The organism is Nocardia sp. NPDC052316 (assembly GCF_044547795.1).
In the GTDB taxonomy this organism is placed as follows: Bacteria; Actinomycetota; Actinomycetes; order Mycobacteriales; family Mycobacteriaceae; genus Nocardia.
In genome coordinates this window covers 461,374-517,173 of record NZ_JBIUBB010000001.1, presented here as the reverse complement: position 1 = coordinate 517,173, position 55,800 = coordinate 461,374, and the positions used below count along the sequence as shown (strand labels likewise).

General features: G+C 68.1%; 57 protein-coding genes (2 of these 57 cut by a window edge). 28 read left to right on the top strand and 29 right to left on the bottom strand.

Annotation, left to right across the window (positions count from 1 at the left end; genetic code table 11):
* Together ACIHA7_RS02325 and ACIHA7_RS02320 are read left to right on the top strand one after the other, a co-directional pair.
* On the top strand, nt 1-590 hold the 3' portion of the coding sequence (locus ACIHA7_RS02325) for a TetR/AcrR family transcriptional regulator (protein WP_397284708.1). The gene continues 1 nt to the left of window position 1, outside the view; 590 of the gene's 591 nt are visible here — the last part of the coding sequence; its start codon straddles the left edge of the window (only 2 of its three bases are visible, at nt 1-2); it ends in the stop codon at nt 588-590.
* 175 nt (nt 591-765) lie between these two features.
* Complete coding sequence (locus ACIHA7_RS02320) at nt 766-2,220, top strand: phytoene desaturase family protein (RefSeq protein ID WP_397284706.1); 1,455 nt, start codon at nt 766-768, stop codon at nt 2,218-2,220.
* Here the strand turns inward: ACIHA7_RS02320 and ACIHA7_RS02315 are convergent.
* The 7 genes from ACIHA7_RS02315 to ACIHA7_RS02285 form a co-directional block, all read right to left on the bottom strand.
* Complete coding sequence (locus ACIHA7_RS02315; protein ID WP_397284704.1) at nt 2,217-3,137, bottom strand: cation diffusion facilitator family transporter; 921 nt, start codon at nt 3,135-3,137, stop codon at nt 2,217-2,219. The two genes, ACIHA7_RS02320 and ACIHA7_RS02315, sit on opposite strands and share 4 nt — an antisense overlap.
* Nucleotides 3,138-3,247: 110 nt before the next feature.
* Nucleotides 3,248-4,465: a mannose-6-phosphate isomerase, class I gene (gene manA, locus ACIHA7_RS02310; RefSeq protein ID WP_397284702.1), complete on the bottom strand. Its 1,218-nt coding sequence runs from the start codon at nt 4,463-4,465 to the stop codon at nt 3,248-3,250.
* Entirely contained in the window at nt 4,465-5,667 is a 1,203-nt protein-coding gene (locus tag ACIHA7_RS02305) for a tobH protein (protein ID WP_397284700.1), read from the bottom strand. Before ACIHA7_RS02305 ends, manA begins: the two co-directional genes overlap by 1 nt.
* Nucleotides 5,668-5,785: 118 nt before the next feature.
* Nucleotides 5,786-7,162, bottom strand: a complete 1,377-nt coding sequence (locus tag ACIHA7_RS02300; protein ID WP_397284698.1) for a phosphomannomutase/phosphoglucomutase — start codon at nt 7,160-7,162, stop codon at nt 5,786-5,788.
* Nucleotides 7,163-7,377: 215 nt separating this feature from the next.
* The gene (locus ACIHA7_RS02295) at nt 7,378-7,758 is read right to left on the bottom strand and encodes a DUF3499 domain-containing protein (RefSeq protein ID WP_387716100.1); all 381 of its coding nucleotides are present in this window, start codon (nt 7,756-7,758) and stop codon (nt 7,378-7,380) included.
* Nucleotides 7,759-7,999: 241 nt separating this feature from the next.
* Nucleotides 8,000-8,479: a metallopeptidase family protein gene (locus tag ACIHA7_RS02290; protein WP_167768837.1), complete on the bottom strand. Its 480-nt coding sequence runs from the start codon at nt 8,477-8,479 to the stop codon at nt 8,000-8,002.
* A 177-nt stretch (nt 8,480-8,656) separates the two neighbouring features.
* The gene (locus ACIHA7_RS02285) at nt 8,657-8,890 is read right to left on the bottom strand and encodes a WhiB family transcriptional regulator (RefSeq protein WP_029901515.1); all 234 of its coding nucleotides are present in this window, start codon (nt 8,888-8,890) and stop codon (nt 8,657-8,659) included.
* Nucleotides 8,891-9,412: 522 nt separating this feature from the next.
* On the opposite strand from ACIHA7_RS02285, the gene cofD reads away from it, so the two are divergent.
* The 8 genes from cofD (at nt 9,413) to ACIHA7_RS02245 (ending at nt 16,165) form a co-directional block, all read left to right on the top strand.
* Nucleotides 9,413-10,411, top strand: a complete 999-nt coding sequence (gene cofD, locus ACIHA7_RS02280; protein WP_397284696.1) for a 2-phospho-L-lactate transferase — start codon at nt 9,413-9,415, stop codon at nt 10,409-10,411.
* A gap of 14 nt (nt 10,412-10,425) precedes the next feature.
* On the top strand, nt 10,426-11,763 hold the full coding sequence (locus tag ACIHA7_RS02275) for a coenzyme F420-0:L-glutamate ligase (RefSeq protein ID WP_397284694.1): 1,338 nt from the start codon (nt 10,426-10,428) through the stop codon (nt 11,761-11,763).
* A complete protein-coding gene (locus ACIHA7_RS02270) occupies nt 11,760-12,278 on the top strand; it encodes an NUDIX hydrolase (protein ID WP_397284692.1) in 519 nt (172 codons plus the stop codon). Before ACIHA7_RS02275 ends, ACIHA7_RS02270 begins: the two co-directional genes overlap by 4 nt.
* 183 nt (nt 12,279-12,461) lie before the next feature.
* Nucleotides 12,462-13,712: an alkane 1-monooxygenase gene (locus tag ACIHA7_RS02265; RefSeq protein ID WP_397284690.1), complete on the top strand. Its 1,251-nt coding sequence runs from the start codon at nt 12,462-12,464 to the stop codon at nt 13,710-13,712.
* Complete coding sequence (locus ACIHA7_RS02260; RefSeq protein WP_397284688.1) at nt 13,709-13,882, top strand: rubredoxin; 174 nt, start codon at nt 13,709-13,711, stop codon at nt 13,880-13,882. Before ACIHA7_RS02265 ends, ACIHA7_RS02260 begins: the two co-directional genes overlap by 4 nt.
* On the top strand, nt 13,879-14,061 hold the full coding sequence (locus ACIHA7_RS02255) for a rubredoxin (RefSeq protein ID WP_397284686.1): 183 nt from the start codon (nt 13,879-13,881) through the stop codon (nt 14,059-14,061). The genes ACIHA7_RS02260 and ACIHA7_RS02255 overlap by 4 nt, the downstream gene beginning before the upstream one ends.
* Before the next feature lie 40 nt (nt 14,062-14,101).
* Entirely contained in the window at nt 14,102-14,722 is a 621-nt protein-coding gene (locus tag ACIHA7_RS02250; protein ID WP_397284684.1) for a TetR/AcrR family transcriptional regulator, read from the top strand.
* A gap of 294 nt (nt 14,723-15,016) precedes the next feature.
* Nucleotides 15,017-16,165, top strand: a complete 1,149-nt coding sequence (locus ACIHA7_RS02245; protein WP_397284682.1) for an alkane 1-monooxygenase — start codon at nt 15,017-15,019, stop codon at nt 16,163-16,165.
* Nucleotides 16,166-16,183: 18 nt separating this feature from the next.
* Here ACIHA7_RS02245 and ACIHA7_RS02240 read toward each other — a convergent pair whose 3' ends face one another.
* Complete coding sequence (locus tag ACIHA7_RS02240) at nt 16,184-17,230, bottom strand: glycerophosphodiester phosphodiesterase (RefSeq protein ID WP_397284680.1); 1,047 nt, start codon at nt 17,228-17,230, stop codon at nt 16,184-16,186.
* Between the two features lie 101 nt (nt 17,231-17,331).
* Between ACIHA7_RS02240 and ahcY the strand changes: the two genes are divergently transcribed.
* The 7 genes from ahcY (at nt 17,332) to hpf (ending at nt 25,830) form a co-directional block, all read left to right on the top strand.
* On the top strand, nt 17,332-18,816 hold the full coding sequence (ahcY, locus tag ACIHA7_RS02235) for an adenosylhomocysteinase (RefSeq protein WP_397284678.1): 1,485 nt from the start codon (nt 17,332-17,334) through the stop codon (nt 18,814-18,816).
* Nucleotides 18,817-18,953: 137 nt separating this feature from the next.
* A complete protein-coding gene (locus tag ACIHA7_RS02230; RefSeq protein WP_397284676.1) occupies nt 18,954-19,601 on the top strand; it encodes a dTMP kinase in 648 nt (215 codons plus the stop codon).
* 78 nt (nt 19,602-19,679) lie between these two features.
* Nucleotides 19,680-20,357, top strand: coding sequence for an MtrAB system response regulator MtrA (gene mtrA / locus ACIHA7_RS02225; RefSeq protein ID WP_069163595.1), 678 nt, complete (start codon nt 19,680-19,682; stop codon nt 20,355-20,357).
* A gap of 91 nt (nt 20,358-20,448) precedes the next feature.
* Nucleotides 20,449-22,197, top strand: coding sequence for an MtrAB system histidine kinase MtrB (mtrB, locus tag ACIHA7_RS02220; RefSeq protein WP_397286456.1), 1,749 nt, complete (start codon nt 20,449-20,451; stop codon nt 22,195-22,197).
* Between the two features lie 92 nt (nt 22,198-22,289).
* Nucleotides 22,290-24,113, top strand: coding sequence for an MtrAB system accessory lipoprotein LpqB (gene lpqB / locus ACIHA7_RS02215; protein ID WP_397284674.1), 1,824 nt, complete (start codon nt 22,290-22,292; stop codon nt 24,111-24,113).
* 137 nt (nt 24,114-24,250) lie between these two features.
* On the top strand, nt 24,251-24,895 hold the full coding sequence (locus ACIHA7_RS02210) for a ComF family protein (protein ID WP_397284672.1): 645 nt from the start codon (nt 24,251-24,253) through the stop codon (nt 24,893-24,895).
* 182 nt (nt 24,896-25,077) lie between these two features.
* Entirely contained in the window at nt 25,078-25,830 is a 753-nt protein-coding gene (gene hpf, locus ACIHA7_RS02205; RefSeq protein ID WP_397284670.1) for a ribosome hibernation-promoting factor, HPF/YfiA family, read from the top strand.
* 434 nt (nt 25,831-26,264) lie between these two features.
* On the opposite strand, the gene ACIHA7_RS02200 is transcribed toward hpf, so the two are convergent.
* Genes ACIHA7_RS02200 through ACIHA7_RS02190 form a run of 3 tightly spaced genes read right to left on the bottom strand, consistent with a single transcriptional unit; the run spans nt 26,265 to nt 27,993 of the window.
* The gene (locus tag ACIHA7_RS02200) at nt 26,265-26,789 is read right to left on the bottom strand and encodes a hypothetical protein (RefSeq protein WP_397284668.1); all 525 of its coding nucleotides are present in this window, start codon (nt 26,787-26,789) and stop codon (nt 26,265-26,267) included.
* 48 nt (nt 26,790-26,837) lie between these two features.
* Complete coding sequence (locus ACIHA7_RS02195) at nt 26,838-27,275, bottom strand: hypothetical protein (protein ID WP_397284666.1); 438 nt, start codon at nt 27,273-27,275, stop codon at nt 26,838-26,840.
* Nucleotides 27,276-27,285: 10 nt separating this feature from the next.
* The gene (locus ACIHA7_RS02190; protein ID WP_397284664.1) at nt 27,286-27,993 is read right to left on the bottom strand and encodes a helix-turn-helix domain-containing protein; all 708 of its coding nucleotides are present in this window, start codon (nt 27,991-27,993) and stop codon (nt 27,286-27,288) included.
* Between the two features lie 318 nt (nt 27,994-28,311).
* Between ACIHA7_RS02190 and ACIHA7_RS02185 the strand changes: the two genes are divergently transcribed.
* Nucleotides 28,312-29,604 (top strand): acetyl-CoA C-acyltransferase, encoded by a 1,293-nt coding sequence (locus tag ACIHA7_RS02185; protein WP_397284662.1) that lies wholly within the window; start codon nt 28,312-28,314, stop codon nt 29,602-29,604.
* A 121-nt stretch (nt 29,605-29,725) separates the two neighbouring features.
* Here ACIHA7_RS02185 and ACIHA7_RS02180 read toward each other — a convergent pair whose 3' ends face one another.
* The 3 genes from ACIHA7_RS02180 to ACIHA7_RS02170 form a co-directional block, all read right to left on the bottom strand.
* The gene (locus ACIHA7_RS02180; RefSeq protein ID WP_397284660.1) at nt 29,726-29,971 is read right to left on the bottom strand and encodes a hypothetical protein; all 246 of its coding nucleotides are present in this window, start codon (nt 29,969-29,971) and stop codon (nt 29,726-29,728) included.
* Between the two features lie 210 nt (nt 29,972-30,181).
* Nucleotides 30,182-30,802, bottom strand: coding sequence for a 5,6-dimethylbenzimidazole synthase (bluB, locus tag ACIHA7_RS02175; protein WP_397284658.1), 621 nt, complete (start codon nt 30,800-30,802; stop codon nt 30,182-30,184).
* Nucleotides 30,803-31,070: 268 nt separating this feature from the next.
* A complete protein-coding gene (locus ACIHA7_RS02170) occupies nt 31,071-32,345 on the bottom strand; it encodes a fatty acid desaturase family protein (protein WP_397284656.1) in 1,275 nt (424 codons plus the stop codon).
* A 239-nt stretch (nt 32,346-32,584) separates the two neighbouring features.
* Here ACIHA7_RS02170 and ACIHA7_RS02165 point away from each other — a divergent pair, with 239 nt between their 5' ends.
* Nucleotides 32,585-33,583 carry an endonuclease/exonuclease/phosphatase family protein gene (locus tag ACIHA7_RS02165; RefSeq protein ID WP_397284654.1) on the top strand — a complete coding sequence of 333 codons (999 nt, stop codon included), beginning with the start codon at nt 32,585-32,587 and terminating at the stop codon, nt 33,581-33,583.
* 48 nt (nt 33,584-33,631) lie between these two features.
* On the opposite strand, the gene ACIHA7_RS02160 is transcribed toward ACIHA7_RS02165, so the two are convergent.
* From ACIHA7_RS02160 to ACIHA7_RS02145, 4 genes are all read right to left on the bottom strand, one after another.
* Nucleotides 33,632-35,068, bottom strand: coding sequence for a fatty acid desaturase (locus ACIHA7_RS02160; RefSeq protein WP_397284652.1), 1,437 nt, complete (start codon nt 35,066-35,068; stop codon nt 33,632-33,634).
* Between the two features lie 82 nt (nt 35,069-35,150).
* On the bottom strand, nt 35,151-36,308 hold the full coding sequence (locus ACIHA7_RS02155) for a ferredoxin reductase (protein ID WP_397284650.1): 1,158 nt from the start codon (nt 36,306-36,308) through the stop codon (nt 35,151-35,153).
* 150 nt (nt 36,309-36,458) lie between these two features.
* Nucleotides 36,459-37,001, bottom strand: coding sequence for a DUF6912 family protein (locus ACIHA7_RS02150; protein ID WP_397286454.1), 543 nt, complete (start codon nt 36,999-37,001; stop codon nt 36,459-36,461).
* A gap of 10 nt (nt 37,002-37,011) precedes the next feature.
* Nucleotides 37,012-38,424: a wax ester/triacylglycerol synthase family O-acyltransferase gene (locus ACIHA7_RS02145; RefSeq protein ID WP_397284648.1), complete on the bottom strand. Its 1,413-nt coding sequence runs from the start codon at nt 38,422-38,424 to the stop codon at nt 37,012-37,014.
* On the opposite strand from ACIHA7_RS02145, the gene ACIHA7_RS02140 reads away from it, so the two are divergent.
* From ACIHA7_RS02140 to ACIHA7_RS02130, 3 genes are all read left to right on the top strand, one after another.
* Nucleotides 38,356-39,144 carry an Rv3235 family protein gene (locus ACIHA7_RS02140; protein WP_397284646.1) on the top strand — a complete coding sequence of 263 codons (789 nt, stop codon included), beginning with the start codon at nt 38,356-38,358 and terminating at the stop codon, nt 39,142-39,144. The genes ACIHA7_RS02145 and ACIHA7_RS02140 overlap by 69 nt on opposite strands.
* Nucleotides 39,145-39,349: 205 nt before the next feature.
* Nucleotides 39,350-42,202 carry a preprotein translocase subunit SecA gene (secA, locus tag ACIHA7_RS02135; protein WP_397284644.1) on the top strand — a complete coding sequence of 951 codons (2,853 nt, stop codon included), beginning with the start codon at nt 39,350-39,352 and terminating at the stop codon, nt 42,200-42,202.
* A gap of 288 nt (nt 42,203-42,490) precedes the next feature.
* Entirely contained in the window at nt 42,491-42,892 is a 402-nt protein-coding gene (locus ACIHA7_RS02130) for a nuclear transport factor 2 family protein (protein WP_397284642.1), read from the top strand.
* 38 nt (nt 42,893-42,930) lie between these two features.
* On the opposite strand, the gene rsgA is transcribed toward ACIHA7_RS02130, so the two are convergent.
* Genes rsgA through ACIHA7_RS02115 form a run of 3 tightly spaced genes read right to left on the bottom strand, consistent with a single transcriptional unit; the run spans nt 42,931 to nt 46,791 of the window.
* Nucleotides 42,931-43,947: a ribosome small subunit-dependent GTPase A gene (gene rsgA, locus ACIHA7_RS02125; RefSeq protein ID WP_397286452.1), complete on the bottom strand. Its 1,017-nt coding sequence runs from the start codon at nt 43,945-43,947 to the stop codon at nt 42,931-42,933.
* Nucleotides 43,944-45,254: a 3-phosphoshikimate 1-carboxyvinyltransferase gene (gene aroA / locus ACIHA7_RS02120; RefSeq protein ID WP_397286450.1), complete on the bottom strand. Its 1,311-nt coding sequence runs from the start codon at nt 45,252-45,254 to the stop codon at nt 43,944-43,946. The genes rsgA and aroA overlap by 4 nt, the downstream gene beginning before the upstream one ends.
* 28 nt (nt 45,255-45,282) lie before the next feature.
* A complete protein-coding gene (locus ACIHA7_RS02115) occupies nt 45,283-46,791 on the bottom strand; it encodes an aldehyde dehydrogenase family protein (protein ID WP_397284641.1) in 1,509 nt (502 codons plus the stop codon).
* Between the two features lie 207 nt (nt 46,792-46,998).
* On the opposite strand from ACIHA7_RS02115, the gene ACIHA7_RS02110 reads away from it, so the two are divergent.
* On the top strand, nt 46,999-47,784 hold the full coding sequence (locus tag ACIHA7_RS02110; protein ID WP_397284639.1) for an SOS response-associated peptidase: 786 nt from the start codon (nt 46,999-47,001) through the stop codon (nt 47,782-47,784).
* A 24-nt stretch (nt 47,785-47,808) separates the two neighbouring features.
* Here the strand turns inward: ACIHA7_RS02110 and ACIHA7_RS02105 are convergent, their stop codons facing one another.
* Nucleotides 47,809-48,123: a hypothetical protein gene (locus ACIHA7_RS02105; RefSeq protein ID WP_397284637.1), complete on the bottom strand. Its 315-nt coding sequence runs from the start codon at nt 48,121-48,123 to the stop codon at nt 47,809-47,811.
* 72 nt (nt 48,124-48,195) lie between these two features.
* Complete coding sequence (gene ybaK, locus ACIHA7_RS02100; protein WP_397284635.1) at nt 48,196-48,690, bottom strand: Cys-tRNA(Pro) deacylase; 495 nt, start codon at nt 48,688-48,690, stop codon at nt 48,196-48,198.
* A gap of 173 nt (nt 48,691-48,863) precedes the next feature.
* Here ybaK and ACIHA7_RS02095 point away from each other — a divergent pair, with 173 nt between their 5' ends.
* On the top strand, nt 48,864-49,697 hold the full coding sequence (locus tag ACIHA7_RS02095) for a sigma-70 family RNA polymerase sigma factor (RefSeq protein ID WP_397286448.1): 834 nt from the start codon (nt 48,864-48,866) through the stop codon (nt 49,695-49,697).
* Nucleotides 49,698-49,717: 20 nt separating this feature from the next.
* A complete protein-coding gene (rsrA, locus tag ACIHA7_RS02090) occupies nt 49,718-49,993 on the top strand; it encodes a mycothiol system anti-sigma-R factor (protein ID WP_397286446.1) in 276 nt (91 codons plus the stop codon).
* A gap of 76 nt (nt 49,994-50,069) precedes the next feature.
* On the opposite strand, the gene ACIHA7_RS02085 is transcribed toward rsrA, so the two are convergent.
* The gene (locus ACIHA7_RS02085) at nt 50,070-50,144 is read right to left on the bottom strand and encodes a 50S ribosomal protein bL37 (protein WP_110293457.1); all 75 of its coding nucleotides are present in this window, start codon (nt 50,142-50,144) and stop codon (nt 50,070-50,072) included.
* Between the two features lie 135 nt (nt 50,145-50,279).
* Here ACIHA7_RS02085 and ACIHA7_RS02080 point away from each other — a divergent pair, with 135 nt between their 5' ends.
* Together ACIHA7_RS02080 and ACIHA7_RS02075 are read left to right on the top strand one after the other, a co-directional pair.
* Nucleotides 50,280-50,495 (top strand): biotin/lipoyl-binding carrier protein, encoded by a 216-nt coding sequence (locus tag ACIHA7_RS02080; protein WP_397284633.1) that lies wholly within the window; start codon nt 50,280-50,282, stop codon nt 50,493-50,495.
* Nucleotides 50,496-50,517: 22 nt separating this feature from the next.
* The gene (locus ACIHA7_RS02075; RefSeq protein WP_107658973.1) at nt 50,518-52,032 is read left to right on the top strand and encodes a sensor histidine kinase; all 1,515 of its coding nucleotides are present in this window, start codon (nt 50,518-50,520) and stop codon (nt 52,030-52,032) included.
* 113 nt (nt 52,033-52,145) lie between these two features.
* On the opposite strand, the gene ACIHA7_RS02070 is transcribed toward ACIHA7_RS02075, so the two are convergent.
* The gene (locus tag ACIHA7_RS02070) at nt 52,146-52,400 is read right to left on the bottom strand and encodes a WhiB family transcriptional regulator (RefSeq protein WP_011211115.1); all 255 of its coding nucleotides are present in this window, start codon (nt 52,398-52,400) and stop codon (nt 52,146-52,148) included.
* Between the two features lie 252 nt (nt 52,401-52,652).
* A complete protein-coding gene (locus ACIHA7_RS02065; protein WP_397284630.1) occupies nt 52,653-53,597 on the bottom strand; it encodes a diacylglycerol/lipid kinase family protein in 945 nt (314 codons plus the stop codon).
* A gap of 96 nt (nt 53,598-53,693) precedes the next feature.
* On the opposite strand from ACIHA7_RS02065, the gene ACIHA7_RS02060 reads away from it, so the two are divergent.
* Nucleotides 53,694-54,122, top strand: coding sequence for a hypothetical protein (locus tag ACIHA7_RS02060; RefSeq protein ID WP_397284628.1), 429 nt, complete (start codon nt 53,694-53,696; stop codon nt 54,120-54,122).
* Nucleotides 54,123-54,152: 30 nt separating this feature from the next.
* Here ACIHA7_RS02060 and ACIHA7_RS02055 read toward each other — a convergent pair whose 3' ends face one another.
* The 3 genes in view from ACIHA7_RS02055 to ACIHA7_RS02045 are tightly spaced (at most 11 nt apart) and all read right to left on the bottom strand, a layout consistent with a single transcriptional unit that may run on beyond the window.
* Nucleotides 54,153-54,839 (bottom strand): endonuclease V, encoded by a 687-nt coding sequence (locus ACIHA7_RS02055; RefSeq protein ID WP_397284626.1) that lies wholly within the window; start codon nt 54,837-54,839, stop codon nt 54,153-54,155.
* Nucleotides 54,840-54,850: 11 nt separating this feature from the next.
* Nucleotides 54,851-55,336, bottom strand: a complete 486-nt coding sequence (locus tag ACIHA7_RS02050; protein ID WP_397284624.1) for a GNAT family N-acetyltransferase — start codon at nt 55,334-55,336, stop codon at nt 54,851-54,853.
* On the bottom strand, nt 55,333-55,800 hold the 3' portion of the coding sequence (locus ACIHA7_RS02045; protein WP_397284622.1) for an acid phosphatase. Its footprint extends 144 nt past the window's final position; the window shows 468 of its 612 coding nt (coding positions 145-612); the start codon falls outside the window, past its right edge — the gene reads right to left on this strand; its stop codon occupies nt 55,333-55,335. The genes ACIHA7_RS02050 and ACIHA7_RS02045 overlap by 4 nt, the downstream gene beginning before the upstream one ends.

The window sequence follows — 55,800 nt, the reverse complement described above, 5'->3', positions numbered from 1 at the left end:
TGACCCCCCAGACGCGCAAGGAACGTGAACGAGCCGAACGTCGTCAGCGGATCATCGATACCGCGCGCGAGCTGGCCGAGGAACAGGGCTGGGAAGCGGTGACCGTGCGCAGGCTGGCCGAGCGCATCGAATACAGCCAGCCGGTGCTGTACAGCCACTTCGCGGGCAAATCGGCCATCGTGGCCGCCGTCGCGGAGCAAGGGATCGCCGATCTCTCCGTCGTCCTGCGCCAGGCGCACGCCGAGGCGACGAGCCCGGCCGACCGGATGGCCCGCGTCGCCCGCGCCTACCTGGATTTCGCCGCCGCCAACCCGGCCCGCTACGACGCCATGTTCGTGCTGAACGTCGACCTCGTGTTCGGCCTGGAGGCGTCGCAGACGTTGCGCGACGCCTTCGCGCAACTGGAGGCCATGTTCCGGCCGTTCGTCGACGAGGCGGACCTCGGTGCCCGCGCCGAGGTGGCCTGGAGCGCGATGCACGGTCTGGCGACGCTCGACCGCGGCGCCCGCCTGCGCCCGGAGTTGCGCGAGCAGCGCCTCGACATCCTGGTCGCCGAATGGCTGGCCGCGGTCGGCGCGACGTCGGCCTGACCGCACCTGGCTCGTACCGCCTGCGGCGGCGAATCCTGTTCCCACGGACCGAATCGACCATTGCCGGTGACAGTCGACACCTTCGTGCCGATCCGGCAGGTGAGACCGCCGTTGTGCGCTGCGGCGCGTTTCACGACCAGGGAAGCACCGACCGCGGGCCGGTAGCGTGGGGGATATGCCTGATGTTGTGGTCGTCGGTTCCGGGCCGAATGGTCTCGCCGCCGCGGTGATTCTGGCGAAGGCCGGACTCTCCGTGGCGGTGTACGAGGCCGAGCACGCGGCGGGCGGCGGGTCGCGGACGGCGGAGCTGACCCTGCCCGGATACCGGCACGACGTGTGCGCCGGCGCGCACCCGATGGCGTTGGCCTCCCCGTTCTTCCGCGCGTTCGATCTCGCCGCGCACGGGGTCGAACTGCTCACACCGGAAGCGTCTTACGCGCACCCGATGGACGGCGGCACGGCCGGCATCGCCTGGCGCGATCTGGAACGGACCGTCGAGGGACTCGGCCGTGACGGTGCCGCCTGGCGCTCGCTGTTCGGCCCACTGGTGCCGCATTGGGAATCGATCGTCGACCTGGCGATGTCGGACATGCGCCGACCACCGAAGGACCTGCTGACCGCTGTGCGGTTCGGGCTGCGGACGCTCGAGCAGGGATCGCCGTTGTGGAACACCAGGTTTCGGGGCGACACCGCGGCCGCGCTGCTGACCGGTGTCGCGACCCACGCGATCATCCCGCCGCGCGCCGTGCCCGCCGCCGGGGCCGGTCTGATGCTCGGCACACTGGCGCATGCGGGTGGCTGGGTGATCCCGCGCGGTGGCAGCCAGGCGATTCCGGACGCGATGATCGCCGAGCTCGAACGCCTCGGCGGGCGGATGCACACCGGCCACCGCGTCGACGCGCTCGGGCAGTTCGACGACGCCCGCGCGGTCGTGCTCGACCTGGCCCCCGCGGAGCTGCTGCGCATCGCCGGTCATCGACTGCCGGACCGATACATCAAGCGGCTCCGGCGTTTCCGCTACGGCGGCGCCGCGTGCAAGGTCGATTTCGCGCTCGCGGGCCCGGTGCCATGGCAGGCTGACGACCTCGACCGCGCAGGCACCCTGCATCTAATCGGCACCAGAGCCGAGGCGATGGCCGCCGAACGCGCGGTCGCCGCGGGTCAGCACGCTGAACGGCCTTATGTGCTGACCATTCAGCCCGGCGTGGTCGACTCGACCCGCGCACCGGCGGGCAAGCACACCCTCTACACCTACGCGCACGTGCCGAACGGTTCGACGCGCGACATCAGCGAGACGATCATCGCCCAGGTCGAGCGCTTCGCCCCCGGCTTCCGGGACCTGATCCTCGCGAAGCACGTCTACACCGCGGCCGAAATGCCCGCGCACAACGCCAATTACATCGGCGGCGACATCTCGGCGGGCGCGATGACCCTGCGCCAGTGGGCCTTCCGCCCCGCGCCGCGCTGGAACCCTTACGCCACACCGCTGCCCGGCGTCTATCTGTGCTCCGCCTCGACCCCGCCCGGCCCCGGTGTGCACGGCATGTCCGGCTTGCACGCGGCCCGCCACGTGCTGCGCCAGCGGTTCGGCATCACCACCGACCCGCTGGCGCTGCTGCGCGAGCCCTAGACGCGCTCGGTGCGGTAGAGGTCGGGCTCCAGGTAGATGACCCTGGCGGCGGGAACGGCGGCGCGCACGCGGGCCTCCGCGTCGTTGATCGCGGCCGCGATATCGGCGATATCCAGGTCGGGGACGATCGACACCTTGGCGGCGACCAGCATTTCCTCCGGACCCAAGTACTGGGTCTTGAGGTGGATCACGCGCTCGATGCGTTGGCCGTCGGCCAGGTTCTCCCGGATGGCGCGGTCCTCGGCGGGGGTGGCGCCCTCGCCGATGAGCAGGCTCTGCATCTCGATGATCAGGATGACGGCGATGACGCCGAGCAGCAGGCCGATGGCCAGGGTGCCGATGCCGTCCCAGATCGCGTCGCCGGTGAGCATGGTCAGGCTGACGCCGACGAAGGCGAAGATCAGGCCGACCAGGGCGCCGGTGTCCTCCAGCAGCACCACCGGCAACTCCGGGCTACGCGACGTGCGGATGAAACGCCACCAGCTCGCATTTCCCTTGAGCGGCCGAGACTCCTTGACGGCGGTCATGAAACTGTAGGTCTCCAGCCCGATCGCGATCAGCAGGATGACGATCGCGACGATCGGCGAGCTCAGGTCCTCCGGGTGCTGGATCTTGTGGATGCCCTCGTAGATCGCGTAGATCGAGCCGATGGTGAACAGCACCAGCGCCACGACGAACGAGTAGAAGTAGCGATTGCGCCCGTACCCGAACGGGTGCAGTTCGTCGGCCTCCTGCGCGGCGCGGCGCTGGCCGAGTAGCAGCAGACCCTGGTTGGAGGTGTCGGCCACCGAGTGCACCGCCTCGGCGAGCATCGACGCCGAACCGGTGATCGCCGCACCGACGAACTTTGCCACGGCGATCCCCGCGTTCGCCGTCAACGCGGCGAGAATCGCCTTCTTGCCACCACCAGCCGACATGGGTTGGATGTCCTCTCTCCGATTGCCCGAACCTGGCTAACTTAGCGTGTGCCGAGATCGGATACCCGATACCGGAGGTGATCACTCGGCCGCGGCGACACCGCGCCTGCTCACACCTTGCCGACGCAGGCGCAGAAGAGTTGGGCCGGGCCGTCCAGGGCGCGGGCCCGAATGTCGGTGTCCGCGGCCGAGATCCACGCCGCGGCACCGCGTTCCAGCGTCAACTCGGACGCGCCGTGCAGCAGCCGCACCGACCCCGCCGTGCACAGCACGATGCCCGGGCCGGCCGCGGTGAGCGGGACCTGCGCCGAGCCCGCGGTCAGATCGAAGCGGCGCAGCTCGAACTCCGGCGCGGGCGTGCGGTAGCGCACCGAGCCGTCGCCCGCCGGTTCCGGCAGCACCACGGGCAGGTCGATCGGCTCGAAGTCGAGCACCCGCAACAGTTCCGGCACGTCGACGTGCTTGGGCGTGAGGCCGCCGCGCAGCACGTTGTCGGAGTTGGCCATGATCTCCACGCCGAGTCCGCGCAGGTAGGCGTGCAGGTTGCCGGCCGCGAGGAACAGGCCCTGCCCGGGCTCGAGCGTCAGCCGGTTCAGCAGCAGCGCCGCGAGCACGCCTGCGTCGCCGGGGTAGGCCTCGGCCAGTTCGAGCGTGGTGCGCGCCTCGGGGGTGAACCCGCGCTTGCCTTTTCCGGACAGGTAGCGCACGCAGCCGTCGAGCACCTCGGGCAGCAGGGTGGCGAGCACGGACTGCGGCAGCGTGATCCAGGTGGTGAACAAGGTGCGCAGCCCGTCCGAATCCGGCTGCGCGGCAAGGAGGTCGGCGAACGAGGCGAGCCCGTCCACGTCGAGCGCCCGCAGCAGTTCGACGGTGCGGTGCGGCTCACGGAAGCCGGCCAGCGCCTCGAACCGATCCAGCGCCACCACCAGTTCCGGCTTGTGGTTGTCGTCGCGGTAGTTGCGCATCGGCGAGTCGAACGGCACCTTGGTGCGGTTCTCCCGTTCGAACCCGGCGCGCGCCTGCGCGGTGCTCGGGTGCGCCTGCAGCGACAACGGCTCCTCGGCGGCCAGAATCTTCAGCAGGAACGGCAGCTTGCCGCCGAATTCCCGGGCGGCGGGGCCCAATTCGCGCTGCGGGTCCTCGGCGACGAAATCCAGCAGCGAACGGGTGCGGCCATCGATCAGTACGTGTGCGGGGTCGGCGGGATGCGCGCCGAACCACAGTTCGGCCTCCGGATGCGCGGACGGAACCGGCCTGCCGCACAGCTGAGCGAGCGCGGTGCGCGAGCCCCAGGCATACGAGCGCAACGCACCAACGAGTTCGTGCACTAGTAGCTTCCCCCGTACTGCCCTCGGCTGTCGGGCGCGGTACCGCGGGTTCCGATCAGCCGTAGGTAGGCGGCGGCCATCTCCAGCCGCAGCGCGAGCACGGCGAGCTGTTCGAGCTCACCACCGGCGCCGGGAGCGGGCTCCTCGGGGCGTGGCGGTGCGGGCAGCGAGGGGTCGGTGAGGCCGGTGTGCAGCAGATCGAGCTCGGCGCTCACCAGGTCGGCGTCGACCAGGCTGGACCCGCCGCCGCCGAACACGGCGATCCGGCGTCGCGCGGCCGACTGGTCGGGGTCGATGCTGAGCACGAAGACGCGCACCCGCTCGACCTGCATGGGGCCGTCGAGTTCCTCGTCGTGGAACATCGGATCGAAGCCGGGCGCGGATTCGCCTGCGGCCTCGACCATTCGGGTCTTGGCGGCCACCGCCTCGGCCAGATCCACCGCGGTGGCGACCCGGCCCGCCGATTGCAGCAGCACCTCGGCGCCGTGCTCGGCCAGCTCGGACGCGGCGGGGGTGTCGCCGGCCAGCACCACCCCGCGCTGATGCATGCGCGCGGCGAGCGTCTTGGCGGGGTTGCGGAAGACCTCGTTGCCGGGGCCGGCGCGCAACGCTTCGGCGTCGAGCACGTCGGCCAGCTCGGTGAGGTCGGGCACGAACGTGCCGCTGCGGGCGGGGTCGACCGCGCGCAGGACGGCGATTCCGGCGGCCAGGAAGCGCAGCAGGCGGTTGTGATCGAGCACCTGGACCCGAGGTGCCAGCACGGCGGCCCGGCCGGCCGCGACGGCACGCATCGGTCCTTCGATGGGTGTGGCGACGACGACCTCGGCCCCGCGGCGCAGCGCCCGGTCGACCGCGTCGGTCAGGCGGGGATCGCCCGCGTCGTCGCCGGCGACCAGGACGACATCGAGCGGACCGACCCAGGGCGGCAGCGCGGTGACGGGCACGACGGGAAGGCCCGCGCGGTCGCCGAGGGTGGCGACGAGCAGGCTCGCGGCGCGCGCGGCGCGGCCCGAGCCGGAGACGAGAACCACGCTGCGCGGCCGCAGTCCGGCCAGGCGCGCGAGCGCGTCCTCACCGACTGCTGCCGCGGTGGCCCGGACCTGAGCGCCGCCGGAGGCGGCCGAGCGCAGGGCGCCGCCGGTATCGGCCGCCTCCAGCGAAGCGGCATCGTCGAGGTCGAGCACCGGTGTTCCAGCGATCATCGGGCGTCCCACCTCCCCTCATCGCGCTGAGTCGTTATCGCCTTCGCTCGCACCCGGGTCAGCTGCCACGCCGGGCCCGAGTCGGGCGAATTCAAGGCCTGTGATTCCACTATTCCAGTCAGGACCGGACGATGCTCAGGATCTCTGTTACGAGTGCATCTACATCTTCGGTTGATCGGGCTTCGACGTTGAGTCGCAGCAGCGGTTCGGTGTTCGACGCGCGCAGGTTGAACCAGGCGTCGTCGGCCAATTGCACGGTCACACCGTCCAGCCTATCGACCGAGATCGTCCGATCCGCGAAGGCCTCCACCACCGCCAACGTCCGCTCTTTCGCGTCCGGGACGGTGGAGTTGATCTCGCCGGAGGCCGCGTACGTTTCGTAGGCCGACATCAGCTCCGAGACCGGGCGATCCTTCTCGCCGAGCGCGGCGAGCACGTGCAGCGCGGCGAGCATGCCGGAGTCGGCGCCCCAGAAGTCGCGGAAGTAGTAGTGCGCGGAGTGTTCGCCGCCGAACACCGCGCCGGTCGAGGCCATCTGCTGCTTGATGAACGAGTGGCCGACCCGGGTGCGCACCGGGGTGCCGCCGAGCGCGGTGACCAGCTCGGGCACCGCGTGCGAGGTGATCAGGTTGTGGATGATGACCGCGCCGGGCTCCTTGATGAGCTCGCGCTCGGCCACCAGCGCGGTGATGGTGGACGGCGAGACCGGGTCGCCCTTCTCGTCCACCACGAAGCAGCGGTCGGCGTCGCCGTCGAAGGCAAGGCCGATGTCGGCGCCCGACTTGACCACCAGGTCCTGCAGGTCCACCAGGTTCTTGGGGTCGAGCGGGTTGGCCTCGTGGTTGGGGAAGGAACCGTCGAGCTCGAAGTACAGCGGAACGATGGTCACCTGCGGCAACGCGTCGAACACGGCGGGCACGGTGTGGCCGCCCATGCCGTTGCCCGCGTCCACCGCGATGGTGAGCGGGCGCATCTCGCCGAGATCGACCAGATCGCGCAGGAACGCCGCGTAATCGGCAAGCAGGTCGGCCTCGGTCGCGGTGCCGCGCGGCCCGTCGAAGCCGGGCACACCCTCGACGACCTCGCTCTTGATGGTGGCCAGGCCCGTGTCCTGGCCCACCGGAATGGCTTTGGCGCGGCACATCTTGATGCCGTTGTAGCGCGCCGGGTTGTGGCTCGCGGTGAACATGGCGCCGGGGCAGTCCAGGCTGCCTGAGGCGAAGTAGAGCTGATCGGTGGAGGCGAGTCCGATGTGCACCACGTCGAGGCCCTGGGCCAGCACGCCGTCGGCGAAGGCGGCCGACAGCCCGGGGGAGGACTCGCGCATGTCGTGTCCGATGACGGCCCGCGTCGCACCTTCGGCACGCATCAGCCTGGCGAACGATGCGCCGATGTCCCTGACGAATTCGGCGTCGATCTGTTCACCGACCACACCGCGAACGTCGTAAGCCTTGATCACCGCGTTTACGAATTCGGCAGAGCGGGCGACTGTCATGCCCACCACCCTAGGGGATGGCAGGCGGCGAAGCTGACGGGGTGGGTTGCGCGCGGGCGATGGGAGTCGGCGCGGGGTTGCGCACCACGGAAGGGGTGGCCGGCGAAGTCGACGGGAAGGGTTGAGCAGTCAGCGGAGCCGATGGAGTTGGTCGAGCCACACCGGCTGCGCGGCAAGGGAAGACCAAGGCCGGGGGAAGACCGGGCCGGATCGGGTCAGGACGGCGGGTCGGGCAGTACCCGCAGATGTCCGCGACGCCCGGTGCGAGTGGTGCGCTGCGGCGGCGGGGTGTAGTCGCGGTAGCCACGCTGCTCGTGTTCCGGCGGGCGGCGGCGTAGTCCGGCCTCGCGGACCGCTTCGGCGAGCGCGGTCAGATCGTCGTCATCCGGTGTGCTGGAGGAGAACCCGCCTTCGTGGCGGACCATCTCCCAGCCCTTCGGGGCGGTGATGCGGGAGCCGTGCGTTTCGCAGAGATCCCAGGAGTGTGGTTCGGCGACGGTCGCGAGGGGTCCGACTACGGCGGTCGAGTCCGAGTACACATAGGTGAGCGTCGCGACGGCCGGATTCTTGCAACCTGGACGGCAGCAACGACGCATGGGGATCACGCCGATGAGAGTAACCCTCCTTGCGGTCCGATGTGGATAGACACGCTCATGATTCGGGCAAAAACTCCCGCCACGCGGCGGCTGCCGCGGGCGGGCGCGGGGCGACGGGCCGCGGGCGGCCCGGGCCGGTGTCGGTGCGCGGTCTGCGGGCCGCGCACGCGGTGTCGGTAATCAGTTATCGCCGCTCGCAACAACATTCGTTACCGAGACGGGTTCGGCTCGGTGCGACTTGCTACTCGGGCTCCGGATCGATGATGTCCGGATCGACGCCGAGGTAGGTGGCGATCTGCTGGACCAGCACCTCGCGCAGCAGGTCGACCAGGTCGTCGGGGTCGCTGGCGCGCAGCTCGAGCGGTTTGCGGAACAGCACCACCCTGGCGCGGGTCGCGGTGCCGTGCCGGTCGACGCCCGCCGGGATGAGCCGGGAAAGCGGCACCGGTCCGTCGGCGACGACCTCGTCCGGCCAGGTGACCGAATCAGGGTGGAGCGGACGGATTTTCGGCACGTCGTCGACCGCGATATCGAGTTTGGTGAGCCGGTCGTGCCAGCGGGTGTCCAGCGGCGCGAACGCCTCGAGCACCAGCCGATCGAACTTCTGTCCCCGGGTGCGCCAGGCAGGCACCGTGGGCGGCAACATCGGCCCACGTACCCCGCGACCACGGCGGATCACCGACCGTGCGGTCGGCGGACGACGATTCCGGGAACGTGCCATGGGTAAAACCTAGCCAGCCCGCCGGTGGCTCGTGCAGCCAGTGCTGGTTCGGCCGGTCGGCGGGCGCGCCGCCTGGCCTCGGGCGTACCCCCGGAGCTACCCGTGTGTTCGCGAAAACCGTTGTCGCCGTAGCGAGTTGTCGCGTGTGCGGATAACTCGGGGGTCAACCCAAGTCGGCTAGCCGATGCCGCGCTTCAGGCGGCGGCGCTCTCGTTCGGAGAGGCCACCCCAGATGCCGAAGCGTTCATCGTGGGCGAGTGCGTACTCCAGGCACTCGTCGCGTACTTCGCAGCCCATGCAGATCCGTTTCGCCTCGCGAGTCGAGCCGCCCTTCTCGGGGAAGAACGCCTCCGGATCGGTCTGCGCGCACAGGGCACGCTCCTGCCACTGCTCTTCGATGGATTCGAACATCTCGTCGAAGCCCGTGACGACCAGGCTGAGTCGGGGCGCCGAGACGTCGTCGCCCGAGCCGAGCACGGTCGCCGAGACTTCGTCACCCCCCTCGCGATCCTTCCAGCCGTTGTCTGCGCAGACGCCACGTGCTGCGCCTGCTGTGGAATCGGTCGGCGAGACCATCTCGTTGGCCATCGCTCCGCCTCCTCACTGTGTGTTAGCGCAGAATGATTCGTTCCGTCGGACCAACACGCATACCGACGGCCATACCCCGCGACGTTGTCCCGCGGACGTCCCCGAGCTCGTCATCCCGATGCGAACATCTGTTCGAAAAGCCGTTCGCGCCTTGCACTCTCGCGCGAACCCGAAATGACATGACTGTGATTAGACACGCCGGACGTGTCGATGGTCAAGCGGCCGTCGCTATTCCGTTACTATCCGCGAACGCTTTCGAAGATGATCTTGTGTCGGAGTAGGGCAAATGACCAGCAACTATAGCCCGAACATCGCCCGGTCCGACAGCGCATAGGCTGTGCGGATGTGACTTCCCTTCAAGCGGACATCGACTCCCTCGGCGGCCCGAGGATTGCCGTACTGGTCGGGGGTGTCGGCGGCGCTCGCTTCCTCCAGGGCGTCCGGGAACTGCTGCCCGATGCCGATGTCTCCGCGATCGTGAACGTCGGCGACGACGTCTGGATGCATGGCCTCCGAATCTGTCCTGACCTCGATACCTGCATGTACACCCTCGGCGGCGGCATAGACACCGAGCGCGGCTGGGGCAGGCTCGACGAGACCTGGCACGCCAAAGAAGAGCTGGCGAAGTATCACGCACAGCCGGACTGGTTCGGGCTCGGCGATCGCGACCTCGCCACGCATCTGGTTCGCAGCGAGATGCTGCGCGCCGGGTACCCGCTCTCCGCGGTCACCGAGGCCCTCTGCAACAGGTGGCAGCCGGGCGTGAAATTGATCCCGGCAACCGACGATCGTTGTGAAACGCATGTGGTTGTGACCGACCCGGACGACCCTGGCGAACGTCGCGCGATCCATTTTCAAGAGTGGTGGGTTCGCTATCGCGCGAACATCCAGACCCATGGATTCGCCACAATTGGGGCCGAGGACGCCAAACCAGCCCCGAATGTGATCGAGATCATAGAGTCGGCGGATGTGGTCTTGCTCGCTCCGTCGAACCCGGTGGTGAGCATCGGCGCCATCTTGGCGGTGCCTGGGATCCGGGGTGCGCTGCGCACAACCGCGGCCAAAGTAATAGGTATATCCGGTGTGATCGACGGCAAACCTCTGCGCGGCATGGCCGACGAGTGCCTGTCGGTGATCGGGGTCGAGACGACCGCAGAGGCGATCGGCCGTTACTACGGCGCCCGCTCGGCCACCGGCATCCTGGACGGCTGGCTCATCCACACCACCGACACCGCCGACGTGCCCGGCGTGGAAGTGCGCAGCGTGCCGTTGCTGATGACCGATCCGCCGACCACCGCCGAGATGGTGCGGGAGGCGCTGGACCTCGCCGGGGTGAAACCTTGAGTCAGGATGAATTTGTGAATGACCATGCCGCAGGGGAACTGCGCATCCTGCCGATCACCGGTCTGCCGGAGTTCCGGCCCGGCGACGATCTCGCCGCGCACCTCGCCGAGCGCGCGCCCTGGCTGGCCGACGGTGACGTGCTCGTGGTGACGAGCAAGATCGTCGCCAAGGTCGAGGGCCGCCTCGTCGACGTGCCGCGGGATCCGGAGCAGCGCGATGCCGCGCGGCGCGCCCTGGTCGAGCAGGAGGCGGTGCGGGTGCTCGCGCGCAAGGGCCGCACCCTGATCACCGAGAACAAGCTCGGCATCGTGCAGGCCGCGTCCGGCATCGACGGCTCCAATGTCGAACAGGGCGAGTTGGTGCTGCTGCCCGCCGATCCCGACGCCAGCGCCAAGGCCTTGCGATCGGCGCTGGCCGAGCGGCTCGGCGTGCAGGTCGCCGTGGTCGTCACCGACACCATGGGCCGGGCCTGGCGCAACGGGCAGACCGACGCCGCGATCGGCGCCGCGGGCCTGCGTGTGCTGCACGACTACGCGGGCGCCGTCGACGGGCAGGGCAACGAGCTGCACGTCACCCAGGTGGCGATCGCGGACGAGCTGGCCGCCGCGGCGGATCTGGTGAAGGGCAAGCTCGGCGGCGTGCCGGTCGCGGTGGTGCGCGGCCTGCCGATCACCGACGACGGATCCGGCGCCGCGGACCTGTTGCGTGGCGGCACCGACGACCTGTTCTGGCTCGGCACTGCCGAGGCGATCGAGCAGGGGCGCAGGGAGGCGGTGCTGCTGCGCCGCTCGATCCGCCGGTTCGCCGATACGCCGGTCGATCCCGCCCGCGTGCGCGCCGCCGTCGCGGTGGCGCTGACCGCACCCGCGCCGCACCACACCCGGCCGGTGCGCTTCGTGTGGGTGCGCGACGCCGCGCTGCGGACTCGATTGTTGACGGCGATGGCCGACAAGTGGCGGGCCGACCTCACCGCCGACGGATTGGCGCCCGATCGGGTGGAGCGTCGAATCGCCCGTGGCCGTATCCTTTTCGACGCGCCCGAGGTGATCATCCCGTTCTGCGTGCCCGACGGCGCGCACGACTATCCGGACGAGCGGCGCCGCGCCGACGAGCGCACCATGTTCACCGTCGCGGTGGGCGCGGCGGTGCAGGGTCTGCTGGTCGCGCTGGCCACCGAGGGCCTCGGCAGCTGCTGGATCGGCTCCACCATCTTCGCGCCGGAGATCACCCGCGAGGTCCTCGGGCTGGCGGACGACTGGAATCCGTTGGGCGCCATCGCCATCGGCCACCCGCTGGAGGAACTCCGGCCGCGCCCGGTGCCCGGCTCCAGTTTCGGACTGGTCGAGCTGTGAGCGCGGATTCCCTGCACGCCTCGGCCATCGCGTTGCTCGAAAAGTGGTCGCCCGGCGCGGATTGTGACCGATCGCTGCGGCATGCGATGCTCGCCTTCCTCGGCTCGGCGCCGCGTGGTTGCCTGCGTGAGCACGTGCCGGGCCACATCACCGCCTCGGCGGTGGTGTTCTCGCACGACGAACGCGAGGTCTTGCTGACCCTGCATCCACGGGTCGGGTCCTGGATCCAGCTCGGTGGGCACTGCGAGGAGGGCGACGACACGGTCGCCGATGCCGCGCTGCGCGAAGCCACTGAGGAGTCGGGCATCGAAGGCCTGCGGATGGAGCCGGAACTGTATGGCGCGCAGGCGCATTCGATCACCTGCTCGCTCGGCGTGCCGACCAGGCATCTCGATCTGCTGTTCCGGATCACCGCGCCGGCGGGTGCCGCCCCGGTGCGCAGCGCGGAGTCGACCGACCTGCGCTGGTGGCCGGTCGACGCGCTGCCCGAGAACGCCGAAGTGCTGCTGCGCTGACTCCCCTCGACAACCGACACCCCGGCCGGAGACCGCTCCGACCGGGGTGTTTGTGTCTGCGTTGGCCGTTCTGCTTTACAAATCGACGAATTTGTCTAGACAAACGACAAATCGATCTCTATCGTCCATTTCAGAGGTAACGCACGTCACACGTGATGTGCCGCTTTTGGATGGGAGACAACGATGTCGACAGAGGCCGACACGTCCGCGCAACCGGTGGCAACCCCGGACTGGCGCGATCGCAAGCGCTACATGTGGCTGTGGGGATTGTTCGCCCCCACCGGCCTTTTCACGATCGGGATCCCGATCATCCTGGCCCTCAACGCGTTCGGCTGGCACACGCTGGCGCAGGTGCCGTTCTGGCTCGGCCCGATCCTGGTCTACCTGCTGATTCCGTTGGCGGACATCTTCTTCGGGCCGGACGGTGACAATCCGCCGGACGAGGTGATGGAGTACCTGGAGCACGACAAGTACTACCGCTATCTCACTTACCTGTACTTGCCGTTCCAGTACGCGTCACTGGTGATGGCCTGCTATCTGATCACCGCGGATCAGGTGAGCTGGCTCGGCTTCGACGACGGTCTGCACCTGGTCGACAAGATCGGCCTGGCGATCACGGTCGGCATGCTCGGCGGCATCGGCATCAACACCGCGCACGAACTGGGACACAAGAAAGTGCACCTGGAGCGCTGGCTGTCCCGGATCGCGCTGGCCCAATCCTGCTATGGGCATTTCTATATCGAGCACAATCGCGGCCACCATGTGCGCGTCGCGACGCCGGAGGACCCGGCGAGTTCCCGGCTCGGCGAGTCCTTCTGGGCCTTCTGGCCGCGCACCGTGTGGGGCAGTCTGACGTCGTCGCTGCGGTTGGAGAAGGCCCGCCTGGCCCGGCTCGACAAGAAGCCGTTGAGCCTGAAGAACGAGGTGCTCAGCGCCTGGCTGATGTCGGCGGCGCTGTACGCGGCGCTGGTCGCGGTGTTCGGGATCGAGCTGCTGCCCTATCTCGTACTCCAGGCGGTGATCGGTTTCAGCCTGCTGGAGGCGGTGAACTATCTCGAGCACTACGGTCTGGTCCGCCAGCGCACCGCGTCCGGCCGCTACGAACGGCCCGCGCCGGTACACAGCTGGAACAGCGACCACATCGTCACCAATATCTTCCTGTACCACCTGCAGCGGCACAGCGACCATCATGCCTACCCGACCCGGCGCTACCAGACGTTGCGCAGCTGGGACGGCGCACCGAACCTGCCGAGCGGGTACGCCAGCATGATCCTGCTCGCCTACTTCCCGCCGCTGTGGCGCCGGGTGATGGACAAGCGGGTGCTCGCGCACTATCACGGCGACATCACACTCGCGAACATCCACCCCGCCAAGCGCGAGAAAGTGCTCGCCCGCTACCAGGGCGGTGCGGCGACCGGCGAGGTGCGGGGATGAATCGCTTTCGCTGCCCGGTCTGTGAATACGTGTACGACGAGGGAAAGGGCGCGCCACACGAAGGTTTCCCGCCGGGAACGCGCTGGGCGAAAATCCCGGACGACTGGTGCTGTCCGGACTGCGGCGTGCGGGAAAAGATCGACTTCGAATCGATAGGAGCCGTCCAGTGAACGACTACAAGCTTTTTCAATGCATTCAATGCGGCTTCGAATACGACGAAGCCAAAGGCTGGCCGGAGGACGGGATCGCGGCGGGTACCCGCTGGGACGATATCCCCGACGACTGGACCTGTCCGGACTGCGGCGCGGCGAAGGCCGACTTCTACATGGTCGAAATCGAACGGTCGTGAGATTTTGACTGCGGCAACCGCCCGTGACAGTGTCGCCGGTATGCCGCGCTCCGGAACCCGCATCCCTTATCAGGAGGCGGCGCGTGAACTCCTGCGCGCCTCGGTCCTCGATGCCATGCGCGACCTACTCACCGAGCGGGACTGGTCCAAGATCACCCTCGGTGACGTGGCGGGCAAGGCCGGAGTCAGCAGGCAGACGCTCTACAACGAGTTCGGTTCGCGCAGTGGCCTTGCGCAGTCCTACGCGCTGCGCCTGGCCGACGATCTGGTCGACCACGTCGACGCGGCCATCACCGGCAATGTCGGTGATGTCCGCGCGGCGTTTCGCGAGGGCATGACCAATTTCTTCGTCGATGCCGCGGCCGACCCGCTGGTGCAGTCGCTGCTCGCGGGCGAGGTGAAACTGGATCTGTTGCGGCTGATCACGCTCGACGCTGGGCCGTTGCTCGACCAAGCCACCCGCAGGCTGTCGCTGGCTTTCCAGCACAGCTGGGTCGCGGCAACGGCGACCGAGTCGGACATCATCGCGCACGCACTGGTGCGGATCGCGCTGAGCTATATCCCGACGCCGCCCGGTCCCGGCCGAGACGCGCCCGCGGAGTTGAGCGCGTTGCTGAGTCCGTACGTCGAAGCGATTCTGGCCGCCCGGATCGAGCACTGATCCCATTCCGGAGAACCCCGGTACGTTTGCGCTGAGTAAGCCAGGGCTTCAACTACATGTGAGTCCACTTAAAAGCCACCCCTCATAGCTGTAACGCTCATCACGTTTCAACCGTCAAAGTCTGCGAAACAGCCGTACAGTCTGGAACTATTCTCGTCATCGGAGTCAGGGTTCCTATTTAGCGGGGCAAACGTGCAAACGGTTGGCAAACCGGCGGTATCTTCAGATCCCAAACGACACTTATGGGTTTTCGGGCTGATCGCTCCACTGAGCGCACTCCTGCCCTCGCAACTGGTGTTGCAGACGGGTGCCAGGGTGTTCTGGTGGATCGGTCCAATCATCGTGTTGATCGTCATCCCGGTCCTGGACTGGGTTGTCGGCGAGGACGGCACCAACCCGCGCGATGAGGATTACGAGTTGCTGAGCAACGACCGGTACTACCGGTGGTGCACCTATCTGTTCCTTCCTGTTCAACTGCTCGGCCTGCTCATCGCCTGCTACATGTGGGCGGGGCACGAGCTGAGCGTCGTCGACAAGCTCGGCCTGGCCGCGACGCTCGGCTTCGTCAGCGGCATCGGCATCAATGCCGCGCACGAGCTCGGGCACCGGGTCGAGCACGCGGAGCGCTGGCTGGCCAAGGTCGCGCTGGCGCAATCGTGCTACGGACATTTCTTCGTTGAGCACAACCGTGGCCACCACGTGCGGGTGGCGACGCCGGAGGATCCGGCCAGTGGGCGGCTCGGCGAGACGCTCTGGGAGTTCTTGCCGCGCAGCGTGTTCGGCAGCTTCCGCTCGGCCATCGAGCTGGAGCGGGTGCGGCTGGCGCGCAAGGGCCTGCGCTGGTTCAGCGTGCACAACCACATCCTGCAGGCGTGGTCGATGAGCGTGGTGCTGTTCGGCAGCCTTATCGCGCTCTTCGGTATCGGTGTGCTGCCGTGGCTGATCCTGCAGGCGGTGATCGGCGCGTCGCTGCTGGAGACGGTGAACTTCATCGAGCACTACGGCTTGCTGCGGGCAAAGAAGCCGAACGGGAACTACGCGCGCTGCTCGCCGAGGGACAGCTGGAACAGTGACCGGCTGGTCACCAATATCTTCCTGTTCCACCTGCAGCGGCACAGTGATCATCACGCCAATCCGGGGCGCAGGTACCAGACGCTGCGCAGTTCGATGCAGGCGCCGCAGTTGCCTGCCGGTTACGCGACGATGATCCTGTTCGCGGTGGTGCCGCCGCTGTGGCGGGCGGTGATGGACCATCGCGTGCTCGAGCACTACGAAGGCGACGTCACGAAGGCCAATATCCACCCGCGCAAGCGGCGCCGGATCCTGGAGACCTACGGCACCGTCGCCACGCTGACCGGTGCGGCCCAGCCGAATTCGGCCAAGGGCACGACGGCGCAGTCGAACCAGGGGGAGTCCGACGTGCGGGAGTCGGGCGCGGCCTGAGTCACCGGCTCACCCGGCTCAGCGGTGGTAGGCAGGAGGCAGGGGGAAGCCCTTCTCCTGCAACACCTCCCGCATCCGGTCGGGGTAGTCGGTGATCACGCCGTCCACGCCGGTGTCGAGTTGCGCGGCGATCGTGGCCTTGTCGTTCACCGTCCACGGGATCACCCGCAGATCCAGTTCGTGGGCGCGCTCGACATAGGCCCGGTCGGCCACCAGACCGAAGCCGCGCTCGCCCGCCTTGCGGCCGTAGGGCACCGAGTAACCGGGCGAGGCGACATCGGCGCCGAGGGCCTGCACCGCGCCGAGCGGATCGCCGGCGTAGTCCTCGTAGCGGATGGGGCCCAGCCACTTCGAGCCGGCCACGAACGTGGTGTCGTCATAGAGCGCCACCAAGGGGATCGCCGGATTCGCCTTGCGCACCAGCGCGAGTGCGCGCCAGTCGAAGCTCTGGATGTCGACGTTGCCGGTCTCACCGGCCGCGGCGACCGTGCTGAGGATGACGTCAACGAACTCCTGCGGCGTCGCCGACTGCTCGGGGTGCTCGGCCTCCAGTTTCGTTTCGATGTTGTAGCGCAGGCGCGCGCCCCGATAGGTCTTGACCAGATCGAAAAGGGCGGGCAGCGTCGCCATCTTGTTGCCGGGCAGCCCCTGCTGGTCCGGGTAGTCGGCCAGGGTCTTGCCGCAGTCCAGCGTCTGGGTTTGGGCGTAGGTCAGGTCGTGCACCAGCTTGCCCACGTAGGGGAACTGCGGATCGCCGGGCGCGACGGGCGCGGTGTCCGCGCACTTGGTCGCGAGCACCGTCGGGTCGTGCCAGATCATCGGCATCTTGTCCTTGGTGAGCACGATGTCGAGCTCCAGTGTGCTCACACCCAGTTCGATCGCCTTGCTGAAGCCGGGCAGCGACTCCTCGACGGTCAGACCGCGTCCGCCGCGGTGCGCCTGCAGCTCCACTGTTCGCGGCGCGGTAGCCGGTGACGAGTCCGCTGAGCTGTCGCAGGCGGTGCTGAGACCGAGGGCGAGCGACCCGGCGACCGCGGTCGTGACGATGGCGCGAAGGTTCGGCATCGCGCCAAGCTAGCAAGGGTGAGTACGGTGTACCCACCCGCCGCGCCAGCGACTAACCTTGCGTGTTGGTACCGACTTACCAGGAGAGGCAGATAGAGGCTATGACGACCTCAGAACTTCCCGCGCGAACCGAGCTCACCGCCGATGTGCGCAACGGCATCGACTTCAAGGTGGCCGATCTCGGGCTTGCCGAATTCGGCCGCAAGGAGATCCGGCTGGCCGAACACGAGATGCCCGGCCTGATGGCGCTGCGCCGCGAGTACGCCGAGGTGCTACCGCTGCAGGGTGCGCGCATCTCCGGCTCGCTGCACATGACCGTGCAGACCGCGGTGCTGATCGAGACCCTGGTCGCGCTGGGCGCGCAGGTGCGCTGGGCCTCGTGCAACATCTTCTCCACCCAGGATCACGCGGCGGCCGCCGTCGTGGTCGGCCCGCACGGCACCGTCGACGAGCCCAAGGGCACCCCGGTCTTCGCCTGGAAGGGCGAGAGCCTGGAGGAGTACTGGTGGGCCGCCGAGCAGATGCTCACCTGGCCGGACGAGCCCGCCAACATGATCCTCGACGACGGTGGCGACGCCACCATGCTCGTGCTGCGCGGCGCGCAGTTCGAGAAGGCCGGCGTGGTGCCGCCGGAGGACGAGAACCACTCCGCCGAGTACAAGGTGTTCCTCAACCTGCTGCGCGAGCGCTTCGAGACCGACAAGGGCAAGTGGAGCGCCATCGCCGATTCGGTGCAGGGCGTCACCGAGGAGACCACCACCGGCGTGCTGCGGCTGTACCAGTTCGCCGCCGCGGGCGAGCTGGTGTTCCCGGCGATCAACGTCAACGACTCGGTCACCAAGTCGAAGTTCGACAACAAGTACGGCACCCGCCACTCGCTGATCGACGGCATCAACCGCGGCACCGACGTGCTCATCGGCGGCAAGAAGGTGCTGATCTGTGGCTACGGCGACGTCGGCAAGGGCTGTGCGGAATCGCTTGCCGGACAGGGCGCCCGGGTGCAGGTCACCGAGATCGACCCGATCAACGCGCTGCAGGCGCTGATGGACGGCTACGACGTGGTCACCGTGGAGAAGGCGATCGGTGACGCCGACATCGTCATCACCTCGACCGGCAACAAGGACATCATCACCCTCGAGCACATGAAGGCGATGAAGGATCACTCGATCCTCGGCAATATCGGTCACTTCGACAACGAGATCGATATGGCGGCGCTGGAGCGGTCCGGCGCGACCCGGATCAACATCAAGCCGCAGGTCGACGAGTGGACGTTCAAGGACTCCGGCAAGTCGATCATCGTGCTGTCCGAGGGCCGCCTGCTGAACCTGGGCAACGCCACCGGCCACCCGTCGTTCGTCATGTCCAACAGCTTCTCCAACCAGGTGATCGCGCAGATCGAACTGTGGACCAAGCCGGACGAATACGACAACGAGGTCTACCGCCTGCCCAAGCACCTCGACGAGAAGGTCGCCAAGATCCACGTGGAGGCGCTCGGCGGCGAGCTGACCAAGCTCACCAAGGATCAGGCCGAGTACATCGGCGTGGACGTGGACGGACCGTTCAAGCCGGAGCACTACCGCTACTGAGGCTCGATGCCCCTGGCGCGCTGACATCGCCGGCGGCGTGAGATGACACGAGGCCGCCGGATCCACCGGATCCGGCGGCCTTCGCGTTTCTCCGGGCGCGGCTCGACCACCGCGCACCCCTCGGTACCCTGCGTGCCATGGGCGCGCTGATTGTCATCGAGGGACTCGACGGTGCGGGCAAGCGAACGCTGACCGAGGCCGTCACCACCCAATTGCGGGACGCCGGACTGCGAATCGACTCGCTGGCGTTTCCGCGCTACGGCCGTTCGGTGCACGCCGACCTGGCCGCGGAGGCGCTGCACGGCGCGCACGGCGACCTCGCGGCGTCGGTCAACGCGATGGCGCTGCTGTTCGCGCTGGACCGGGCGCAGGCGCGCGAGGAACTGACGAAGTTGTTGGCGGACAACGACATCGTGCTGCTCGACCGGTACGTCGCCTCCAATGCCGCCTACAACGCGGCCAGGCTCGGCGAGCCGGCCGACGGCAAAATCGTCGGCTGGATAGGCGAATTGGAGTACGAGCGGTTCGCGCTGCCGACGCCCGCGGTGCAGGTGTTGCTGGACGTCTCGCCCGAACTCGCGGCCGAACGGGCGCGCAAGCGTGGTGAGCTCGACCACAGCCGGGCCCTCGACGCCTATGAACGGGATGGACAATTACAGCAGCGGACCCTCGCGGTGTACCGTGAGCTGGCTCAACACAACTGGTATGGGCCGTGGTGGATATTCCGATCAGGTGACGATCCAGCCACATTGGCTGCGCGATTGGCCGATTCGATAACCCGCTAGGGTTAGATGTGCGGCGGGTTCACACCAGTGTTGGCGTGGCAGCCCGATCCTGGCCTGGGAGATGACACCATAGTAATTATGAAGCCGAAGATTCTGGTCGTCGACGACGATATGGCGCTCGCTGAGATGCTCACGATCGTCTTGCGCGGGGAAGGGTTCGACCCGCATGTGGTCGGCGACGGCACACAGGCCCTGGCGGCGGTTCGCGAGATCCGCCCCGATCTGGTGTTGCTGGACCTGATGCTGCCCGGCATGAACGGCATCGACGTATGCCGGGTGTTGCGGGCCGATTCCGGAGTACCGATCGTGATGCTCACCGCGAAGACCGACACGGTCGACGTGGTGCTCGGTCTGGAGTCCGGTGCCGACGATTACATCGTCAAGCCGTTCAAGCCGAAGGAACTCGTCGCCAGGGTGCGTGCCCGGTTGCGGCGCACCGAGGACGAGCCCGCCGAGCTGTTGTCGATCGCCGACATCGTGATCGATGTGCCCGCGCACAAGGTGACGCGCGGCGGTGCGCAGATCTCGCTGACGCCGCTCGAGTTCGATCTGCTTGTCGCGCTTGCCCGTAAGCCGCGCCAGGTGTTCACCCGCGAGGTACTGCTCGAGCAGGTCTGGGGTTACCGGCATGCCGCCGACACCAGGCTGGTCAACGTGCATGTGCAGCGGCTGCGCGCCAAGGTCGAGAAGGATCCCGAGAACCCGGAGATCGTGCTGACCGTCCGTGGCGTCGGCTACAAGGCCGGACCGCCGTGATCGGTCGCCTCGAGCGAGTGGCAGCGTTCGTGCGGACGGAGGCATCGAGCGCCGACGAGGCTCGGTCGTGAGCGATCGCTCCAGCAACACACTGGAGCGGCGACTGGCAGCGGTAGGAGCCAGGCTCACCGAGCTGGGTACGGTGCTCGGCCATCTCTGGCAGCGATCGTTGCAACTGCGGGTCGCGGTCTCGACGATCACCCTGTCGCTGATCGTGATCACCATCCTCGGTGTGGTGCTGACCGATCAGATCACCAACCGGATGCTGGACACCAAGATCAACGCGGCGGTCGAGGAGATGGTCCGCGCCCGCAACGCGGCGCACAGCCAGCTGGTCGGGACGCACGACACGGGCACCCAGCTCAATCGGCTGGTCGAGGCGCGCAACGCGCTCTCCAGCGACGGCAGCCCGCAGACCGGGGTCGCGGGCAGCTACGACGTGGCCCTGGTGATGGTGGACAGCGGCCAGCAGGAGGTCGCGGCGGGCCCGATCCAGGACGTGCCCGCCGAACTGCGCAATTTCGTGCGGCGCGGTCAGGTGAGCCGTCAGTTCAGCACGGTCACCGACGCCAGCGGCTATCACGGCCCCGCGTTGATCATCGGCAGCCCGAGCACCGAAATACCCACGCTGGAGATCTATCTCATCTTCCCGCTGGCCACCGAGGCCCGCAGCCTGGCGCTGATCCGCGGCACCATGTTCATCGGCGGCATCGTGCTGCTCGTCTTGCTCGCGGCCATCACGGCACTGGTGACCAGGCAGGTGGTGCTGCCGATCCGTTCGGCGGCGCGCATCGCCGGTCGCTTCGCCGACGGCAGGCTCAAGGAACGCATGCTGGTGCGCGGCGAGGACGACATGGCGCGGCTGGCCCAGGCGTTCAACGAGATGGCCGAGAGCCTGTCCAACCAGATCACCCAGCTGGAGGAGTTCGGAAACCTGCAGCGCCGCTTCACCTCTGACGTCAGCCACGAGTTGCGCACCCCGTTGACCACGGTGCGGATGGCCGCGGACCTGATCCACGGCAGCAGCGACGATCTCGATCCCGCACTGGCCCGCAGCGCCGAGCTGTTGGTCAACGAGCTGGACCGGTTCGAGGGCCTGCTCAACGACCTGCTCGAGATCAGCCGCCACGACGCGGGCGTCGCCGAGCTCCAGGTCGAGTCGCTGGACGTGCGGATGTGCGCGCGGGCGGCGATCTCCACGGTGCGGCATCTGGCCAAGGACGCCGGCGTCGAGGTGGTCATCGATCTGCCGGAGGAACCGTTGGTCGCCGAGGTCGATCCGCGCCGGGTCGAGCGGGTGCTGCGTAACCTGCTGGCCAACGCCATCGACCACAGCGAGGGCAAGCCGGTGCTGATCAGGATGCGCGGCGACGTCGACGCCAACGCGGTCTCGGTGGTGGTGCGCGACCAGGGCGTCGGGCTGCGGCCGGGCGAGGAGAAGCTGGTCTTCAATCGGTTCTGGCGGTCGGATCCGTCCCGTATGCGCCGCTCCGGCGGCACCGGGCTCGGCCTGTCGATCAGCGTGGAGGACGCGAACCTGCACGAGGGCAGACTGGAGGCCTGGGGTGAGGTCGGCGTCGGCGCGAGCTTCCGGTTGACGCTGCCGCTGGTGCGCGGCAAGAAGCTCGGTGTCAGTCCGCTGCCGCTGGAGCCGGTGCGCAAGCAGGCCGTCGTGCGGCAGGTCGAGCTCGAGGTCGTGCCGGCTTCGCCTGAGCCGGAACCGAATCCGGCCTCGGGTGCGCCGTCGGCGGCGGCCGGCGGAAACGGATCGACACCGCCAGCGGCGCCGTCGGCGGCGGGGGCCGACCCGGCGCACGAACCGGGGGACGTACCGTCATGACTCGGCGTTACCCGCCCGGTGCGCGCCCGGCACGAGCCGTCCGATCCACACCCCCGACGACGGGGGCGCTCGGTCCCGGGGGAAGGGGTTTCATGCGAATGCGTGTCGGTTCCGCGAAGACGCAGCGACTGTTCGCGTGCGCCGCGGCGGCCCTCGCGGCCTTGGTCGTGCTCTCCGGGTGCGCCAGTCTGCCGGAGTCCTCGGCGCCGCAGGCGCTCGGCACCATCAACCGGGAGCCCACCTCCGAGGGCCCGCCGCCGCCGGTCGCCGGGCGCGACCCCGATCTGCTGCTGCGCGACTTCCTGCTGGCCACCGCGGACCCCACCAATCGGCACCTGGCGGCCCGCCAGTACATGACGCCGTCGGCCGCCGCGCACTGGGACGACGCGGCGGGCACCACGATCGTGGAGAAGCCGGACACCTTGCGCGAGTCGCGCACCGGCGACAAGGCGACCTATCGCATCCGGGCGCGCAAGGTCGCCGAGCTCGACACCAACGGCGCGTACCGTGCCTCGGCGGATCCGCCGCTGGAACACAAGATCGAGATGACGAAGGTCAACGACGAGTGGCGCATCGATGAGCTGCCCGACGGCGTGGTGATGGACTCCATCGCGTTCGGCAAGTGGTATCGGCGCTACGTGCTCTACTTCGTCGATCCGACGAGCAGTGTCGTGGTGCCCGATCTGCGCTGGGTGTCGGTGCCCAAGGTGCAGCTGACCCAGCGGCTGCTCGCCATGCTCGGCGAGGGCACTCAACCGGCGCTCGCCCCGGTGCTGCGCAACGAGCTGGCCGCGCCGATCACCTTGCGCGGCCCCGTCACCAAGGCCAACGGAGATCCGGACGAGGTCGGGGTCGGGCTCGGCGGCGTGAAGATCGACTTCGCGGGTGCGTCCGCGCTCAACCCGCGCGATCGTGAGTTGCTCGCCGCGCAGGTGGTGCTCACCCTGGCGGGCGCGGACATTCTCGGCCCCTATGTGCTGCTGGCCGACGGTAAACCGTTCGATGACCGGTTCACCGGCAGCGGCTGGTCGACCGCCGACGTCCAGCAGTACAGCCAGCCGACCGTCGGTAACACCCAGGTCGGCCTGCACGCGCTGCGCGGCGGCGCGCTGGTGCAGGTGCCGGAGAACAACGCGGTCATCACTCCCGCGCCGGGGTACTTCGGTGCCGTGAACAACCTGCTGTCCGCGTCGCTCTCGCCGGACGGTCAGTTGGTCGCCGGCGTCGCCGACACCGGACGGCCCGCGCCGGAACCACCGCGCACCTTGATGATCGGCACCTACGGCGGCAACGCCATTCCGGTCGCCGCGGGGACGACGATCACTCGGCCGTCCTGGAATGTCGACGGCACCGCCGCCTGGGCCGTCATCGATGGCGAGCGGGTGATCCGGGCCGTCAACGACCGGACCACCAACACCGTGTCGGTCCAGGACGTCGACACCTCGGCGCTCACCTCCTCGAGCTCCGGGTCGAACTTCCGGCCGCCCATCACCGAGCTGCGGCTGTCCAGGACCGGCGTGCGGGCCGCGCTGATCGCCGATGGGAAAGTCTATGTGGCGGTGGTGATTCCGAAGCCGGGCGGCGGGTACGCGTTGGCGTCGCCGCTGCCGGTGGGCGTCAACGCGAGTGCGAACGCCGTGTCGCTGTCCTGGTTCGGCAACGACCGGTTGATCATCTCCCGGGAAGGCAATGTCGACCCGGTAGGCACCGTGTCGATCGACGGTTCGCAGCCGATGCCGCAGACCAGCCGGAACCTCACGGCGCCGGTGCGGCAGGTGAGTGCCTCGCCGGAGCACCAGTACGCCGCCGATTCCCGCGCGGTGTTGGAGCTGACCAGCAACCCGGATGGCGGCGAACCCTACTGGCGCGAGGTGCCGGGGCTGGGGGCGAACGCCGTGCCGGTGCTGCCGGGCTGACGGACTGCTGCGGAGCCATCTGTACCGATTCCCCAGGACCGCGCACGCGTAAACAGTTCCCTGGCAACGGTATCGAGGCCGCGGACCGGCTCGGCTGAGCAAGGTCGATTGTCGGTGGGTCGGCGCACACTCGGTCGATGCGGACCCTCTTGGACCTGATCCTGCCCGCCTCGTGTGCTGGCTGCCGGGCGGCGGGTGTCGGCTGGTGCGCCGACTGTGCCCGCGTCCTCGCGCAGCCGCCGATCCGGGTGTGGCCGCGGACCGATCCCGGGGTGCCGTGCTGGGCGCTCGGGCCGTACGCGGGGCCGGGGCGGCGGGCGGTGCTCGCCGCCAAGGAGCGGGGGCGCCGCGATCTGGCCGAGCCGCTCGGGCTGGCGTTGGCGGGTGGGCTCGCGCGCTTGCGGACGGCCGATCGGCCACTGGTGCTGGTGCCCGCCCCGAGCAGGAAGGTCGCGGCGCGCAGGCGCGGTGGTGATCCGGTGCTGCGTGCGGCGGAGGTAGCCGCGAGTTGGCTGCCCGATAGCCGAATGGTATCCGTGCTCCGGGTGTGGTGGGGTGTCCGTGATTCGGTGGGGTTGACACCCGGTGCGCGGGCACACAATCTGCGTGGGCGGATCACGACGATACCCGCTTGCCCGGCGCTGCGCGAGATCACGGAAAACGCCGAGGTAGTGCTGGTCGACGACGTGCTGACGACCGGAGCGACGGCGCGCGAATCGGTGCGCGCCCTTGCCCGGATCGGATTACCGGCACGTGCCGTGCTGGTTACCTGTGCTGCTTGACTCCGGGAAATTTGCGTGAACACTGGCGCACTCCCGAATGTCGTACTACCGTCGCGATCACACACCCGAACCGGGAGTTTGGAGGTGGCGCCTCGGACATCATGTGCCGAGAGATCGTCGATCGGCACGGCTCAATCCCGCCGCACGCACATTGCCTGTGCGGCCATATTCGGGAGGTACGCGTGACGACTTCTTCACGACCTTCAGTGCAAGACGCTGACCCTTCGGTGCTGGACGACCGCACCGTCGACGTGACCGAACAATCCACTGCGGACCGAACCAGGACGCCCCGTGCGGACGTCGTGGTGAAGGGTCGCAATGTCGAAGTTCCGGATCATTTTCGAATCTACGTCGCGGAGAAACTCTCCCGCCTCGAACGCTTCGACCCGTCCATTTTCATTTTCGACGTCGAGCTGTTCCACGAGCGAAATCGACGGCAGCGCAAGAGCTGCCAGCGCGTCGAGATCACCGCGCGCGGTAAGGGCCCGATCGTGCGGGCCGAGGCCTGCGCCGATAGTTTCTACGCCGCGTTCGAGTCGGTGACGGCCAAACTGGAGAGCAGGCTGCGCCGCACCAAGGACCGCCGCAAGGTGCACTACGGGGACAAGACCCCCCTGTCCGTCGCGCAGGCCACCGCGGATCTGGTGGACGAGTCGCTGTTCGCGCAGCCGAACGGATCCGGCGCGCACGACCACCCCGACGGCGACACCCGCCGCTCCGACGAGTCGGCGGAGAACCAGGAATACGCGGCCGGACCAGGTCATATCGTGCGCACCAAGGTGCACACCGCGACCCCGATGTCCGTCGACGACGCCCTCTATCAGATGGAACTCGTCGGCCACGACTTCTTCCTCTTCCAAGACCGGGAGACCGACCGACCGTCGGTTGTCTACCGTCGACACGCCTTCGACTACGGGCTCATCCGGCTCGCGTAGTTCGACATCCACCCTTCCATCGCTCCGGGTATCCAGCGCCCGAGTTGGGTGCCCGGAGAACCCGCACCCGTCACAGCGATCGTCGGCCGCCCCGGTTGGGCTTCGGCAGTAACGTCGTCGAACCTGTTGGTACCGTGCGAGTTTGGCGTATCCGCCAAGCTCGTGCCAGGTCGAGCAGGCGGCGGATGTCGGAGTCCAGATCGCTGGACGGTGTGCCGGCTCCCCGACTGCCCGCGGCGGGGTCGCACCGGCCCGCTCGGCGGTGATCGCCTGCCGCGGGTGCCGGGCATAGCGCTCGGTACTCGGCGGATTCGGCGCGGTCTGCTCGGCGGGCAGATACCGGTGTAGGTGCAGCAGCACCGCGAAACGGCCGAGCGCCACGGCGACGACGAGAGCGATCACCGGCACCGCGAAGACCGCGGGGACGGGGGAGCTCAGCGACGACGGTCGCGGAAGAATGTCCTGTGTAGCAACGAGTCTCGGCGTGGGGGACGCATGGCGTGCAGCATGACCATGTCGGCGAAGGTTTCGGCGTCGCGCTCGCGGGTGGTGCCGTAGTCGGTCCGGCCGAGGACGTGCGCGATGGACTCCGGTGAGATCGAGGGCAGCAGTTCGGCGACCGCGGCGACCGTCGGGGTGCTCGGCGTTGGTTCGGCGTCGGTCGGCTGCTCCGGGCCGTGGCCGAGCAGCATGTGACCGAGCTCGTGCACGATGATGTGCTCGGCATGCCACTCGGTGGTGTCCGCGCCGTAGACGATCACGTCACTGTCCTGCTTCGCGATCCACAGCCCGCTGCCGGTGCCGCACCCGGTGCCCGCGAGCAACGCGGTGTCGATCGGCAACAGACTGATGCTCCGGCCGCGATACCGCGCGACATCGTCGAGATAACTGGACAGATCCCACGGGTGGGGTATCGGTACGTCGCGGGTCAGGTTCCGGAACCGGGCCTGCATGGCCATGCGATCGATCTCCTACAGCAAGCTCGTTGCCCCCAGTAGGTGGAGATGTTACCGATTCGGCGGTACGGGACGATCGGTGCTCTCGATGATCCGGGCCAGGATCGACTGATCGACGTTGGAACCGCGCAGCGCGATGCTGGAAACATTGGCATCGCGCATGGTCGCGAGCAGCTCGAGCTCGCGGTCGATCGCCGCCGCGGCCGGGCCCGTCGTGGTGAGGTAGTCCGCGGCAACGCCGAAACTCTGCGCGATCGCCGCGAGAACCTCGGGTTCGATTGCGGCGGAGCCGTTTTCGCCGTCGAAGTCGCCTCGGCGTAGTCGCTCCAGCTGGCTCGCCGGAACGGTCCGGCGCAGGTAGTCCCCGACCTGCGCGGCCACCGTCGCGTTGCTGCGCTCGGGGGCGGATCGGGGGTGCACGACGGCGAAGAGCCGGTTGATCTTGTGGCTCAGCGTGAGTGTCCCATTGGTCGGCGCGTTGTTCGTCATCTCCGTCACCTCAGTGCCCGCCGTTTCGACTCGCGGTCGTGGCCAGGTTGGCAGCCAGCCACCGTGCCCGGAACTGGGCTTCTGTCGCAGCATCCACGTCCTCCGATCGCCCGGCCAGCCAGCGCCGGTATCGCCGTTCCTGTAGTTCGGTAGCGTCGCTGACTTCCGCGGGCACCTCGAGTAGATGCGCGAAGGCCATTTCGACGAGCGGGTGCAGGGCGCGGCCCGGACCGCCGTTGCGCTCCAGCATGGTGGTCGCGTAGCGCGCCGACAGTTTGGAGACCACCCGGTTGAGTTCTTCGATGGCCGCGACCAGCTGCGGGTCGGTGGCCTTACCGCGCTCGACCGCGTCGTTGAGCCGGCCCGCGGTGGCGAGCAGGCCGGTGAGGTCGGCGATTTCGAAGCGGATCGAGTCGGGCCCGGCCACCACGGATTCGCCGGTGTGGCGGGCGACCTGGCCCGGTTCGTCGGCGGTCGGCGTGCCGCCCGCGTAGGTACGTGCGGCACTGCCAGGCAGCCAGCGCAGCGGCGCGTCGAGTTTGTTCAGCGTGTGCGTGCTGATCGCCGCGTCGCCGTCCTCGATCTTGCGAATCGTCGGTGCTGATGGCCCCCCGAGGTCGCCGATCTGTAACTGCGTGAGTCCGAGCTCATCCCGGCGCTCCTTGATGATTCGGCCGAATCTCTTCTGGCGTCGCGACAGCTCCGAAGGGCTATGCATAGTGGCTTCAGGGTAGGCGCGGGCAAGGCTGAAAGCAAATCGATAGAAAGTGTTTGAAAAATCAGTGGAAATATTGCTACTGTTCTGAGGCGCCGAGTCGCAGACGACATCGGCCTTGCGGAGCGTTCCGGGACGAGCAGGGGCGTTCGTCGGGACGGGCGCCTTCCGGTCTGTTGCGCAACGGCGCGCGGCAGGCCGGAGTCAGCGACGGTGGAGGGGATCGCCGCTGCGCACGGGGTCACCGTCGGCGAAGGGGGTCGACGGTGAACTTACTATGGAGTAAGTTTGGTGGTCATAGATCTCTCGAAAGGAAATCGCATGGCCACCAAGGCTGCTCGCCGTGCCGTCATCGTGTCCGGTGCGCGCACGCCGTTCGTGCGTGCGTTCACCGGATACACGCGGATGGACTCCATCGCCCTCGCCGATGCCGCCGTTCGGGGATTGCTGGAGCGCACCGGGCTGCCCGGCGCGCAGGTGCAGGCGATCGTGTGGGGTGGGGTCATCCTGCCGAGCGCGGCGCCGAACATCGCCCGGGAAATAGCGCTCGACCTGCGGCTCGACCCGGGGTGCGAGGGTTACACGGTGACCAGGGCCTGCGCGTCGGGCCTGCAGGCGGTGACCTCCGCGGCGGCCGCGATCGAGCGCGGCGAGTACGACATCATGATCGCAGGCGGCAGCGACTCCACCTCCAATGCCGAGGTCAAACTGCCGCAGAAGGTGGTGCACGCCGCGGCGCCGCTGGCGCTGGGTAAGCCGAAGCCGAAGGACTACCTTTCCGCGGTCGCGCAGCTCGCGCCGTTCACCGACCTGCTGCCGAGCAGGCCGAAGATCGCCGAGCGCACCACCGGCGAGGTGATGGGGGAGTCGGCCGAGAAGATGGCCCGCATCCACGGCGTCAGCCGCGCCGACCAGGACGAATTCGCCGCCCGCTCGCATCATCGGGCGGCCGCGGCCATCGATTCGGGCCGGTTCGACGACGAAGTGCTACGGGTGCGCACCCCCGAGGGCACCGAGATCGCCCGCGACGGACTGGTCCGCGGAGATACCAGCATCGAAAAACTATCGAAACTGAAGCCGGTGTTCGCCGAAAACGGCACCGTCACCGCCGGTAACGCCAGCCCGCTCACCGACGGCGCGTCCGCGGTGCTGCTGATGAGCGAGGAGAAGGCCCTCGAACTCGGCTACCGGCCGCTCGCCGCGTTCCGCTCCTGGAGCTACGTCAGCGTCGACCCTACCGACCAGGTGCTCATCGGGCCCGCCATCTCCATGCCGCGGGCGCTCGACAAGGCCGGAATGTCGTTGGGCGACATCGACTTCGTCGACATCCACGAGGCCTTCGCCGCGCAGACGCTGTCGGTGCTCGCGGCCCTCGACAGTGACGAGTGGGCCAAGACCCGCCTCGACCGCGACACCGCGGTCGGTGAGATCGATATCGACACCCTCAACGTGCACGGTGGTTCGGTCTCCCTCGGCCACCCGTTCGGCGCCACCGGCGCCCGCATGGTCACCACCATGGCGAACGAGCTCGCCCGCACCGGGAAGAACGCCGCTCTGCTCGGCATCTGCGCCGCGGGCGGCATCGGTGCCTCGGCAGTCCTGGAGCGCGTCTGACCGCCTGCACCGCGCTCCGTTGGTGAGCCGCACACCCTTCTGGCGGGTGTGTGGCTTGCCCGGGTGTGCGGTGTAAATGGCGGAGCGCGTGCGGCTTTCGGCCGAAGCCGGGCTGCTCGGGTTAGCGCGGGCGGCGGGGGCGGGTCGGCGGGATCACCGGGATCGTGCCGTCGGCGGTGGGGCGGGCGCCGTAGGCGGTGAAGGTGCGGCGCGGGGTCTGGGATCGACCGCCCTCTTCGGCGATGATCCGCAGGCAGGTGTCGTGGTGGGTCTCGCCGGGATGGCCCTCGCGGCGCAGGCGCAGCATGGCATGCGCGAGGTCGATGCCCAGCTCATGCGACAGCCGGACGGCGTCGACATTGGCCATGGCAAACCTCCTGAGCTGACGAGCATGGTGACGCGAGACGAATCCATTGTCCTAGATGGATATCCTCCATGAGGTACCCACTCCGGCGCGCGGCGAATCCTCGAGGTTGCGCGCGACGGCCGCGTACCCGGTGATCTCACGCACAGCGAATCGTCGGCGACGGCGGCCGATCGCACGCGAAATCGTGTGCGGGACAGCAGTTGGCGTGCGTCAGGCGCGGAAGGTCTCGTGGTGCACGGCCTCGTGCAGCGGTCGCCTGCCGCGCCAGCCGAATCGCTCCAGATCGGGGATCTGCTGGAGTTCGTGGACGGGGCCGACGCACAGCCAGGCCACGGGCTGGATGCCCTCCGGCAGTGCGACCAGCTCGGTGAGGAACTCCGGATCGTAGAACGACACCCAGCCGACGCCCAGGCCCTCGGCGGTGGCCGCCAGCCACAGGTTCTGGATGGCGAGAACCGCGGAGTAGACCCCGGTTTCGGGCACGGTGGCGCGCCCGAGCACCTGCGGGCCACCGCGGCCGTGGTCGTAGCTGACCACGATGCCCGTGCCGCTCTCGGTGATCCCTTCGATCTTGATCGGCTCGAACGTCGCCGCGCGCTCCGGCGGCAGCGACGCGCGGAACTCCACCCGCTTGTCCGCCACGTGCTCGGCGAAGGTGCGTAATGTGCTCGGATCGCGCACCACCACGAAATCCCACGGCTGCGAATTCCCGACGCTCGGCGCCCGATGCGCGGCCTCGAGAATCCGCCAGAGTGTCGCGTCGTCCACGAGCTCGCCGGTGAACTCCGCGCGCACGTCGCGCCGCACGCGAATCGCCTCGTAAACACTCAACCCGTCAGCACCCACCCGCCTACTCAACCACTCGCCCTTACCGCGCGGCCGAGCAGAGTCGGATGGTCGCTGATCGATCCGGATCAACGACCAATTGGCTGTGCTCGTTTATGGCGATGACTCCGCCCGTTTTCGCGGAGTAGCTCGGAAAACGACTGTGCGGGCGGCTGCAATAGCCGCCCGCACAGTCGATTTGTCGCCTATTCGGTTATCGCTGTCGTTGCCGTCGCGGTAGCGCGTGCCGCTCAGCAGGCTCGTGCCGACCGGTTCACTTCGTGAATTGCAGTACGCGCTCGACCGGTGCGGGGCGGCGGGTGAGACGGCGGCGGCCGGAGGCGAGGGCGGTGCGCAGACCGTGGCGCTTGCCGGTGACCGGGTCGATGAACGGACCCGTTTTGCCGGCGAACTTGCGCTCCGAGGCGGTTTCGGGGGCGTCGTCGGCGGTGTCGCGCAGGTACTTGTCCGGCAGCGACAGTTTGAGGATGGTGCGCCAGGCCTTGAAGTACTGCACCGGCAGGGAGCCGGTGGTGTAGGGCAGGTCGTACTTCTCGGCCAGCTCCCGGACGCGCACCGCGATCTCGGCGTACCGGTTGCTCGGCAGGTCGGGGAAGAGGTGGTGTTCGATCTGGTGGCTGAGGTTGCCGGTCATGAAGTGGGTGAGCGGTCCGCCGGAGATGTTGGCGCTGCCCAGCATCTGGCGCAGGTACCACTGGCCCTTGGTCTCGTTGTCGACATCGGCCTTGGTGAACTTCTCCGCGCCGTCGGGGAAGTGGCCGCAGAAGATCACCGCGTTGGACCACACGTTGCGGATCGCGTTCGCGGCGAGGTTGGCGGTGAGGGTGGACAGGAACGCGGGGCCGGTGAGGGCCGGGAAGATCACGTAGTCCTTGAGGACCTGCTTGCCCATCTTGGTCAGCGCTTCGCTGCGCTTGCGCTCGAACTCGGCCCGCTCGGGGGTGCCCGGCTTGAAGCGGCCCGCGGCCAGCTTGCCGAGCTCCATGTGCTGGATGGCGACGCCGTATTCGAAGAGCAGCTGCAGCACCAGGTTGTAGATCGGGTTGCCGAGGTTGAACGGCTTCCAGCGCTGGTCGCGGGTCACCCGCAGCAGGCCGTAGCCGATGTCGTCGTCCATGCCGAGCACGTTGGTGTACTTGTGGTGCAGGTAGTTGTGCGTGTGCTTCCAGTGCTTGGCCGGGCCCGCGTTGTCCCATTCCCAGGTGCTGGAGTGGATCTCCGGATCGTTCATCCAGTCCCACTGCCCGTGCATGGCGTTGTGCCCGATCTCCATGTTCTCGATGATCTTGGAGGTGCTCAGCAGGGCGACACCGGCCAGCCAGGCCGGCGGTAAGAAGCTGGCGAACAGGACGCCGCGGCCGCTGATCTCGAGCGCGCGCTGCAGTCGGATGACGTTGCGGATGTACCGCGCGTCGCGCTCACCGCGCGAGGATTCGATATCCCGTCGGATCGCGTCGAATTCCGCGCCGAGTGCTTCCACGTCGGCCTCGGTGAGATGTGCGTATTCCTTGACATCCGAGATCGCCATGGCGGTTACAGTACCGTAAGTTACGTGACCGTAGGTTGCCGGGAGCTGAACGCTGATGTGGGAAATCCCCCATTGCGATCACGATCATATGGTGCTAGATCAAGTATGCGGCCGTACAGCGTAAAGCCTTCTCTCGCATGGTGTTACGGCTCGGCGGCGACCAGCGGTTTGCCCGTTCGTCACGCGCTGTTCCGAACCTTCGCCTAACTTCCAGCGTCCCTGACGAATGGAGTTCGATCGTGCGATTATGCAAGGCGTTGCTCACGGCTGTGCTGTTGGCGAGCACCGCGCTGGTGGGGGTGGCGCCGACGGCGCAGGCCGGCGACCACGAGCGGGTGCGCGTGCTGACCTGGAACATTTTTCACGGCGGCCGTGAGCCCACGCCGGACAACCTGAACGACCTGATCGACCAGGTGATCGACCTCGAGCCGGACGTGTTCTTCGCCGTGGAGACCTACGGCTCGGGCGACCTCATCACCGACGCGCTGACCCGCCGGGCGCACAACGGCCGCTACACCGGTGTCCGCGTCACCGAGCGGCCCGCCGGGCAGGACAACCTGTGGATCTTCACCAAGTACGAGGTCGTCGCGGCCTACCCGAAGCCGCAGGGCGGCCCGGTGAGCGACTTCAACCTCGGCGGTGTCCGCGTCCGCGTGCCGCACGACGGTGAGCTCAATCTGTTCGCCACCTGGCTGCCCTACACCGATCCGTGGAACGGTTACCTGATCGACGAGAACGCGATCGATCGCCGCGACGGCCGCGAACCCCGCCACTCGGTCGCCGCGGTCGTGCAGGCCGAACGCGCCCAGACGCAGTACATCACCGACATCGTGCGGAACCAGCTACCGAGAATGCTCGGCGGCAATACCGCACCCGTGCTGCTCGGCGGTGACTTCAACACGCTCCCCGGCGCGGACTGGACGCCGAGCCAAGCCGGCTGTCCGAACCACTTCGGGCTCAGCTACCCGCTGACCGCCACCAAGGTCGTCACCGACGCGGGTTTCGTGGACACCTTCCGCGCCGCCAACCCCGATGTCTGTGCCGTCCCAGGCCGCACCTGGAGCCCGCTGCCCACCGAGCAGCTGATCACCGATCAACGGATCGACTTCCTCTTCGCCAAGGGCGACGTCGAGACGCGGGCGGCCCGCATCGTCGACCAGCGCATGCGGCGCCACGGTCCCGGCGTCTTCTACTCCGATCACGCGGCGGTCGTCAGCGATCTGAAGGTGCGCTGGTAATCCGCCGACCGAGCCGGGAGCCGATCGCTCCCGGCTCACCCGATCGGTTCAGCGACGGCGGCGATTGCGGAACAGCGCCCGCTGCCGCACGGCCTTGCGCCGCAGCGACGCCTGCTCGGTGCGGGCCCGGTCCTGCAGCGCCACGGTGGCCTCGCGCAGCGCCTCCTTCTCGTGCTCGGCCTTCTCGCGCAGCGCGCGCTTGGCCTCGCGCAGCATCTCCTTCTCCTGCCGCGCCTTCTCCTTGAGCACCACCTTGGCCTCGCGCATCGCCGAACGCAGCCCGCGCCGCTGCCCGGTCTCCGGGTCGACGCCGAGCCAGCTCGCGGTGTCCGAACTCGGCAGCGACGGCAGGGTGATGCCGGCGAACTTGCGTTCCGAGGACGTCTCCGGCGCGTTGTCGGCGGTGGCCTTGAGCAGCCGGTCCGGCAGCGCGAGCTTGTGGATGGTTCGGAAGGCGAGCAGGTACTGCTTGCCGAGCGAGCCGGTGGTGTAGGGCAGGTCGTACTTTTCGCACAGCTCGCGCACCCGCACCGCGATCTCGGCGTACCGGTTGCTCGGCAGGTCCGGGAACAGGTGGTGCTCGATCTGGTAGCAGAGGTTGCCGCTCATGAACGCCATCGCGGGCCCGGCCTTGAAGTTGGCACTGCCGAGCATCTGCCGCAGGTACCACTCGCCGCTGGTCTCACCCTCGAGCTGTTCGATGGTGAATTTCTCGGCGCCGTCGGGGAAGTGGCCGCAGAAGATCACCGCGTAGGCCCACAGGTTGCGCACCAGGTTGGCGGTCGCGTTCGCCTTCAAGGTCGACAGGAAAGCGGGTCCGGTGAGGGCCGGATAGAACACGAAGTCCTTGCCCACCTGACGGGCGATCTTGCGGGCGAACTCGCGGTTCGGCTCCGAGCCCAAGCCGGGCGGGGTCCCGGTGATCTCCTTCTCGATGCTCCAGTCGTGCAGGGCGATGCCCCACTCGAAGGTGGCGGCGAGCACCAGGTTCGCCAGCGGCTGCACCAGATGGACAGGTCGCCAGGTCTCGTCCCTGGTCATCCGCAGGATGCCGAAGCCGAGGTCCTCGTCCTTGCCGAGCACGTTGGTGTAGGTGTGGTGGGAGTAGTTGTGCGCCCGCCGCCACTGCGACGACGGCCCGGTCTGGTCCCATTCCCAACTGCTGGAATGGATCTCCGGGTCGTTCATCCAGTCCCACTGCCCGTGGCTGATGTTGTGCCCGAGCTCCATGTTCTCGACGATCTTGGCGACCGACAGCAACGCGGTACCGGTGAGCCAGGCCCAGCGGTTGCGGCTGCCGAACAGCACCGCGCGCCCGGCTACCTCGAGGCAACGCTGCGCGGCGATGGTGCGCCGGATGTACTTCGCGTCACGCTCGCCGCGCGACTGCTCCACCGAGCGCCGGATCGAGTCGAGCTCCTGCCCCAGTGTTTCGATGTCTGCCGCAGTCAGGTGGGCGAACGCCTGAATATCGGTGATTGCCACCGGGTGTCCTTTCGCTGCTCAATTTCATTTGAGGGTACCCAAACACCGTCGGTGGCGCGGCGAGCCGAGGCCCGGCGCGTGCTCAGACGTCGAGGGTGCAGTCGCCCGCCGCGGCGGAGATGCAGGTCTGCACCTTGTCGCCTTCGCGATGCTCGTCACCGTTGCGCAGATCACGCACGTGCCCGGAATTCAGTGTCACGACACAGGTTTGGCAGATACCCATGCGGCAACCGAACGGCATCTGCACGCCGACCGATTCGCCCGCCTCGAGCAGGCTGGTCGCGCCGTCCACCTCGACAGTGCGCCCGGTCTTGCCGAAGGTGACCGTGCCGCCCTCGCCGACCGCGGAGCGCGCGATCTCGAACCGCTCCACGTGCAACCGATCGGACAGGCCCGCGTCGCGCCAGTGGTGTTCGATCTCGTCCAGCATCGCGGCGGGGCCGCAGGCCCAGGTGTGCCGCTCGCGCCAGTCGGGGAACTTCTCGTCCAGCCCGGCGAGTGCGAACTTGCCGTGCTCGCCGGTGAGGTGCAGGTGTGAGTCGAAGCTCGGGTGCCGGTCGTGCAGGTCGCGCAGCTCGGCGCCGAACATGACGTCCTCGGCGGTGCGCGCGGAGTGCAGGTGCTGCACGTCGGTGACCATGTCGCGGCGGTCCATCGCCCGCAGCATCGCGAGCACCGGGGTGATCCCGCTGCCCGCGGTCAGGAACAGCACCTTGTCCGGCGGCGGGTAGGGCAGCACGAAACCGCCCTGCGGCGCGGCGAGGCGGACCACGGTGCCGACCGGGACGCCGCTCACCAGGTGGCTGGACAGGAAGCCCTCCGGCATCGCCTTCACGGCGATCGAGATGACGCGCTTGCCGCCCGCCTCGGGGTCCGACCAGTTCGGCGGACAGGTGAGCGAGTAGGAGCGCCAGTGCCAGCGCCCGTCGATCAGCACGCCGATGCCGATGTACTGGCCCGGCTCGTACTTGAAGTCGAAGCCCCAGCCCGGCTTGATCACCAGGGTGGCCGAGTCCGCGGTTTCCTTGCGCACGTCGACGATGCGACCGCGCAGTTCGCGGGCCGACCACAGCGGGTTGGCCAGATGCAGATAGTCATCCGGCAGCAACGGGGTGGTGACGCGTGCCACGGCCCCGCGTAACACGTTCAATCTGCCGCCTCGCTCGGCGACCGCGGCGGCCGGTGCCTCCAGCCACTCCCGCACGCTGCGCACGGAGAATCCCCCAGTTTTCGAGCTCATTGCTGCCGTTCGTCTTCCTGTTCGTCGGATGCGCTGCCCACGCCTCAGCAAGGTTACGGCATCGTAGGTTAGCCGGGCGGTCGTGGCCGCTCACACCCATCATCCCCGGCCCGCGAGCGCGCGTCAGTACGTGCGGGCGACAGGAATGCGTCAGAGCAGCTCGAGCAGGAACGGCAGCTCCTGCGCGGCGTACCAGGCGAGCTGGTGGTCCTCGGCGTCGCCGAGCACGAATTCGGCGTCGGTGTCGCCGAGATCGGCGGCGTCGACCACGTCGACGGCCTTGGTCACCTGGGGCTCGGCGTCGGCCAGGTCGACGTGCACACAGCCGATCTGGTCGTAACTGATCGGCCCGGCCAGCTTCACCACGGCGTCGTCGAGGTCGGGGCGCAGCTTCGCACCGGCCACATCGGCGGCGATCACCGCGCGCCGATAGACCGGCCTGCCGGTGTCGGCCGGCGCCGCGTCCGCGTCCGCGTCGTCTTCGGCTCCGTCGCGTTCGGCGGCGAGCAGGCGCAGCGAGGCGCGGGCGGCCTCGCCCATCGCCACCTCGGCCAGCTCCTCGTCGTCGCCGGAGGCGTACGCCTCGCGCAACGCCGGGGTCACCGCGAACGCGGTGCCGCCGATCGGGTGCAGCTCCCGGTTCGTGACGAGCTCGCGCAGCATCGGCACCGTCGCGGGGATATAGACCCGCATTTTCTCCTGATCAGACGCAGGCACCGAGCATCTCCTCCATGGAATCGCGCACCGACGCGGCCAGCACGCCGATGTCGGCCATCGCGTCGCGGTCGGCGTTGAGTCCGTAGAAAACGCGTCCGTCATAGGACGTGATCCCGATGCTCGAGGCCTGATTGCGCAGCAGTGGCGACACCGGATACATCTCCAGCATCCGCGCGCCGCCGATGAACATCGGCGTCTGCGGACCCGGTGCGTTGGTGATCACCAGATTGAACGTGTGCTCTGCGAAGGTACTCGCCGCACGCACGCTCATGGCATGCAGGCTCGCCGGAGCGAACCCGGCCAGGTGCACCAGGGTGCGCGCGCGAACGCCGCGATGATGCTTGCCGTTGGCCTCGGTGGCGTGCGAGATGTGCGAAAGCCGCATCACGGGATTGGGTTCGCCGACCGGCAGGTCGATCAGGAACGAGGAGACCTCGCTCGCCGGTTTCAGCTGATCGCTGTCGGGCCCTTCGACATACACCGACATCGGCACCACGGCGCGCAGCGTGGTCGATTCGGTGAGCGTCTCGCCCCGTGACAGCAGCCAATTGCGCAGCGCACCGGAGACCACCGCGAGGATGGCGTCGTTGATCGAGCAGTCGAACCGCTTGCGGATCTTGCGGTAATCCTCGAGCTCGGTGCGCACCACGTCGAAGCGGCGGTTGCGTGAGGTGCGTGCGTTCAACGGGCTGTCCGGCGCGCCGGTGGTCGCCGCGCGCACCGCCGAGACCACCGAGTCCACCGCCCGGCCCGCCGCGCCGATCACCGCGAAGGCGTGCCCGCTGGCGTGCCTGGCCACCTCCAGCGCCTCGCGCGGCTGTGCGGCCAGGTGGGTCAACGCCCCGACGAGCAACTCGACGTCGTTGGGTTCGCGCGGGGCGTGCCAGGCGTTGTGCGCGAGCTCGCGCGGCGCCGGCCCGGTATCGAGGATCACGTGGCCGATCTCCAGCGCGGTGTCGCCGTCGACCAGGGCCGAGTGGGTCTTGGTGAAGATCGCGCAGCGGCCGTCGGACAGGCCCTCGATCAGATACATCTCCCACAGCGGCCTGCTCTGATCCAGCGGCCGGGAAGCCAGCCTGGCGACCAGATCGTGCAGTTGTGCGTCGGTGCCCGGGGTGGGCAGTGCCGAGCGGCGGATGTGATAGGTGATGTCGAACTGGCTGTCCTCCACCCAGACCGGGCGACCGAGGGCGAACGGGATCTCCACCACCTTGCGGCGATAGCGGGGGACCAGCGAGAGCCTGGCCTCGACCAGGTCGATCAGCCGGTCGTAGTCGAGCACGGGATCGGTGCCGTGCTCGGCATTCCGGACGATCGCGAGGGCGCCGATATGGATCGGGTTGCTGCTCGACTCGAGCCGATAGAAGGACGCGTCCTGCGGCGTCAGTCTCGTGATCACGCTGCCCGCTGCTCCCTTTTTCCGATGCCGCCTCACGCCTATTGTGCTGCTGCCACAAGGATTCAGCTGCTCCGCTGTGGCTTATTCGGTGAAATCGGCGTTCCCCTTTACCCGCTGCGGCTTCCGTGGCAAGCTGTCTGCCTCGAGCCAGGGGAACTCGATTCGAACACAGGGGGACACCGGATGCACAGTCGACGACCATCGCTCTCGCCCGCGCCACGGCTCGAGCCACCGCTGGACGGTGATCGGCCGGGCCGCCCTCGTTCGGAGGCGTTGTCGCCGCGAGCCGCGCTGCCCTGTCGCCGTCGCATGCCGTCACATAGCGGGTCGACCAGTCGGGCGGCGGAGCGACGCGCCCGGCACGACGGTCGTCCTCCATCGTACGGCAGGGACGGTGAAACAGGTTCGGCGGCAAGCCGATTCGCGGAAAGTTCGCTACGGCTCGTGCTCGAGGTGCTGGACGGCAGGCGCCCCGCGGTCCAGCTGCGCAGGCTCGCCGCGCCGTCGGTGCTCGCCGCGATCGAGACGCTGGCGCGCTCGGCGCCGCCGGGCCGCAAGCTCGGTCCAGCGCTGTTGACCAAGCTCGGGGTCGAGCTGACCGGCCCGAACACCGCGGAGGTATTCGGCAGATATCAGCGAGGGAACCGGGAGTTCGCGGTGGCCGCGTGCGTGGTGCTGCACCGGGCCGGCTGGCAGCTGACCGCCTTCCGCGTACTGTGAGTACCAGGGCGGACGACACGGCCACGGGCTGATGTCGCCGAACGGCGCTGCTCGTCGGCACTGACGTACGGCGCCGCATTACCATGAAGCGTGCAGCGGATTCCGCACTCGAAGCGCGAACCCGCACGCCGGCCGTGAGTCCACCCCTCGGCCCGGCGCCGACGACGAAACGAATGACACACCGACCAGAGGACTGACGAGACCCGTGCCTGCGCTGACACTGACGAGGTTGCTACGGATTGGTGAGGGTCGCATGGTCAAGCGGCTCGCCAACTTCGCCGATCAGGTTCTCGACCTCGAGTCGGAGTACGAGCAACTCACCGACGCCGAGCTGCGCGGCAAGACCGACGAGTTCCGCGAGCGCTACTCCGACATGGTCGAGGAGGGCGCGGCCGATCCGCTCGGCGCCCTGATGGCCGAGGCGTTCGCGGTGGCGCGCGAGGCGTCCTGGCGGGTGCTCAACCAGAAGCACTACAAGGTGCAGATCATGGGCGGCGCCGCGCTGCACACCGGCAACATCGCCGAGATGAAGACCGGTGAGGGCAAGACGCTCACCTCGGTGCTGCCCGCCTACCTCAACGCGATCAGCGGCGACGGCGTGCACATCGTCACCACCAACGACTACCTCGCCAAGCGCGACTCCGAGTGGATGGGCCGCGTGCACCGCTTCCTCGGGCTCGAGGTCGGCGTGATCCTCGGCGGCATGACGCCCGCGCAACGGCGGGTGGCCTACGGCGCCGACATCACCTACGGCACCAACAACGAGTTCGGCTTCGACTACCTGCGCGACAACATGACGCACTCGCTCGACGATCTGGTGCAGCGCGGGCACAACTTCGCCGTGGTCGACGAGGTCGACTCCATCCTGATCGACGAGGCGCGGACCCCGCTGATCATCTCGGGTCCGGCCGACGCCTCCAGCAAGTGGTACGCCGAGTTCGCGCGTATCGCACCGCTGTTGAAGAAGGACCTGCACTACGAGGTCGACATCAAGAAGCGCACCATCGGCGTGCACGAGGCCGGGGTCGAGTTCATCGAGGATCAGCTCGGCATCGACAACCTCTACGAGGCCGCCAACTCGCCGCTGGTCAGCTACGTGAACAACGCGATCAAGGCCAAAGAGCTCTACACCCGCGACAAGGATTACATCGTCCGCGACGGCGAAGTGATCATCGTCGACGAGTTCACCGGCCGCATCCTGGTCGGGCGTCGCTACAACGAGGGCATGCACCAGGCGATCGAGGCCAAGGAAGGGGTGGAGATCCAGCCGGAGAACCAGACCCTGGCCACGATCACCCTGCAGAACTACTTCCGTCTCTACGACAAGTTGTCCGGCATGACCGGTACCGCCGAGACCGAGGCCGCCGAGCTGCACCAGATCTACAACCTCGGCGTCGTCCCGATCCCGACCAACCGGCCGATGGTCCGGGTGGACCAGTCCGACCTGATCTACAAGACCGAAGAGGCCAAGTTCGCGGCCGTGGTCGACGACGTCACCGAGCGGCACGAGCGGGACCAGCCGGTGCTGATCGGTACCACCAGCGTCGAGCGCTCGGAGTACCTGTCCAAGCAGTTCACCAAGCGCGGTATCGCGCACACGGTGCTCAACGCCAAGTTCCACGAGAAGGAAGCCGAGATCATCGCCGAGGCCGGTCGGCCGGGCGCGGTGACCGTCGCGACGAACATGGCCGGTCGCGGTACCGACGTCGTGCTCGGCGGCAACCCGGACATCATCGCCGACCTCATTCTGCGCAGGGAGGGCCTCGACCCGGTCGAGACGCCGGACGCCTACCAGCAGGCCTGGCTGCCGACGCTGGAGCAGGTCAAGGCGCAGACCGCGGCCGACGCCGATCGGGTGCGCGAGGCGGGCGGGCTCTACGTGCTCGGCACCGAGCGGCACGAGTCGCGCCGCATCGACAACCAGCTGCGTGGTCGTTCCGGCCGTCAGGGCGACCCGGGCGAGTCCCGGTTCTACCTGTCGCTGGGTGACGAGCTGATGCGCCGGTTCAACGGCGCCGCGCTCGAGGCGATCATGACCAGGCTCAATCTGCCCGACGATGTGCCGATCGAGGCCAAGATGGTCTCCAAGGCGATCAAGAGCGCGCAGACCCAGGTCGAGCAGCAGAACTTCGAGATCCGCAAGAACGTGCTCAAGTACGACGAGGTGATGAACCAGCAGCGCACCATCATCTACGGCGAGCGCAACCGGATCCTGCGTGGCGAGGACATGGAGGGCCAGGTCCAGAGCATGATCACGGACGTGATCACCGCCTATGTCAACGGCGCCACCGCCGAGGGCTACGTCGAGGACTGGGATCTGGACAAGCTGTGGACGGCGCTCAAGACGCTGTACCCGGTCAAGATCAACTACAAGGATCTGACCGGGGAGACCGCGGTCGGCGAGGCCGGCGATCTCAGCCGCGAGGAGCTGCTCGAAGCGCTGCTCGACGACGCGCACGACGCCTACGCGCGGCGCGAGGCCGAGATCGACGGGCTGGCCGGCGCGGGCAGCATGCGCAATCTCGAACGGCAGGTGCTGCTTTCGGTGCTCGACCGCAAGTGGCGCGAGCACCTCTACGAGATGGACTACCTCAAGGAGGGCATCGGCCTGCGGGCCATGGCGCAGCGCGACCCGCTGGTCGAGTACCAGCGCGAGGGCTTCGACATGTTCTCGGCGATGCTCGAGGGCCTGAAGGAGGAGTCGGTCGGCTTCCTGTTCAACCTGCAGGTCGAGGTGCAGCAGCCGCAGCCGGACGGTGTCTCGGTCGATCAGGGCCTGCGTTCGCCGGTCGGCGCGATGGCCGCGCCGCGCCCGCTGCCCACCGACGAAGCGCCCGCGGGCAACGGCACTGCCGCCCCGGCGGCGTTGCGTGCCAAGGGCATCGACTCCGGTAGCCAGCGCGGTCTCAGCTACTCCGGACCCGACGAGGGCGGCCACCGCGAGGTGCACAGCGACGCCGAGGAGTACGGCGACGGCACCACCCGCCGCGAGCGCCGCGAGGCCGCCCGCGCGCAGGAAAAGCCGAAGCGCGCACCGAAGCCGCGTCGCCGCCACTGACGTGTGAATTAGCTGAATCTCGAAGGCGCCCAAGGACTCCGGTCCCTGGGCGCTTTCGCGTTTCCCCCGACCAGGCGTACCCCGGGCGGCTCACCCGGCTCAAAGAATGCTCTATGGAACAACTGATCTCGAGAGCACCTGGGTAACTCACCGGGGACGGGCAAACGCGCCCGCCGCTCTACCGCCGGGCGCCAACCGCACCGTTGCCGCACCTCAGTCCGGCCTGAATTTCCGGGGAGGCGGGACAGAATCCGCGCGTCGGGTGCTGAAGAGGCGTACTTTTTCGGGGTGGACCGAAGCACAGTTGAGGCATGGGTCAGCGAATACGAACGGGCCTGGCGATCGCCGGGCACGGACAAGCTCGGCGACCTTTTCGCCCCCGAAGTCGGATACCAAGTCTCCCCGTGGGCCGAACCGCTCACCGGGCTACCCGCGCTCGCGAAGTTCTGGGAGGCCGGGCGCGACGGGCCGGACGAGACGTTCACGATGGAGCCCGAGGTCGTCGCGGTGGACGGACTCACCGCCGTGGTCAGGGCGGAGGTCGAGTACCCCGGCCAACCGGCGCGCTGGCGCGACCTATGGGTGCTGCGCTTCGACGGGGAGGGTCGCTGCACCTGGTTCGAGGAGTGGCCGTTCGCTCCCGGCCAGCCGGACGGGCAGGACCGATCCAGCGCGGCGCTGCGTAGCTGAGCGCGGGTAGCTGAGCGCGGGCAGCTGAGCGCGGGCAGCTAGTCGATCGGCCGTGGTCCGCTGTTGTTCTGCCAGTGCTCGTTGGAGTTCAGCGCGGTGAGCAGCAGCCGGATGGCGGCCACCCGGCGCTCTTTGCCGGGTAGTTTGTCCAGCGCGCACTCCGGGTCGGCGGGCGGGCCGAGGTGGGTGCAGCCGCGGGGACAGTCCTCGATGGCGGTGGCGAGGTCGCTGAAGGCGGCGACCACGTCGTCGGGGGTGATGTGGGCCAGGCCGAACGAGCGGATACCCGGGGTGTCGATGACCCAGCCGCCGTCGGGCAGCGGCAGCGCGACGGACTGGGTGGAGGTGTGTTTGCCCTTGCCGACACCGGACACCTCGCCGACGGCCCGATACGCGTCCGGCACCAGGCGATTCACCAGCGTCGACTTGCCGACGCCGGAGTGGCCGATGAACGCGGTGAGCCGCCCGGTGAGCAGTTCGAGCACCGGCTCCAGCGGGTCGTCGACCCCGCCGTAGACGATGGTGAGGTCGAGATCCTCGAAGGCGGCGGCGAAATCGGACTCGGCGGCCAGGTCGTGCTTGGTCAGGCACAGCACCGGGTGCAGCCCACCGGCGTACGCGGCGACCATGCAGCGTTCGACGAAGCCGGTGCGCGGCGGCGGGTCGGCCAGGGCGACCACCATGAACAGCTGTTCGGCGTTGCCGACCACGATCCGCTCGAACGGATCGGTGTCATCGGCGGTGCGCCGCAACACCGTTCGGCGGTCGGTCACCCGGACGATGCGGGCCAGCGAGTCGGGCCTGCCGGACAGGTCGCCGACCACGTCCACCTGATCGCCGACCACGATCGGGGTGCGTCCGAGTTCTCTGGCGCGCATGGCGACGATGTGCCGGTTCGGGTCGCCGCCGAGCACACACCCCCAGCGGCCGCGATCCACCGCGACCACCATGGCGGATTCCGCATCATTGTGTTGCGGACGGGTTTTCGTGCGGGGACGCGAACTCTTGCCAGGGCGTACCCGGACGTCGGATTCGTCGTACTCGCGTTTTCTCAGTGCGCCGCCTCCTGATCGGCGCGCGTCGGATCGAGCATCCGCTCCCACAGCGCAACGAAGTTCGGCAGTGTCTTGGCCGTGGTGCCGATGTCCTCGATCTCGATACCGGGCACCCGCAGCCCGAGAATCGCTCCGGCGGTGGCCATTCGGTGGTCGGCGTAGGAGTGCCAACGGCCGCCGTGCAGTTCGGCGGGCTCGATCTCCAGCCCGTCCTCGGTCTCGGTGACCTTGCCGCCGAGCCGGTTGATCTCGGTGGACAGCGCGGCGAGCCGGTCGGTCTCGTGCCCGCGCAGATGCGCGATGCCGCGCAGGTGCGACGGCGAATCGGCCAGTGCCGCAAGGGCCGCGACCGTCGGGGTCAGCTCGCCGACGTCGTGCAGGTCGATGTCGATGCCGGCCAGCCGGTCGGGGCCATGCACGGTCAGCACGCCGTCGAAGACGCGCGCCTCGGCGCCCATCCGCACCAGGATCTCGCGGATCACGTCGCCGGGCTGGGTGGTCAGCCGCGGCCAGTGCGGGATCTTCACCTCGCCGCCGGTGACGGCTGCGGCCGCAAGGAACGGTGTCGCGTTGGACAGATCCGGCTCGACGTCCCAGTCCACCGCTCGGATGGGGCCGGGCGCCACCTCCCAGGTCTGCGCCTTGCGGCTGTGCTCGGGCGCCTGCACCGCCACGTCGGCCCGGCGCAGCATCTCCACGGTCATCTCGATGTGCGGCATGGACGGCAGGGCCTTGCCGTCGTGGTGCACGATCAGACCCTCGTCGAACCGCGCCGCCGACAGCAGCAGCCCGGAGACGAACTGGGAGGATCCGGAGGCATCGATGGTCACCGTGCCGCCGCGCAGCGCGCCCTTGCCGTGCACGGTGAACGGCAGCGCGTCGCCGTCGATGTCGGCGCCGAGGCCGCGCAGCGCGTCCAGGATGGTGCTGAGCGGGCGCACCCTGGCCTGCGCGTCGCCGTCGAAGGCCACCTCGCCCGCGGCGAGGGTCGCCACCGGCGGCAGGAACCGCATCACGGTGCCCGCGAGCCCGCAGTCGACGGTGCCGCCGCGCAACGGGGCCGGGGTGACGGTGAGCGTGTCACCGTCACCCTCGATACCGGTGCCCAGTGCGCACAGGGCCGCGATCATCAGATTGGTATCCCGGCTGCGCAGCGCGCCGGACAGCGTCGACGGCCCGTCGGCCAGGGCGGCCAAGATCAATGCCCGGTTCGTGATCGACTTCGATCCAGGCAGGGTCACGGTCGCGTGCACAGGGACATCGACATGGGGCGCTGGCCAGAAACTCACCTGTCCATCTTCGCCCATCATCCGGCCGGACACGCGGGCGGTGTACTTACTTGTGCCGACCGTGCAGGAACGGAACCAGCTTGCGCAGCAGCTTCATGGTGGACTGCGTGCGCGAGTAGCTGAGCAGCGCCATGCCGGGAATCGCGAAGCGCTGCACCGCGATCGAGTGCGGGCGGGCGAATTCGCGCAGGCCAGGCTCGCCGTGGATGCGGCCGATGCCGGAGTCACCGACGCCGCCGAACGGCAGGCCGGGGATGGCGGCGAAGGCGAGCACCGAGTTCACCGAGGTGGCCCCGACGTGCAGCCTGCGCGCGATCTCCAGGCCGTTCTTCTTCGAGTACACCGCCGAGGACAGCCCGTACTTGGAGCTGTTGGCCAGCTCGACCGCCTCGTCCACGCCGTCCACGGTGCGGATGGTGACCGTCGGGCCGAAGGTTTCCTCCTGCACCGCTTCGGATTTCTCGTCCACGTCGACCAGCACCACCGGCTCGATGAACGGCGCCTTCACCGACTCCGGGCCGCCGAGCACGGCGGTGCCGCCGTTCTTCAGCGCGGACTCGATGTGGCGCCGCACGATGTCGACCTGGCTCGGCATAGTCATCGGGCCGTAAGAGGCGTCGGCGCCCGAGCCGGGGCCGACGTTCGTCAAGATCTTCTTCACCTCGGCGACGAACTCGTCGCGCACCGACCGATCGACGTACACCCGCTCCACACCCGCGCAGGTCTGGCCGCTGTTGGCGGTGGCGCCCCAGGCGACCGCGTCGGCGGCGGCCTTCACGTCCGCGTCACCGGCGACGATCACCGCGTCCTTGCCGCCGCATTCCAGCAGCACCGGGGTGAGGTTCTCGGCGGCGGCGGCCATGATCCGCTTGCCGGTCGCGGTGGAGCCGGTGAACGCGAGCTTGTCGACGCCCGCTTTCACCAGCGCCGCGCCGGTGGCGCCATAGCCGTTGACGGTGCTGAACACGCCCTCGGGCAGATCGGGGTTCGCCTTCGCGAACGCCTCGGCCAGGAAGTTACCGATGCCGGTGGAGTACTCGCTCGGCTTGAACACCACAGTGTTGCCCGCGGCGAGCGCGTAGCCGATGGAGCCGTTGGGGGTGTAGACCGGGTAGTTCCACGGGCCGATCACGCCGACCACACCGAGCGGGCGCTGCTCGACCCTGGCGGCGAAGTTCGACATGAACGCGCCAGGGGAGACCTTCTTGGGCGCGAGCACCTTCTTGGCGTTCTTGGCCGCCCAGGCGATGTGCTCGAGCGCCAGCATCAGCTCCAGGAAGGCGTCGTCGAGCGGCTTGCCGTTCTCGGCGTGGATCAGCTTGCAGAACTCGTCGGAGTCCGCGACCAGCCTGCTCGACCAGCGCAGCAGATGAGTCTTGCGCTCGTCGTAGCTCAACGCGCCCCAGGTGGCGGCGGCCGTGCGGGCCTTCGCCACGGCCGCGCGCACCGCGTCCTCGTCCGCGATCGGGTAGGTGGCGATGACCTCGCCCGTCGCGGGGTTGACCGACGTGAGCGCCGTATCGTTGTCGGCCGGTTTGATGTCGGTGGAAGTCACGGTGAGTCTCTCCTCTTGCCGGTGATTGCTCGGGACGACGTCGATCCCGGTTGCTCCTGGCGGTGGCCGGTCGGGGCGCATGCGTCAGCGGACGGGCACAGCGACCACCCATCCTCTGAGAGAATGTTAGGTCAAAACTCTCAACTGGTCACCAGCTATGGATCAATTGTCCATGAGAGTGTCGGTGGGAGGTGGAAGTATCGAGATATGTGCGGACGATATGCGACCACGACAGACCCCGGCCGGCTCGCGGTCGAGCTGGATGCGATCGACGAGACCGAAAGCACGCCGGGGTCGGGCAATTTCACCAATTACAACGTCGCGCCGACCACCCAGATCCTCACCGTGGTGGAGCGGCACGAGCACGGCCACAAAGACGATGAGCCGAAACTGCGGCTGCGGCGGATGCGCTGGGGCCTGATCCCGGTGTGGACGAAGGTCGCCGAGCCGGGGGTGCCGGTGAAGGGCAAGCCACTGTTCAACGCCCGCGCCGACAAGGCCGCGACCACACCCTCGTTCCGGGACGCGGTGAAGTATCGGCGCTGCCTGGTGCCGATGGACGGCTGGTACGAGTGGGTGGTCGAGCCGGACCCGACGGCCAAGGGCAAGGTGGCCAAGAAGCCCTTCTTCATGGCTCAGGAGGACGGCTCCCGGCTGTACATGGCCGGGCTGTGGTCGGTGTGGCGGGACCGGTCGCTGCCCGACAGCGAGCCGCTGCTGTCCTGCACCATCCTGACCACCGACGCGGTCGGTGACCTGACCCGCATCCACGACCGGATGCCGCTGCCGATGCCGAGGGAGCACTGGGACGCCTGGCTCGACCCGGACCACCCCGCGCCGTCGAGCCTGCTGGAGACACCCAGTGAAGCCGTGATCGCGGGCATCGTGGCGCGACCGGTGCCGTCGCTGGTCAACAGCGTGAAGAACAACGGCCCCGAACTGCTCGCCCAGGTGAGCGAGCAGGAAGAAGCCGGGCAGATCAGCATGCTCTGACCGCCCGGCCTCCGATTCAGCGGATCAGATCGAGCACTTCACGCTGGGGCTCGCGATATTCAGGCCGCACTTGACGATGCCGGTGACCAGGTCGATCACCTTGCTGGTCACCGTGCCGCCGAGCTTCTCGGCCTTGCCCGCCTTGTCGTCCGCCTTGGGGGCGTTAGGCGTGCTCGGGGCGTCGTCCTTACCGAGGCCGTCGAAGGGGAAGTCGATCTGCGTCGCCGTCGGCGGCGCCGCGGTGGCCGTCGGGGCTTGCAGCGCCACCGCGCCGAGGGTCAGGGCGAGAGTTCCGAGCAGGGCGACGATCACGGTGCGTACACGCTGGTGCGCGGGCATTTCGCATCACATCCTCGAGTCGGACGAATCTGGCCCGTCCATTGACGCACAGATTGTGTCGAATCGAGTGAATTACGTCGTCCTCACTGTGGCGGTCACCGCCGAGGTCAGCCGGATCAGGTCGGCGGGTGCCACCTCGATCTCCAGACCGCGTCGTCCGGCGCTGCACAGGATGCGATCCCAGGACAGCGCGGACTCGTCCACCACGGTCGGCAACAGCTTGCGCTGGCCGAGCGGGGAGATGCCGCCGAGCACATATCCGGTGGTGCGTTCGGCCTTCACCTTGTCGGCCATGGCCGCCTTCGACACCCCGAACGCGGCCGCTGCGGCCTTGAGCGACAACGTGTTCGGCACTGGAAGCACGGCCACGGCGAGCGAGCCGTTGGCCAATTCGAGCACCAGTGTCTTGAACACCTGCGCCGCCGTCACTCCGAGTTCGCCGGCGAGCGCGTCCACCGCTTCGGTGCCGTAGGAGTCCGCGCGCGGGTCGTGTTTGTAGGCGTGCACCCGATGGGCAACCTTGGCCTGCGTCAGGGTCCGGATCGCCGGGGTCGAGGCTCCTGCCATGGCGGACACCTTAACGAGCAGACCCGCCCGAGTCGCAACGGATTTTGCGGTGCTGGAGTTTCGCTGCGGGAACACAGGACGTGTCCCGCATGTTGGAAGCGAGTACACAGTGCCCGGCCGGGACGAAATGCCCGGCCGCGCGACTGATCAGCCCCGTGAACGACGTGAAGGAGATGTCGGTGCCCCTGCTGCTCGACGAACGTCCGAGAGGGACGACGGCGTCGCCGACGGAAGCCGGATTCCCCTTCGAATTGCCGGTGCCGGTAGATTTGGCAGGTACGGCGATCGAAGGGACAGGTGTGACGAGCGACCATGTGGCGCGAGCGACGGGCCCGGAGGAGGCTGCGGAGCGTAACCACGGAGGGACCCGCGAGGGCCGCGAATCGGACTCCGACGTGGTGACCGACGGTGCCGCAGTCGACGAAACCGAGCTGGCCCAGCGGTTCGAGCGTGACGCGCTCCCGCTGCTCGACCAGCTCTACGGTGCCGCGCTGCGGATGACCAGGAATCCGGCCGACGCCGAAGACCTGGTGCAGGAGACCTACGTCAAGGCGTTCCAGGGGTTCAAGTCCTTCAAGGAAGGCACCAATCTGCGTGCCTGGCTGTACCGGATCCTGACCAACACCTACATCAACTCCTACCGCAAGAAGCAGCGCCAGCCCGCGCAGTACCCGACCGATGAGATCACCGACTGGCAGCTCGCGGCGACCGCCGAGCACACCTCGCAGGGCCTGCGCTCGGCCGAGGTGGAGGCGCTGGACGCGCTGCCCGACGACGACATCAAGGCCGCGCTCCAGGAGCTGCCGGAGGAATTCCGGATGGCCGTGTACTACGCCGACGTCGAAGGCTTCCCGTACAAGGAAATCGCCGACATCATGGGCACCCCCATCGGTACCGTGATGTCCCGGCTGCACCGCGGCCGCAAGCAGCTCAAGGGTTTGCTCGCCGATGTGGCGCGCGAACGTGGATTCAACCGTTCGGGGGAACGCCAGGAGGTCAAGCAGTGAACGCTGAGCGGGACCCGGATATGGATCTCGACTGCACCGCTGTGCTCACCGATATCTGGTTGATGCTGGATGGCGAGTGCAACGACGAGACCCGTGCCCGGTTGCAGCACCACATGGACCATTGCTCGCCCTGCATCGAGGCCTACGGCATCGAGGAGAAGATCAAGGGTCTGCTGAGCCGCAAGTGCGGTGGCGACCGCGCCCCGGACACGTTGCGGGAACGGCTGACCTTCGAGATCCGCAAGACGGTCACGATCACCGAGATCGAATCGAAGATCGAGACCTCCGACTCCTAGGTCCCTACGCAAAACTGAACGGCACGCCTTCCTACGGAAGTGCGTGCCGCTCTGCGTTTTTCGGCTGAGCTCGAGCTCAGGAGTTCGGCCGCTTGCCGTGGTTGGCTGCGTTGCCCTTGCGACTACGCTTCTTACGTCCGCGCTTACCCATGAGTAGTCTCCCTTCTGATTGAAGGCCATTCTTTCACGTGTGGTTGGCTATACCTGCAGCGGATACAGGCCGCACGGCTCGGCTGCTCGAACCTGCTGGGCGAGCCGCGTGAACCAACCGAGTGAATGGGGTGTCATGGCTGAGGAAGTGCTCGCCGAGCTGGTGTCCGTCGTCTACCAGGTCGTGGTGAACGAGGGGGACGTGGTCAAGGAGGGCGACACCCTGGTGATCCTCGAGTCGATGAAGATGGAGATCCCGGTGCTGGCCGAGGTCGGCGGCACCGTCACCTCGATCGGCGTCAAAGCGGGCGACGCCATCAAAGCCGGTCACCTGATCGCCGTCATCTCCTAGAAAACGTTAGCGGTAGATCTTCATGGCGACGCTGAGCGAGCTATTAGCCGAACACACCGACTTACCCGGCGTCGCCGTGGATCACCTGCAGCGGGTGGTGGGCGATTGGCAGCTGCTTGCCGATCTGTCCTTCGCCGATCTGCAGCTGTGGGTCGGTGCGGGTCCGATCGCGGCGGGCGCCGACATCGTGTGTGTCGCGCAGTGCCGCCCGACCACGGCGTCCACCGTGCACCACGAGGACCTGGTCGGCACCCTGGCCTTGCAGGCCGATCATCCGCAGGTGTTCGAGGCGTTGATGTCGGGCAAGATCGTCCGCGCCGATCGGGACGTGGAGACCGCGGGTGTCTATCACCCGACCCCGGTGCACGCGATCCGCGAGGCGATCCCGGTGCGCTGCGGTGACGATGTCATCGCGGTGCTCAGCCGCGACACCGACGTGCAGCGCTCGCGGGTGCGTAGCACGCTCGAGATCGCTTATGTCGCGTGCGCCGACGACCTGTGCCAGATGATCGCCGACGGCACCTTCCCGACCACCGAGGACCGCGCGGCCACCCATTCCAGCCCGCGCGCCGGTGACGGTTTCATCCGGCTCGACACCGAGGGCATCGTCGTCTACGCCAGCCCGAACGCCCTGTCCGCCTATCACCGGATGGGCCTGCAGGCCGATCTCGCGGGCCAGGATCTGGCGGTCCTCACCCGCTCGCTGATCACCGATCCGTTCGACGCCCAGGAGGTGGTCGGCGACATCCAGGCCGCGCTGGCCGGGCGCACCGGCCGCCGGATGGAGGTGGAGGCGCGTGGCGCGACCGTGCTGCTGCGCACCCTGGTGCTGCGCCCGCACGGCGAATTGGCGGGCGCCGCGGTGCTGGTGCGCGACGTCACCGAGGTCAAACGCCGCGATCGGGCGCTGCTCAGCAAGGACGCCACCATCCGGGAGATCCACCACCGGGTGAAGAACAATCTGCAGACCGTCGCCGCGTTGCTGCGGTTACAGGCGCGGCGCACCGAGAACGAGGAGGCGCAGGTCGCGCTCACCGAGTCGGTGCGCAGGGTCACCTCGATCGCGTCGGTGCACGAGATGCTGTCCATGTCGGTGGACGAAGAGGTCGACCTGGACGAGGTCGTCGACCGGCTGTTACCGATCATGGCCGACGTGGCCACCGTGCACACCGCGCGGATCAAGGTGCGCCGCGCGGGTTCGCTCGGCGTCTTCTCCGCCGAACGCGCGACCCCGCTGGTCATGGTGCTGACCGAACTGGTGCAGAACGCGATCGAGCACGCCTTCGATTCGGGCGAGGACGGCACGGTGACAATCCGTTCCGAGCGTTCCGCGCGCTGGCTCGACGTGATCATCAGCGACGACGGCCGCGGCCTGCCCAGCGGATTCAGCCTGGAATCCTCCGACCGCCTCGGCCTGCAAATCGTGCGCACCCTGGTGACTGCCGAACTCGGCGGCTCCATCGGCCTGCACCCCGGCGCCGATATCGGAACCGATGCGGTGCTTCGTGTTCCGTTGGGCCGTCGCTCCGGCCGTTAATAGCCGTTTCGTTATATGTGTTGGGACACAAGAGAGCCCGGCACCTCGAAGGTGCCGGGCTTAAATGCGTTCACCGGACCAGGGCTGAATGGTCCGGTAAATCCGATCGTCTGCTAGACGACGGTGCGGGTGCGCGTGCGTGCGTTACGACGCTTGAGCGCCCGGCGCTCGTCTTCACTCATACCGCCCCACACGCCGGCATCCTGTCCGGACTTCAGGGCCCAGGACAGGCAGTCAGCGGTTACGGGGCAGCGAGCGCAGACCAGCTTGGCATCGGCAATCTGCGCGAGCGCAGGACCACTGTTACCCACCGGGAAAAACAGTTCGGGGTCCTCGTCGCGACAGATGGCCTTGTGGCGCCAGTCCATTCCTCTGCTCCTTTGCTGGGCGCCGCAAATGGCGCCGACGGTTTGTGGATCGTTCACTTGTGCGACTCGAATGTTTCCGCACGGTTGCTTGTGAATGCTTTCACGAACACCGTAGATGTCAATAGGTATCTGGTGCACCGTGGGGAAGCTCACGCTCTAACGGCCCCCGCTAGGGGAACCTGCCCGGTCCTTTGTACTCGCTCTACCCAGTTTTCGCAGCACTACCACGATGTTTTTCGTGCGTTTCCTGCATCACTCTGGTCGCGGCGCCACGACATCCAAGACGGCGGGCACGGCCGTGAAATCCACCACGTTGCGCTTCCCGATAAAGTCGCCATCGATTTGCAGACCGATGGGTTCCTTCGTCTCGATACGCACGGACGGAACGTTGTCTTCGCGAAACAAATTGCGAGACTTGGGGTTTCCGTCGACTGCCAAGAGCTGTCTGGCAAGCAGCAGTGTAGGCAGTACAGCCATCGAACGCACGGCAAACACGCCGAGACCGTCTTCGAACCTGGTGCCAGGGTTGGTGTGCACCGGGGTGGTGTTCAGGTAGGTCCACGGGGTGGTGTTCGTTACGAAGGCGTAATGCACGTCGGTGACCGGTTCGTGCCCGGGGACCTCGATGCGGACGGTCGGCGCCTTGCGCCTGGCCCGGAAGAACTGCCGCACCGTTGTCCGGAGGTAGCGGGCCGGGGTGGCCGTCTTGCCGTCGGCGCGGCTTGCATCGATCGCCTCGCAGACATCGGCGTCGAGGCCGACGCCCGCGCTGAAGGTGAACCACCGGTCGTCGGCCAGGCCGAGCCCGATCCTGCGGTCCCGGTCCAGCGTGAGCAGATCGATGAGCTGGTTGGTTGCCGTCACCGGGTCCGGCGAGATACCGAGCGCCCGCGCGAACACGTTCGCCGAGCCGCCGGGAATCACGCCGAGCCGAGGCAACCAGGCCTGCCCGTCGTTGAGTTCGGGCAGCGGCAGGAAGCCGTTGATGGTCTCGTTGACCGTCCCGTCGCCGCCGTGCACGACGATCAGGTCCATCTCGTTGGTGGCGGCCCACTGGGCCAGTTCGGCGGCGTGGCCGCGATGCTGGGTGTGCGCGACGGTCAGCTGGGTGCGGCTCTCCAGCGCGTGCGCCAGCAGGTCCCGAGTCGCCGGAGTGGTCGAGGTGGCATTCGGATTCACGATCAGCAGCGTCCGCACGACCCGCAGCCTAATCGTCGCCGGATCCGGTCCGAAAAGCCGCTGAACCGGGGCGGTCGGCAGGACGGCCACTACGGCGGGTCGTAGGCTTGCCGCGTGGCTGAACGTAAGGGTGAGGTGTCCGGTGGCGTGCCGAGGACGGTGCGCGGCGCGGGTGGGCTGGTGACGCTGGAGGGGGCGGTCGCGGTCATCGTCGCGCTGGTGTTGATCGTGCGCGGGCTGCTCGGCCACGACCAGAGCGCGGCCAGCGGGTACGGCACCGCCGCCTGGTTCGGCATCCTCGGTGGCGCGGTGCTCGCCGCGGGCATCGGCCTGCTGTTCGGCAAGCGCTGGGGGCGGGCGATCGCCGTGATCGCCCAGTTGCTGCTGCTGCCGGTCACCTGGTCGCTGCTGACCGACTCGCGCCAGCCGGTATTGGGCACGGTGCTCGGCGTTGTCGTCGTCGCCGCGCTGATACTGCTGTTCGCCCCGCCGTCTACCCGCTGGATGGCGGCCGATTACGCCATCGAGCCGGAGAAATCCTGATCGGTCGAGCTCGCCGCCGCGTCTCGTGGGCTATGCGGTGAGTGCGGCTCGTAGCTCGGCGCGGCACAGCGAGTCGGCGCGCCTGGTGGTTTCGGGCAGCCGGTAGCGCGGCGTGAGGGCAAGCACCTGGGCGCAGGCGGTGTCCAGGTCGATGCGGTGGCCGACGGAGACGAAGACGGGTTTCACCTCGGTTCTGGTGCGCAGGGCGCTGCCGACGAGCTCGCCGTCGATGGTGATGTCGGTGCGGGCGCCGCGTTCGGGGCCTGGCTCGCGGTAGTCGCCCCAGACGGACTTGGCGACCCCGATCGTCGGTATGCCGGTGAGCACACCGAGGTGGCAGGCCAGGCCGAAACGGCGGGGATGCGCCAAACCCTGTGCGTCACAGACGAGTAGATCCGGTGCGGCATCGAGTTGCGCCAATGCCCGCATGGTCGTGGGCAATTCGCGGAACGCGAGCAAACCGGGGTGGTACGGGAAGTTCGAAGTGCCGTGTGCGACAGCTGATTCGACGGTCTCCAAGGTGCCGGCGCGCAACACCACCACCGCCGCGGCGACCTCACCGGTTTCGGCGTAGGCGGAGTCGAGTCCGGCGATGGTGCCGAATTCCCTTGCCTGCCCGGTCGTCTCGACCCTCGGCCGCAGTTCGTCCTGTACCGCGATGGCCGCCTCGGGGGTGCTCGGCCAGGCGTCTTCGTCGAAGTGTTCGAGCCACGTCATCGTCGGTGCGCTTACCGGGCTTCCTTGGCGAGCTTGCCGAGCGGCTCGCCCGTGAGGCGGTAGCCGACCCACTCGTGCTGCGCTGCGGCGCCGAGGGATTCGTAGAAATCGATGGAGGGCGTGTTCCAGGTCAGCACGGCCCAGTCGAGCCTGCTGTAACCGTTGTCCACGGCCTCCTTGGCCAGCGCGGCGAGCAGGGCCTTGCCGTAACCCTTGCCGCGCGTCGCCGGCTTGACGTAGAGGTCCTCCAGATAGATGCCGTGCACGCCGTTCCAGGTGGAGAAGTTCAGGAACCAGATCGCGCAGCCGACCAGCTCGCCGTCTTCGTCCACCACGTGGGCGAAAACCTTTGGCTCGGCGCCGAACAACGCGGTGTCGAGTTGGGCCTCGGTGACGGTGCACTCGTCGGCGGCCCGCTCGTACTCGGCCAGATCATGGATGAGACCGACCAGCCCCGGCACGTCGGCGGGGACGGCGCGGCGCAGCTCTACAGTCACAGTGTTTCTCCCTCAGCGGTGGGAACCAGGTTGTGCGCCAAGATGGTTCGCACGTCGTGTTCATGGCCGAGCACGGTCAGCGCGCCGGTGGACATGGCGAACCGGCGGCCCTCCCTGACGTCGAACTCGGCCCAGCGGGCGATCAACGCCCGGGAGAAGTGTCCGTGCCCCACGAGCACGATATCCCGCTCGGGCAGTCGCGGCGTCACGGCGGCGAGCACCCGATCGGCGCGGGCCAGCACCGCGTCCGCGGACTCGCCGCCCGGTACCGCGCCCGTCCAGATGGTCCAGCCCGGTGCGCTCTCCCGGATCTGCGCAGTGGTCAGTCCCTCGTAGTCGCCGTAGTCCCATTCGGCGAGGTCCTCGTCGACCGTGCTCGTGGTGAGCCCGGCCAGCTCCGCGGTCTGGCGCGCGCGTCGGCGCGGGCTGGTGAAGACCAGCGGATCCCGCAGCTTCAGCGCGCT

Bases quoted from the DNA above. Each gene is read 5' to 3' on its own strand.
- ACIHA7_RS02095 (WP_397286448.1), top strand. From the start codon at position 48,864: ATGTCGGTGCCCCTGCTGCTCGACGAACGTCCGAGAGGGACGACGGCG.
- ACIHA7_RS02185 (WP_397284662.1), top strand. From the start codon at position 28,312: ATGGCCACCAAGGCTGCTCGCCGTGCCGTCATCGTGTCCGGTGCGCGC.
- ACIHA7_RS02150 (WP_397286454.1), bottom strand. From the start codon at position 37,001: ATGCGGGTCTATATCCCCGCGACGGTGCCGATGCTGCGCGAGCTCGTC.
- ACIHA7_RS02240 (WP_397284680.1), bottom strand. From the start codon at position 17,230: ATGCCGAACCTTCGCGCCATCGTCACGACCGCGGTCGCCGGGTCGCTC.
- ACIHA7_RS02230 (WP_397284676.1), top strand. From the start codon at position 18,954: ATGGGCGCGCTGATTGTCATCGAGGGACTCGACGGTGCGGGCAAGCGA.
- ACIHA7_RS02305 (WP_397284700.1), bottom strand. From the start codon at position 5,667: ATGATCGCTGGAACACCGGTGCTCGACCTCGACGATGCCGCTTCGCTG.
- ACIHA7_RS02250 (WP_397284684.1), top strand. From the start codon at position 14,102: ATGCCGCGCTCCGGAACCCGCATCCCTTATCAGGAGGCGGCGCGTGAA.
- ACIHA7_RS02315 (WP_397284704.1), bottom strand. From the start codon at position 3,137: ATGTCGGCTGGTGGTGGCAAGAAGGCGATTCTCGCCGCGTTGACGGCG.
- ACIHA7_RS02080 (WP_397284633.1), top strand. From the start codon at position 50,280: ATGGCTGAGGAAGTGCTCGCCGAGCTGGTGTCCGTCGTCTACCAGGTC.
- ACIHA7_RS02210 (WP_397284672.1), top strand. From the start codon at position 24,251: ATGCGGACCCTCTTGGACCTGATCCTGCCCGCCTCGTGTGCTGGCTGC.
- ACIHA7_RS02055 (WP_397284626.1), bottom strand. From the start codon at position 54,839: ATGACGTGGCTCGAACACTTCGACGAAGACGCCTGGCCGAGCACCCCC.
- ybaK (WP_397284635.1), bottom strand. From the start codon at position 48,690: ATGGCAGGAGCCTCGACCCCGGCGATCCGGACCCTGACGCAGGCCAAG.
- ACIHA7_RS02140 (WP_397284646.1), top strand. From the start codon at position 38,356: ATGGATCGGGTTGCTGCTCGACTCGAGCCGATAGAAGGACGCGTCCTG.
- ACIHA7_RS02075 (WP_107658973.1), top strand. From the start codon at position 50,518: ATGGCGACGCTGAGCGAGCTATTAGCCGAACACACCGACTTACCCGGC.
- ACIHA7_RS02300 (WP_397284698.1), bottom strand. From the start codon at position 7,162: ATGACAGTCGCCCGCTCTGCCGAATTCGTAAACGCGGTGATCAAGGCT.
- ACIHA7_RS02290 (WP_167768837.1), bottom strand. From the start codon at position 8,479: ATGGCACGTTCCCGGAATCGTCGTCCGCCGACCGCACGGTCGGTGATC.
- aroA (WP_397286450.1), bottom strand. From the start codon at position 45,254: ATGGGCGAAGATGGACAGGTGAGTTTCTGGCCAGCGCCCCATGTCGAT.
- ACIHA7_RS02320 (WP_397284706.1), top strand. From the start codon at position 766: ATGCCTGATGTTGTGGTCGTCGGTTCCGGGCCGAATGGTCTCGCCGCC.
- ACIHA7_RS02195 (WP_397284666.1), bottom strand. From the start codon at position 27,275: ATGACGAACAACGCGCCGACCAATGGGACACTCACGCTGAGCCACAAG.
- ACIHA7_RS02190 (WP_397284664.1), bottom strand. From the start codon at position 27,993: ATGCATAGCCCTTCGGAGCTGTCGCGACGCCAGAAGAGATTCGGCCGA.
- lpqB (WP_397284674.1), top strand. From the start codon at position 22,290: ATGCGAATGCGTGTCGGTTCCGCGAAGACGCAGCGACTGTTCGCGTGC.
- ACIHA7_RS02295 (WP_387716100.1), bottom strand. From the start codon at position 7,758: ATGCGTCGTTGCTGCCGTCCAGGTTGCAAGAATCCGGCCGTCGCGACG.
- rsrA (WP_397286446.1), top strand. From the start codon at position 49,718: ATGGATCTCGACTGCACCGCTGTGCTCACCGATATCTGGTTGATGCTG.
- ACIHA7_RS02285 (WP_029901515.1), bottom strand. From the start codon at position 8,890: ATGTTCGAATCCATCGAAGAGCAGTGGCAGGAGCGTGCCCTGTGCGCG.
- ACIHA7_RS02105 (WP_397284637.1), bottom strand. From the start codon at position 48,123: ATGCCCGCGCACCAGCGTGTACGCACCGTGATCGTCGCCCTGCTCGGA.
- ACIHA7_RS02110 (WP_397284639.1), top strand. From the start codon at position 46,999: ATGTGCGGACGATATGCGACCACGACAGACCCCGGCCGGCTCGCGGTC.
- ACIHA7_RS02155 (WP_397284650.1), bottom strand. From the start codon at position 36,308: ATGAGCTCGAAAACTGGGGGATTCTCCGTGCGCAGCGTGCGGGAGTGG.
- ACIHA7_RS02200 (WP_397284668.1), bottom strand. From the start codon at position 26,789: ATGGCCATGCAGGCCCGGTTCCGGAACCTGACCCGCGACGTACCGATA.
- ahcY (WP_397284678.1), top strand. From the start codon at position 17,332: ATGACGACCTCAGAACTTCCCGCGCGAACCGAGCTCACCGCCGATGTG.
- ACIHA7_RS02180 (WP_397284660.1), bottom strand. From the start codon at position 29,971: ATGGCCAATGTCGACGCCGTCCGGCTGTCGCATGAGCTGGGCATCGAC.
- ACIHA7_RS02265 (WP_397284690.1), top strand. From the start codon at position 12,462: ATGTCGACAGAGGCCGACACGTCCGCGCAACCGGTGGCAACCCCGGAC.
- ACIHA7_RS02070 (WP_011211115.1), bottom strand. From the start codon at position 52,400: ATGGACTGGCGCCACAAGGCCATCTGTCGCGACGAGGACCCCGAACTG.
- ACIHA7_RS02260 (WP_397284688.1), top strand. From the start codon at position 13,709: ATGAATCGCTTTCGCTGCCCGGTCTGTGAATACGTGTACGACGAGGGA.
- mtrA (WP_069163595.1), top strand. From the start codon at position 19,680: ATGAAGCCGAAGATTCTGGTCGTCGACGACGATATGGCGCTCGCTGAG.
- ACIHA7_RS02170 (WP_397284656.1), bottom strand. From the start codon at position 32,345: ATGGCGATCTCGGATGTCAAGGAATACGCACATCTCACCGAGGCCGAC.